47 protein-coding genes and 2 pseudogenes (1 of these 49 running past the window's edge) are annotated in these 57671 nt (G+C 66.1%); 26 read left to right on the top strand and 23 right to left on the bottom strand.

Going from position 1 to position 57671, the window contains the following annotated elements; genetic code table 11:
• Both ACFSM0_RS08965 and ACFSM0_RS08960 read left to right on the top strand, forming a co-directional pair.
• Nucleotides 1-99 carry the end of a Bax inhibitor-1/YccA family protein gene (locus ACFSM0_RS08965; protein ID WP_377389489.1) on the top strand. Its footprint begins 621 nt before the window's first position, so 99 of the gene's 720 nt are visible here — the last part of the coding sequence; the start codon falls outside the window, past its left edge; its stop codon occupies nt 97-99.
• Nucleotides 100-314: 215 nt separating this feature from the next.
• The gene (locus ACFSM0_RS08960) at nt 315-2399 is read left to right on the top strand and encodes a sensor histidine kinase (RefSeq protein ID WP_377389487.1); all 2085 of its coding nucleotides are present in this window, start codon (nt 315-317) and stop codon (nt 2397-2399) included.
• Nucleotides 2400-2405: 6 nt separating this feature from the next.
• On the opposite strand, the gene ACFSM0_RS08955 is transcribed toward ACFSM0_RS08960, so the two are convergent.
• The 10 genes from ACFSM0_RS08955 to torC all read right to left on the bottom strand — a co-directional run bounded on the left by ACFSM0_RS08955 (nt 2406) and on the right by torC (nt 12244).
• The gene (locus ACFSM0_RS08955) at nt 2406-3575 is read right to left on the bottom strand and encodes an amidohydrolase (protein ID WP_377389485.1); all 1170 of its coding nucleotides are present in this window, start codon (nt 3573-3575) and stop codon (nt 2406-2408) included.
• Nucleotides 3576-3635: 60 nt separating this feature from the next.
• Entirely contained in the window at nt 3636-4112 is a 477-nt protein-coding gene (moaC, locus tag ACFSM0_RS08950; protein WP_377389483.1) for a cyclic pyranopterin monophosphate synthase MoaC, read from the bottom strand.
• Nucleotides 4106-4882 carry a HesA/MoeB/ThiF family protein gene (locus ACFSM0_RS08945; RefSeq protein WP_377389481.1) on the bottom strand — a complete coding sequence of 259 codons (777 nt, stop codon included), beginning with the start codon at nt 4880-4882 and terminating at the stop codon, nt 4106-4108. The genes moaC and ACFSM0_RS08945 overlap by 7 nt, the downstream gene beginning before the upstream one ends.
• A gap of 1 nt (nt 4883) precedes the next feature.
• Nucleotides 4884-5129 carry a molybdopterin converting factor subunit 1 gene (moaD, locus tag ACFSM0_RS08940; RefSeq protein ID WP_377389479.1) on the bottom strand — a complete coding sequence of 82 codons (246 nt, stop codon included), beginning with the start codon at nt 5127-5129 and terminating at the stop codon, nt 4884-4886.
• 3 nt (nt 5130-5132) lie between these two features.
• Complete coding sequence (gene moaA / locus ACFSM0_RS08935; protein WP_377389477.1) at nt 5133-6149, bottom strand: GTP 3',8-cyclase MoaA; 1017 nt, start codon at nt 6147-6149, stop codon at nt 5133-5135.
• Nucleotides 6139-6663 (bottom strand): DUF2478 domain-containing protein, encoded by a 525-nt coding sequence (locus ACFSM0_RS08930; protein WP_377389475.1) that lies wholly within the window; start codon nt 6661-6663, stop codon nt 6139-6141. The genes moaA and ACFSM0_RS08930 overlap by 11 nt, the downstream gene beginning before the upstream one ends.
• Nucleotide 6664: 1 nt before the next feature.
• Nucleotides 6665-7891 (bottom strand): molybdopterin molybdotransferase MoeA, encoded by a 1227-nt coding sequence (locus tag ACFSM0_RS08925; protein WP_377389473.1) that lies wholly within the window; start codon nt 7889-7891, stop codon nt 6665-6667.
• Nucleotides 7892-7980: 89 nt separating this feature from the next.
• A complete protein-coding gene (gene torA / locus ACFSM0_RS08920; protein ID WP_377389471.1) occupies nt 7981-10449 on the bottom strand; it encodes a trimethylamine-N-oxide reductase TorA in 2469 nt (822 codons plus the stop codon).
• Entirely contained in the window at nt 10449-11072 is a 624-nt protein-coding gene (locus ACFSM0_RS08915; RefSeq protein ID WP_377389469.1) for a TorD/DmsD family molecular chaperone, read from the bottom strand. The genes torA and ACFSM0_RS08915 overlap by 1 nt, the downstream gene beginning before the upstream one ends.
• Nucleotides 11069-12244 (bottom strand): pentaheme c-type cytochrome TorC, encoded by a 1176-nt coding sequence (gene torC / locus ACFSM0_RS08910; RefSeq protein ID WP_377389467.1) that lies wholly within the window; start codon nt 12242-12244, stop codon nt 11069-11071. Before torC ends, ACFSM0_RS08915 begins: the two co-directional genes overlap by 4 nt.
• Before the next feature lie 262 nt (nt 12245-12506).
• On the opposite strand from torC, the gene dorR reads away from it, so the two are divergent.
• On the top strand, nt 12507-13205 hold the full coding sequence (gene dorR / locus ACFSM0_RS08905) for a two-component system response regulator DorR (protein WP_377389465.1): 699 nt from the start codon (nt 12507-12509) through the stop codon (nt 13203-13205).
• A gap of 1 nt (nt 13206) precedes the next feature.
• On the opposite strand, the gene ACFSM0_RS08900 is transcribed toward dorR, so the two are convergent.
• On the bottom strand, nt 13207-15648 hold the full coding sequence (locus tag ACFSM0_RS08900; protein ID WP_377389463.1) for a hybrid sensor histidine kinase/response regulator: 2442 nt from the start codon (nt 15646-15648) through the stop codon (nt 13207-13209).
• Between the two features lie 285 nt (nt 15649-15933).
• On the opposite strand from ACFSM0_RS08900, the gene ACFSM0_RS08895 reads away from it, so the two are divergent.
• Entirely contained in the window at nt 15934-17166 is a 1233-nt protein-coding gene (locus ACFSM0_RS08895) for a PAS domain-containing protein (RefSeq protein ID WP_377389461.1), read from the top strand.
• Here ACFSM0_RS08895 and ACFSM0_RS08890 read toward each other — a convergent pair whose 3' ends face one another.
• The 5 genes from ACFSM0_RS08890 to ACFSM0_RS08870 form a co-directional block, all read right to left on the bottom strand.
• Nucleotides 17167-17895, bottom strand: a complete 729-nt coding sequence (locus ACFSM0_RS08890; protein ID WP_377389459.1) for a type 1 glutamine amidotransferase — start codon at nt 17893-17895, stop codon at nt 17167-17169.
• A gap of 164 nt (nt 17896-18059) precedes the next feature.
• The gene (locus ACFSM0_RS08885; protein WP_377389457.1) at nt 18060-18614 is read right to left on the bottom strand and encodes a P-loop NTPase family protein; all 555 of its coding nucleotides are present in this window, start codon (nt 18612-18614) and stop codon (nt 18060-18062) included.
• A gap of 4 nt (nt 18615-18618) precedes the next feature.
• Complete coding sequence (gene prfB, locus ACFSM0_RS08880) at nt 18619-19746, bottom strand: peptide chain release factor 2 (RefSeq protein ID WP_377389455.1); 1128 nt, start codon at nt 19744-19746, stop codon at nt 18619-18621.
• A gap of 106 nt (nt 19747-19852) precedes the next feature.
• On the bottom strand, nt 19853-21241 hold the full coding sequence (locus tag ACFSM0_RS08875; RefSeq protein WP_377389453.1) for a hypothetical protein: 1389 nt from the start codon (nt 21239-21241) through the stop codon (nt 19853-19855).
• Nucleotides 21238-22104: a glycosyltransferase family 32 protein gene (locus ACFSM0_RS08870; RefSeq protein WP_377389451.1), complete on the bottom strand. Its 867-nt coding sequence runs from the start codon at nt 22102-22104 to the stop codon at nt 21238-21240. The genes ACFSM0_RS08875 and ACFSM0_RS08870 overlap by 4 nt, the downstream gene beginning before the upstream one ends.
• 147 nt (nt 22105-22251) lie before the next feature.
• Here ACFSM0_RS08870 and ACFSM0_RS08865 point away from each other — a divergent pair, with 147 nt between their 5' ends.
• The 3 genes from ACFSM0_RS08865 (at nt 22252) to ACFSM0_RS08855 (ending at nt 26822) form a co-directional block, all read left to right on the top strand.
• Nucleotides 22252-24600 (top strand): glycosyltransferase family 2 protein, encoded by a 2349-nt coding sequence (locus tag ACFSM0_RS08865; RefSeq protein ID WP_377389449.1) that lies wholly within the window; start codon nt 22252-22254, stop codon nt 24598-24600.
• A gap of 26 nt (nt 24601-24626) precedes the next feature.
• Nucleotides 24627-25679 (top strand): glycosyltransferase family 2 protein, encoded by a 1053-nt coding sequence (locus ACFSM0_RS08860; RefSeq protein ID WP_377389447.1) that lies wholly within the window; start codon nt 24627-24629, stop codon nt 25677-25679.
• Between the two features lie 198 nt (nt 25680-25877).
• A complete protein-coding gene (locus ACFSM0_RS08855) occupies nt 25878-26822 on the top strand; it encodes a phosphoadenosine phosphosulfate reductase (RefSeq protein WP_377389445.1) in 945 nt (314 codons plus the stop codon).
• Between the two features lie 24 nt (nt 26823-26846).
• Here ACFSM0_RS08855 and coaD read toward each other — a convergent pair whose 3' ends face one another.
• Both coaD and ACFSM0_RS08845 read right to left on the bottom strand, forming a co-directional pair.
• Nucleotides 26847-27341 carry a pantetheine-phosphate adenylyltransferase gene (coaD, locus tag ACFSM0_RS08850; RefSeq protein ID WP_377389443.1) on the bottom strand — a complete coding sequence of 165 codons (495 nt, stop codon included), beginning with the start codon at nt 27339-27341 and terminating at the stop codon, nt 26847-26849.
• A 95-nt stretch (nt 27342-27436) separates the two neighbouring features.
• Nucleotides 27437-28375 (bottom strand): LysR family transcriptional regulator, encoded by a 939-nt coding sequence (locus ACFSM0_RS08845; protein ID WP_377389441.1) that lies wholly within the window; start codon nt 28373-28375, stop codon nt 27437-27439.
• Between the two features lie 127 nt (nt 28376-28502).
• Between ACFSM0_RS08845 and ACFSM0_RS08840 the strand changes: the two genes are divergently transcribed.
• The 13 genes and pseudogenes from ACFSM0_RS08840 (at nt 28503) to ACFSM0_RS08780 (ending at nt 44159) form a co-directional block, all read left to right on the top strand.
• Nucleotides 28503-30002, top strand: a complete 1500-nt coding sequence (locus ACFSM0_RS08840) for a CoA-acylating methylmalonate-semialdehyde dehydrogenase (protein WP_377389439.1) — start codon at nt 28503-28505, stop codon at nt 30000-30002.
• A 193-nt stretch (nt 30003-30195) separates the two neighbouring features.
• Entirely contained in the window at nt 30196-31341 is a 1146-nt protein-coding gene (locus tag ACFSM0_RS08835) for an acyl-CoA dehydrogenase family protein (RefSeq protein ID WP_377389437.1), read from the top strand.
• A complete protein-coding gene (locus tag ACFSM0_RS08830) occupies nt 31341-32384 on the top strand; it encodes an enoyl-CoA hydratase/isomerase family protein (RefSeq protein WP_377389435.1) in 1044 nt (347 codons plus the stop codon). Before ACFSM0_RS08835 ends, ACFSM0_RS08830 begins: the two co-directional genes overlap by 1 nt.
• Nucleotides 32385-32414: 30 nt before the next feature.
• Complete coding sequence (mmsB, locus tag ACFSM0_RS08825) at nt 32415-33287, top strand: 3-hydroxyisobutyrate dehydrogenase (protein ID WP_377389433.1); 873 nt, start codon at nt 32415-32417, stop codon at nt 33285-33287.
• A gap of 97 nt (nt 33288-33384) precedes the next feature.
• Entirely contained in the window at nt 33385-34005 is a 621-nt protein-coding gene (locus ACFSM0_RS08820) for a hypothetical protein (RefSeq protein ID WP_377389430.1), read from the top strand.
• A 71-nt stretch (nt 34006-34076) separates the two neighbouring features.
• Entirely contained in the window at nt 34077-34739 is a 663-nt protein-coding gene (locus ACFSM0_RS08815; protein ID WP_377389427.1) for a Crp/Fnr family transcriptional regulator, read from the top strand.
• Nucleotides 34740-34872: 133 nt separating this feature from the next.
• A complete protein-coding gene (locus ACFSM0_RS08810) occupies nt 34873-35070 on the top strand; it encodes a YgaP family membrane protein (protein WP_377389424.1) in 198 nt (65 codons plus the stop codon).
• Between the two features lie 101 nt (nt 35071-35171).
• Complete coding sequence (locus tag ACFSM0_RS08805; RefSeq protein WP_377389421.1) at nt 35172-35564, top strand: hypothetical protein; 393 nt, start codon at nt 35172-35174, stop codon at nt 35562-35564.
• A gap of 711 nt (nt 35565-36275) precedes the next feature.
• Nucleotides 36276-37481, top strand: a complete 1206-nt coding sequence (locus ACFSM0_RS08800) for a polysaccharide pyruvyl transferase family protein (protein WP_377389419.1) — start codon at nt 36276-36278, stop codon at nt 37479-37481.
• 176 nt (nt 37482-37657) lie between these two features.
• Nucleotides 37658-39742: pseudogene (locus ACFSM0_RS08795) on the top strand (glycosyltransferase); the annotation flags it as partial.
• Nucleotides 39743-41242: 1500 nt separating this feature from the next.
• Nucleotides 41243-41491 (top strand): annotated as a pseudogene (locus ACFSM0_RS17740) (LbetaH domain-containing protein); the annotation flags it as partial.
• Complete coding sequence (locus ACFSM0_RS08785) at nt 41488-42456, top strand: NAD-dependent epimerase/dehydratase family protein (protein ID WP_377389416.1); 969 nt, start codon at nt 41488-41490, stop codon at nt 42454-42456. The pseudogene ACFSM0_RS17740 and the gene ACFSM0_RS08785, both read left to right, overlap by 4 nt.
• Nucleotides 42453-44159, top strand: coding sequence for a glycosyltransferase (locus ACFSM0_RS08780; protein WP_377389414.1), 1707 nt, complete (start codon nt 42453-42455; stop codon nt 44157-44159). The genes ACFSM0_RS08785 and ACFSM0_RS08780 overlap by 4 nt, the downstream gene beginning before the upstream one ends.
• Before the next feature lie 45 nt (nt 44160-44204).
• Here the strand turns inward: ACFSM0_RS08780 and uvrA are convergent, their stop codons facing one another.
• Nucleotides 44205-47078: an excinuclease ABC subunit UvrA gene (gene uvrA, locus ACFSM0_RS08775; protein ID WP_377389411.1), complete on the bottom strand. Its 2874-nt coding sequence runs from the start codon at nt 47076-47078 to the stop codon at nt 44205-44207.
• A 261-nt stretch (nt 47079-47339) separates the two neighbouring features.
• Between uvrA and ACFSM0_RS08770 the strand changes: the two genes are divergently transcribed.
• A complete protein-coding gene (locus ACFSM0_RS08770; RefSeq protein ID WP_377389408.1) occupies nt 47340-47714 on the top strand; it encodes a rhodanese-like domain-containing protein in 375 nt (124 codons plus the stop codon).
• Nucleotides 47715-47871: 157 nt separating this feature from the next.
• Here ACFSM0_RS08770 and purD read toward each other — a convergent pair whose 3' ends face one another.
• Nucleotides 47872-49134, bottom strand: a complete 1263-nt coding sequence (gene purD / locus ACFSM0_RS08765) for a phosphoribosylamine--glycine ligase (protein WP_377389405.1) — start codon at nt 49132-49134, stop codon at nt 47872-47874.
• Between the two features lie 74 nt (nt 49135-49208).
• Here purD and xseA point away from each other — a divergent pair, with 74 nt between their 5' ends.
• Nucleotides 49209-50666: an exodeoxyribonuclease VII large subunit gene (gene xseA, locus ACFSM0_RS08760; protein WP_377389403.1), complete on the top strand. Its 1458-nt coding sequence runs from the start codon at nt 49209-49211 to the stop codon at nt 50664-50666.
• Nucleotides 50667-50669: 3 nt separating this feature from the next.
• Here the strand turns inward: xseA and ACFSM0_RS08755 are convergent, their stop codons facing one another.
• Both ACFSM0_RS08755 and ACFSM0_RS08750 read right to left on the bottom strand, forming a co-directional pair.
• Entirely contained in the window at nt 50670-51086 is a 417-nt protein-coding gene (locus ACFSM0_RS08755; protein WP_377389400.1) for a hypothetical protein, read from the bottom strand.
• 63 nt (nt 51087-51149) lie between these two features.
• Nucleotides 51150-52349 (bottom strand): alkane 1-monooxygenase, encoded by a 1200-nt coding sequence (locus ACFSM0_RS08750; RefSeq protein WP_377389398.1) that lies wholly within the window; start codon nt 52347-52349, stop codon nt 51150-51152.
• A gap of 112 nt (nt 52350-52461) precedes the next feature.
• Here ACFSM0_RS08750 and ACFSM0_RS08745 point away from each other — a divergent pair, with 112 nt between their 5' ends.
• The 4 genes from ACFSM0_RS08745 (at nt 52462) to ACFSM0_RS08730 (ending at nt 56253) form a co-directional block, all read left to right on the top strand.
• Nucleotides 52462-53103 (top strand): lysoplasmalogenase family protein, encoded by a 642-nt coding sequence (locus ACFSM0_RS08745; protein WP_377389395.1) that lies wholly within the window; start codon nt 52462-52464, stop codon nt 53101-53103.
• A 63-nt stretch (nt 53104-53166) separates the two neighbouring features.
• Entirely contained in the window at nt 53167-54588 is a 1422-nt protein-coding gene (gene ftsY, locus ACFSM0_RS08740) for a signal recognition particle-docking protein FtsY (RefSeq protein WP_377389392.1), read from the top strand.
• 139 nt (nt 54589-54727) lie between these two features.
• A complete protein-coding gene (locus tag ACFSM0_RS08735) occupies nt 54728-55633 on the top strand; it encodes an EamA family transporter (protein WP_377389389.1) in 906 nt (301 codons plus the stop codon).
• A gap of 11 nt (nt 55634-55644) precedes the next feature.
• On the top strand, nt 55645-56253 hold the full coding sequence (locus ACFSM0_RS08730) for an inner membrane-spanning protein YciB (protein WP_377389386.1): 609 nt from the start codon (nt 55645-55647) through the stop codon (nt 56251-56253).
• Between the two features lie 288 nt (nt 56254-56541).
• Here the strand turns inward: ACFSM0_RS08730 and ACFSM0_RS08725 are convergent, their stop codons facing one another.
• A complete protein-coding gene (locus ACFSM0_RS08725) occupies nt 56542-57534 on the bottom strand; it encodes an SLAC1 anion channel family protein (protein ID WP_377389383.1) in 993 nt (330 codons plus the stop codon).
• Nucleotides 57535-57671 lie beyond the last annotated feature (137 nt).

The raw sequence follows: 57671 nt of genomic DNA, 5'->3' as shown, positions 1-57671 counted from the left end.
TTCCTCGGCAAGGCCGCGATCCTCGGCGCGCTGCAACTCTACATGGACTTCCTGAACCTGTTCATGTTCCTGCTCCAGTTCCTCGGCAATCGCGAATGATCGTGCGCAACGGGGTCTGACCTCTTAACACCCTCCGGAAAGCCCCGCGCCTCGGCGCGGGGCTTTTTTCTGCGCCGCGCCCCCTGTGACATTGTTACGCCTGCGTCATCCATACTTTGGCGACTCTTTTCTGCAATTGATCAGATGCATAAGAACGATGCAGATGAACAGGCGCACACGCTGGCAACTGGCCAGGGCGCCGCGGAAAGGCCCGGATGAGCGGCAAGCGAAACCCGATGGCGGCCCCCGTGCCGCTCAAAACCTGGCTGTGGCGTGCCTATTTGCGCGCCGCTTTGTTTCCGCTGCTGCTGATCGAACTCGGGTTTCTGGTGATCTATTGGGGGACCTGCCAACTCGTCTATGATCGCTCTGCCGGCGCGCTCTCCGAGCTTTCGACCCAGTCGCTGCACGACGCCGCGATCCGCGAGGCGAATGTGATCAGCCACCGGCTCGACAGCGTCACCGCGCTGACGCAGGTGCTGGCCGCCGAAACCGACCGCGCACTGGCCACGCCAGCCACGCCAACGGCGGCCGAGCGCGACCGTTACGTGACCACCCCCGAGGGGGCTCTCGTCACAAAACGCGCGGATGGCGGCGCCGCGGTCTTTTATTCCGCGGCAACCCGGATCGGCCCGGCGGAGCGCGAAAAGCTCTGGCGCACGGCCACGCTCGACCCGCTCCTGCGCGCGATCACCGAAGCCAATCCGCTGATCAGGCAAACTTATCTCAACACCGCCGACAGCCTGAACCGGATCTATCCCGGGTTGGACGTGCGCGCGCTCTACCCGCCGCGGATGGAGATTCCGAGCTACAACTTTTATTATGAGGCCGATGCGGCGCATAACCCGTCCCGTGGCCCGGTCTGGACCGACGCCTATGTTGACCCGGCGGGCGGCGGCTGGATGGTCTCCTCGATCGCACCGGTCTACAGCGCGCAGGACCGGCTTGAGGCGGTGGTCGGCGCCGATGTGACCGTGGCAACGATCGTTGCGCGGGTGCTCGACATCACCCTGCCCGGCGCGGGCTACGCGGTGCTTGTGGGCCGTGACGGAACCGTTCTGGCGCTCCCTCCCGCGGCCGAGGACGATCTGCAAATGACCGAACTCCTCGGGCATGATTACGAAAGCGCGATCCTCGCCGATACGTTCAAGCCCGAGGCTTTCAACATTTTCACCAAGCCGCATCTGGCCGATCTGGCGCAGCGCATGCATGGCGCCCCCGAAGGCGTGGGCAAAGTCTCGCTGGGCCAGCCGATGCTCGCGGCCTGGGCGACGGTGGCGGGGCCGAACTGGCAATTGCTCGTGCTGACGCGCGAGGCGGCGGTGCTGTCGGAAACCACGGCGTTGCGCCATCGGCTTGCCTTTGTCGGCAAGGGGATGCTGGCGATCCTTGTGCTGTTCTATGCCGGGTTCTTCGCGCTCCTGTGGCGGCGCTCAAACGAGATGAGCGCGCGCGTCGCTCTGCCGCTTGACAATCTCGAGGGGCGGATGGCGGTGATTGCCGAGGGCGGCACCGTCAGCGCCCCCGCACGTTCCGAGATCCTCGAGATCCAGCGCGTGAGCGAGCATCTTGTCACCATGGGCGACCGGCTCGATGCCGCGAACCGGGCCAAGGCGCATTTCCTTTCGGCAATGAGCCATGAGCTGCGCACGCCGCTGACGGCCATCATCGGCTATGCCGATCTGCTTGAGGGCTCGGCGGGCAAGGCGCTGGACGGGGCGCGCGTTGATCAGGTGCGGGCGATCTCGCGCGCGGGCTGGACGCTGGTGCGGCTCGTCGACATGGTGCTCGATCTGAGCCGCCTGGAGCGGCAAGACATGCGGATGGTGGAGGAACGCGTCGAGATCGTGCCGCTGGTCGAGGCCGCGTTCGAGATCCTGCGCCCGGAGGCGGAACGGCTGGACCTTGCACTGAGCATCGTCCCCCCGGAGGCACCGCTGCCCGAAGTGCTCTGCGATGGCGAGGTGTTGCGCCGGATCCTTGACCAGCTTCTCTCCAACGCCGTCAAATACAACGTCTTGGGCGGCAGCGTCCGGGTGAGCTTCGAGCAAGAGGAGCCCGGCACGCTCGCGGTTCGCGTCACCGACAGCGGCCCCGGCATCCCGCCCGAGCATCACACGACGATCTTTGAGACATTCCAGCGCCTTGGCCACGAGAACAGCACGATCGGCGGCGCCGGGATCGGGCTCTCGCTCGCCCGCCGCTTTGCCGAAATGGCGGGCTGCCGGCTGGATCTGGAAAGCACCGCGGGCGCGGGGGCAACTTTCGTGCTGCGGGTGCCGGTGCGGAGTGACGCCTGAGGCGGCTCAGTAAAGCAGATCGCGGGCGGCCTCGGCAAAGAGGCGCAGGCCGGGCGCGATCAGCGCGTCGGGAAAGTCGTAATCGGGGGCATGGAGGTTCGGGCAGGCCGGACCCGCGCCCAGCCGCAACAGCGCCGTGGGGCAAAGCGCAGAAAAGCGGCCAAAATCCTCCGAGGCCCTCATTGGCGCCTCAAAGTCCGCGCGCGGAATCCCCGCAGCGGCAATGGCACGATGGAAAAGCGCCACTGCTTCGGGCGCGTTTTCGCAATGCGCGAACACATCGTGATCGCTCAGCGCCACGGTGAGCCCCGCCGCCGCGGCCGCACGCCTCACCATCGCCTCCGTGGCCGCTACAAGCGCGGCCATCCCGGCATCGGTGCGGGTGCGCAGCGTCACCCAAAGCTCGGCCTGACCGGGCGCGATGCCAAAGGCCGCGGCGCCAAGCGCGGCATGGGTGACGGTGAGCAGCGCAAAATCCGCTTCGGCGGGCCCGTTCCCCTTGCTCAGGCCCGGCAGGTCCATGATCAACCGCGCCAGCACAGGCCCGGGCGAGAGGCCAAGCGCGGGCTCGGCGGCATGGGCGGTGCGGCCCTCGAGCACGATCTTGAGGCCGCGCGAGGCGCAATGGGCCACGCCCTCCTCGACCACCGCCGCGCCGAGCGGCAGGCCCGGAAAGTTATGAAGCGCAAGCGCAAGATCGGGGCGCAACGGCGCAAAGGCCGGGTCCGCAATCACCCGAAGCGCGCCCGCGCCATCCTCCTCGGCAGGCTGAAAAAGCACCACCGCCCTGCCCCGCCGTGGCCGGTCCCGGCCCAAAAGCCGCGCAAGGCCCAGCACGATCGCCATATGCCCGTCATGCCCGCACAGATGCCCCTGCCCCGAAATTTCCGAGCGGTAAGCGGGGGTTCCGGTCTCGGCAATCGGCAGCCCGTCGAGCTCGCAGCGGATCATCAGCGTGGGCCCCGGTTCGGTGCCCTGATAGACCGCCGCAACACCGGTGCCGCCCAGCCCGGTCACAAGGCGCTCCGGCGCGGTCGCGGCAAGATCTTGCGCGACCTGCCGCGCGGTCTCATGCTCGGCGCCAGACAGCTCGGGGCGGCGATGGCGCGCCTGCCGCCAGCGGGTCAGATCCGCGATCAGATCCGCATCCGGTTGCAACACATGATCCGCGCCCATCAGGCCCTCCGTCGCTTGGCTGCCCCCGCTCTAGCACCGCCAAAGGGCAACGGACAGCCCTCACGCCCCTTCGGCGCGGAACGCACCCGACTTGCCTCCGTCTTTTGCCAGAAGCCGGATCCCCTCGATCCGCATCGCCTTTTCGGCGGCTTTCAGCATGTCATAGACCGTCAGCGCGGCGACCGAGACAGCGGTGAGCGCCTCCATCTCCACCCCGGTCTGCCCGGTGGTGGCGACGGTGGCGCGGATCAGAACGGCGCTCGCCGCCGGGTCCGCCTCCAGCTCAAGCGCCACCCGGGTGAGCGCGAGCGGATGGCAAAGCGGAATGAGATCCGAGGTGCGTTTGGCCGCCATGATCCCGGCCACGCGGGCGATGCCGAGCACATCCCCCTTCCCCGCCGTGCCCGCCAGCACAAGCGCAAGGGTCTCGGGGCGCATCACCACGCGGCCCTCGGCCAGAGCGGTGCGCTTCGTGTCCTGTTTTTCCGACACATCAACCATATGCGCCTGACCGGCGGCGTCGAAATGGGTCAGCATGATCCCCCCTTGCCGCCGCAGACAGGGCAATTGGCGCGGGGGCGCGTGGCCATCACCCGCTCCGCGTTCCACAGCGTGTCGACCATCCAGAGCTTGCCCTTGAGGCGCGCCCCCGCCCCGGTGAGAAACTTGATCGCCTCCAGCGCCATGCGCGCGCCGACAACCCCCGGAAGCGCCCCCACCACCCCCTTGGATTGCACCGGCGGCGGCGCCTCGGGTTCGGGGAAGACGCAGGCGTAACAGGGCCCGCCGCTTGCCGGATGATAAAGGCCGATCTGGCCCTCCCATTGCGCGATCGCCCCGGAAAGCAGCGGCACGCCCGCCGCCACGCAGGCGCGGTTGATCAGGTGGCGCGCAGGCAACGTGTCGGTGCAGTCGATCACCAGATCATGCCCTTCGAGAAGTGCCCCGATGTTGTCAGCGCTCACCCGGAGCGCATGGGGTTCAAGCGTGATCTCGGGATTGAGGTCGGCGAGCCGGTCACGGGCGGAAAGGGTTTTGAGATCGCCCACGCGCGGGGTGGAATGCAGAACCTGCCGTTGCAGGTTCGAAAGCGAGACCACATCATCATCGGCAAAGCCGAGCCGCCCCACCCCGGCGGCGGCAAGGTACAGCAGCACCGGCGCGCCAAGCCCGCCGGTGCCGATCACCAGCACCGCGGCGCGCCCGAGCCGCGCCTGCCCCTCCGGCCCGATTTCGGGCAGGATCAGATGGCGGCCATAGCGGCCCTCGGGATCGAAAGCGGGACGGTCTTCCATCTCAGCCCCCATCTCAGCCTCCCGTCATCGGCGGAAAAAAGGCCACTTCGCGCACCCCCGCAAGCGGCGCGTCAAAGCCCGCCAACTCCTGATCAAGTGCGACGCGCAGCACGGATGGGTCGGAAAAGGCCGTGGCATAGCGCGGCTCCCGCGCGACGAGTTCCGCCACAAGTTCGGCCACTGTCGCGGCCTGCGTGTCCACGTGTTCGCGGGGCACGCCCACGCGCTCGCGCAACCAGGCAAAATAGAGAATTTCCATGGCTCAGCCTCCGGTATGGTTCATGCCGCGCGCCACCGCGCCCGAAACCGCGCAGGCGCCATAGTCAAACGCATGGCCTGCGGGTTTGAGCGCAATTGCATCGCGGATCGCGCGGTGCAGCGCCAGCCCCTCCACGCCTGCCCGCAAAACCGGGCGCAGGTCGGTTGCGCCCTCGCGACCAAGGCAGGTGAACAGCTCGCCCTTGCAGGTGATCCGCACGCGGTTGCAATTGGAGCAAAAGTTGTGGCTCAGGGGCGAGATGAAGCCGATCTTTTGCCCGGTTTCTGCCAGCGTCACATAGCGCGCCGGGCCGCCCGAGCTTTCTGCGGTGTCGATCAGCCGGTAGCGCGTTTCGAGCCGTTCGCGCAGCGCATCAAGCGGCCAGAACTGGCCGAGCCGCTCCGCCTCGGCAATATCGCCCATCGGCATCAACTCGATAAACGTCAGGTCACAATCGTTCCGCGCGGCAAAGCCGGTCAGATCAAAAAGCTCGTCATCATTGAGCCCGGCAAGGGCAATGGTGTTGAGCTTCACCCTGAGCCCCGCCGAGCGCGCCGCCGCAATGCCCGAAAGCACGTTTTCGATTTTGCCGCGCCGGGTGAGGCGCGCGTATTTGCCCGCATCGAGCGTGTCGAGCGACACATTCACCCGCTTCACACCGCAAGCCGCAAGCTCTTCGGCATGGCGGGCGAGCAGCGTGCCGTTTGTGGTGAGCGTCAGCTCTTTCAGCCGCCCGGCCTCCAGATGCCGCCCCATCGCGGCAAAAAAGGTCATGATGCCGCGCCGCACCAAGGGCTCGCCGCCGGTGACGCGCAGCTTGGTGACGCCCATCTCGACAAAGGCGCTCACCAGCCGGTCAAGCTCTTCGAGGCTCAGCACCTCGCGGCGCGGCAGGAACTGCATGTGTTCGTTCATGCAATAGGCGCAGCGCAGATCGCAGCGATCGGTGACGGAGACGCGCAGATAGCGCACGGCACGGTCGAACCCGTCGCAAAGGGGCGCGCGCGGATCAAGCGGCATGGGAAACCTCCGTCAGTTCAGAAAACCAGCGCGCAAGCGCGGCGGGGTCAGGGGCGAGGCAAAGGCCAAAGCCCTCGGTGTAGGTGGCCCAATCCGCCACATGGCGGCCGCGCACGGCGGTGAGCACCGGCACCTCGCGCGCCATCGCCTCGGCGATCACATCGCGAAAGCCGCGCCCCTCGCCCTCGGCCTTGCCGAAGCGGTTCAGGATCAGCAGGTCCGGCGCGCGGGCAAGCTCGGAAAGCAAAAACTGCGCGGCACCGGCAAGCGCGCCAAGATCGAGCCGGCAGCCATGCGCGCCGGGGCCAAGCGGTTGCGAGACCGGAAAGATCTCGGGCCCGGCGAGCGAGAGCAGGTCCATCTCGGCGCAGTGGCAGGGGCCGGTGCCCGCCTCGCGGCGCTGGATCAGGCCGCGCACCTGCCGCCCTTCGGCGGCAAGGCGGCGCGCAAAGGCGCTCAAAAGCGCATCGGGCGGGGTTTCGTCAAAAAGCACGGCGGCGAGCGGCAGGGTCATCTCAAAACACCCTCTGCCCAAGCGGCATGAAGCGCAGCGCTGCGCCAAAGCTCACTTTTGTCGTCTCGGCGGGGACGAAACCAAGCCCGTCGGCTTCTGCAAGCGGGAAGAGCGTGGCCGAGCTTCCCTCCCCCATGCGCTGCACGATCGGCACGCCGTCGATCTCGCCATGGCTGAGCCGGATCGGGAAGACTTCGGCGCGGCCCGGCTTGCGGGCCCAGTCGAAGCCCGCGCGCGCGGGATGCGCGAACAGCGGCGCGAGGGGCTGGTCCGTGAGTGTGGCAAGCTGGGCCGCGACGAAGAGGTGAAAGCCGGTGAAGGCGGAAAACGGATTGCCCGGCAGGCCGGTGACAACCGAGGCGCCGAGCGTGCCAAACATCACCGGTTTGCCGGGCTTGAGCGCAACGCGCCAGCCCGCGATCTGTCCGCCCGCCGCCTCAAGCGCGGGGCGCAGATGGTCGCGCCCGCCCATCGAGACGGCACCGGAGGTGAGGATGATATCGGCCCGGCCCGCAAGCGCCTTGAGCCGGGCGGTGATGGCGGGCAGGTCGTCGGGGAGAATGCCGAGGTCATCGACCTCGGCGCCTGCGGCCAGCGCCAGCGCCATCAGCATCGGGCGGTTGCTGTCCGGGATCGCCGCGGGGCCTTTGCCGCCGAGCTCGTCCCCGCTGGAAAAAAGCGCGATCCGCGGCATGCGCAGCACACGGACGCGGGCGATGCCATTGGCGGCCAGAAGGCCGATGTGCTGGGGCGCGATGCGCGTGCCTTGCCGCAAAAGCACGCCGCCAAGCGGCTGCTCGGAGCCCACCTTGCGGATGTGCTGGCCCGGTTTCGGGCGGGCAGAAAGGCGGATCGTCTCGCCCTCTTCGGTGCAGTCCTCGACCGGCACCACGCAATCGGCACCCGCAGGCACCAGCGCGCCGGTAAAGATGCGCAAGGCCGCGCCGGTGGGCAACGCGCCCGCAAGCGCGCCCGCGGCGATGGTCCCCGCAACGGGGAGCGACAGGGCGGGGGAAAGGTCGGCCAGACGCAGCGCAAAGCCGTCCATGGCGGAGCGTTCACGCATCGGCAGGGCCCGCCCGGAGGTCACGGTTTCGGCGGCGATCCGGCCAAGGCTGCGCGCAAGCGCGAGCGTCTCGGTGGCGGTAAGCGGTTTGATCAGGTCACAGGCCAGACGGCGGGCGGCGGGGATGTCGAGCATCGGGGCGGAACTGTCATGCACGGTCATCGCGCGAAATCCTCGGGTCTTGGAGAGCACCGCGCCCCGGAGGGCGCGGTGCGGTATTGCGGAGGGGCCAAGGCCCCTCCGGGGGAGGCTCATTCCGCCGCCGCAGGCGCCGTGAAGACGGTCACGGTCACCTCGGGGCCGGTGTATTTTTCCACTTCGGCAATCACGGTCTGGCCGCAGTTGCCCTGACCGAGTTTGGAGGTGGGAATGTCAGCGGTGAGCACGTTCACATCGCCGTATTTGTCGAGCGTGCCTTTTTCCGCCGGATCAAGCGGGTCATACCAGCCGCCCTCGTAGATCTGGATCACCCCTTTCATCGCCGCATCGGTGACCTTGACCCCGGTGAGGATCTGGCCGCGATCGTTGTAGACGCGCACCACATCGCCATCGGCAATGCCGCGTGCGGCGGCATCTTCGGGGTTCATCAGGCAGGGCTCGTGGCCTGCGATCGCATAGCCCTCGCGCAGCACCGTGCCGTTGAGCTGCGAGTGCAGCCGGTGGAACGGGTGCGAGGCGGCGACATGGAGCGGGAATTTCGCCCCCGGCCCGTCGAGCCGTTCGAGCGGTTCCATCCAGGTCGGATGCGCCGGGCAATCGTCATAGCCCATCTTCTCGATGTTTTTCGAGTAGATCTCGATCAGCCCGGTCGGCGTGCCGAGCGGATTGAGGAGCGGGTCTTCCCGGAACTCGGCATAGCGCACATATTGCGCCCCCGTGGTGATCGGAAACTCGACGATGCCATCGGCCCAGAAGGTCTCGAAATCGGGCATCTCGATGCCCTTCGCCTTGCCTTGTTTCGCCGCGGCCTCGTAGAGGGACTGGAGCCAGCCCATCTCGTCCTTGCCCTCGTTGAAGGCCGCCTTCTTGCCGAGCTTGTCGCTGATCGCCTCGAAGATATCGTAGTCGTTCTTCGCCTCGTAGAGCGGCGCGACCACCTGTTTCATCGCGAGGATGCCGAGGTTCGAATAATCCCCGATCGTTTCGATGTCGTTGCGTTCATAGCTCGTCGTCGCCGGCAAGATGATGTCGGCATGGCGCGCGGTGGCGGTCCACTGGAAGTCGTGCACGATGAAGGTGTCGAGTTTTTCCCAGGCCTTCAGCATCCGGTTGCGGTCTTGATGGTGGGTGAAGGGGTTGCCGCCCACCCAATAGGCCAGATGGATGTCTGGATAGCTCGCGCGGTTGCCGTTGAAGTCGAATTCCCCGCCGGGGTTTTCGAGCATCTCGACCACACGCGCCACCGGGATCGCCGAGACGCCGGCAGTGGCCAGCCATTCCGGCCCACCCGAGGCCGCGCCACCATCGGTGATGCCCGAAAGCGCCGGGCCGTCGGTCGCAGGCGCGCCACCGCTCGCATAGTGATAGGAAAGCCCGAAACCGCCGCCCGGAAGGCCGATCTGGCCAATCATCGAGGCCAGCGTGACGAGCATCCAGTGCGCCTGTTCGCCGTGATGCATGCGCTGCATCGACCAGCCCGCGGCCAGCATCGAACGCGATCCTTTCAGCCGCCGCGCCAGATCCTTGATCGTCTCGGCCGGAACACCGCAGATCTCCGCGGCCCATTCGGCGGTTTTGGCCACCCCGTCGGCGTCACCCGTCAGATAGGGCAGGAACTTGTCGAAGCCCGAAGTGTAATTCTCGATGAAGTCGCTGTCATAAAGGCCTTCGCTGTAAAGCGTATGCGCCATGCCCAGCATCATCGCCACATCGGTCTGCGGTTTCGGCCGAATATGCTCGGCATCGAAGAAATCGACAGTCGCCGAGCGCACCGGGTCGATCACGATCACCTTGGTCCCCTTGGCCTTGAGCGCATCAAGCCCGGCATAACCGCCGTGATCGGCAATCGAGTTGCTGATCTGCAGTGTCTTCACCGGGTCGGCGGCCCAGAACACCATGATCTCCGTATTCTCGGCCACCACAGGCCAGGCGGTCTGCTGCTCGTAGACTTCGAGCGTGCCCATCACATGGGGCATGATCACCTGCGCGGCGCCGGTCGAATAGTCCCCCGCCCCGTTCACGAAGCCGCCCGCAAGGTTGAGCATCCGGCGCAGCAGCGTGGTGCAATTGTGCAGCCGGCCCGAGCTTTTCCAGCCGTAAGAGCCGCCGAACACGGCCTGCGGCCCGTAGGTCGCCTCGACACGCTGGATTTCCTTGGCGATGAGGTCCAGCGCCTGATCCCAGCTCACGCGCACAAAATCGCCGTTGCCGCGGGTGGAGCGATCCGCCTCGATGCCTTTTTCAAGGTATTCGCGGCGCACCATCGGGTATTTGATCCGGCTCGGCGAATAGATTGAATCGAGCACCCCTTCGAGCGCCGCCGACGGATGGGGATCCTTTTCCCAAGGCACGAAAGCGGTGGCGCGACCATCCTCGACCTGCGCCGTGAACACGCCCCAGTGGGAGCCCGACATCACAGCGCCATTGGCCTCGGCCGCGCGCGCGCCCTTGGCAAGAAGCGAGGGGCCAAAGAGGCCCAGGGCCCCTGCGGCGACCGAGTAGCTCAGAAAGGCGCGGCGCGAGAGCTCTGCGCGCAGGTCGTTTCCGGAAATCTTCGTCATCAGACTGTCCTTTCTTCCGGTTTGCGGTTTAGGGAGCGGGCGAGTGCGGCAGAAAGCAGATCCGCCGCGCCAGCCCAGAAGCCGGTGGAATCGACCGCTTTGACGGCGGTCAGCAATTCGGGCGTCCAGCTTGCCAGCCGGGCGACCAGGTCTTCGGCGCGTGGATCGCCAGAGGCCTCAAGATGGGCGAGCAGCATCAGTTCCACGGCCAGGTGATCGGCGGGCTCGCTGCAGTCTTCGGCCAGCGTGAGATCACACACCCGCAACAGCGCCGCGATCTCGCTCACCGGCGCCTGATAGAGCCGCCGCGTGCCGACCCAGGCCGATTCACAGGGCGAGAGCGTGCGTTTGCCGCCAAGGCCAAGGAACATCCGGTTGAAGGCAATGGTGAGCGTTGAGCCCAGATCTGCCGCATCCCCCGCATCAAGAACGCAATCTATCTGTTTGATCGCATTCCTAAAATCAGGCTCCGCAGCAAGGGCGGCGCGCCATTCCACGCCGGCGCTGCCGCGCAGCGCCTGCAACTGTGCAGGGCCGGGCGGGGCAAGGAACAGATCCGCAAGCCAGTGCCAGAGAAGCGCGCGGTCGATCAGCGCCGCAGGGATGGGCGAGAGCGCGGTCATTCGTGTTCCTCCCCGCCCATGTCCTTGGCATGCATCTGCACGTATTTTTGCACCAGCCGGAATTGTTCCTCATCCAAGGGCGATTTCGGCTTCATCGCATTGAGCGTGCCAATCCATTGGTTGGCGAGGAAATGCCCGGTCTGCGGCAGCGCATGGCAGGTGCCGCAAGCGGCGTTGAACATCGAACCGGCGTAAGACCAGACCTTGTCCAGACTGTCGGTCAGATCGGCGTTCCTGACCCAGACGGAGATCGTCGCGTCAGTCCAGGTCTGTTCGGTGTCCGGGTCGACCATGCTCGTGCCCGGCACCACAGATGCGAGCGCCGCCGGCGTCAGCGCGAGGTTGAAGATACGCTGGCCCTGCGCGGCATAAAGCATGCGCTCGGCGCCTTCCTGCTGCCATCCCTCAACCGAGACCTGCAGCCAGTCGCCCTTCGCCGCCTCCACTTTCATCGGCGTGGCCGCAAGCACCTTGCCCGAGGATTTTCCGCCGTCGCCCGAGGGTTGCTCCAGATAAACCTCAAGCGTTTTCAACGGATAGACCGTATCGCCCGGTTTCGGGCGCAGCGCACCCGCCGCCGTCTCGAGTTCCTCGAACAGTTTTTTGTAGCCCGAGGACATGTCGGGCAGGTGGTGCGCAATGCCCTTGTGGCAGTCGATGCAGGTGCCGCCCTCGACCATCGCCTTTTGCATCTGGTTTGCGGCATCGGGTTTGGTTTGATGCGCAAAATCCATCGCCTCGAAGCTGTGGCACGAGCGGCAGCCGATCGAGTCACTCTCCTTCATGTCGGCCCAGACCCGTTCCGCCATTTCCAGCCGGTGCGCCTCGAATTTCTCGGGCGTGTCGATCGAGCCGGTGATCTCGCCCCAGAGATCGCGCGCGGCAAGAACCTTGGCGCGGTAGAGCCGCCAGCCCGATTGCGCAAAGTGGCAATCGCGGCACTCCGCGCGCACGCCCATCGTGTTTGAATAATGGACGGTGGTTTTGTATTCCTCAAAGTTCTGCTGCATCGTGTGGCACGAGAGGCAGAACCCGGTCGTGGTCGTTTGTTCCACCGCATAGTGAAAACCGTTCCAGCCGACCGCGCCCACAAGCGCTCCGGCCAGCACCAGCGTGCCCAGCCCCCAGCGCGAGCTGGGGCGGCGCATCACGGCCCATAATTTCCTGATCACGTGTCCCTCCGGTCATGCCGTTCGGGAGGTCTTTCGCCACAGCGCATCCGTGGCGATTCGCCTAGGGTCCGCGGGGGTGCGGTCCGACCTCGTTCACAAAGATGTTTAGGGCCGCGTTGTGAACCGCGTTGCAGTCGGTTGTTAATGCGAAGAAAAATTATGTGAACAGGATGTTAAACGCTGGAATAAATTCGCAAAAATAGCGCTTTTTCATTGCCAGAGGCGGCCTTGGGCGCGATGACAGCGCCAAAGGATCTGCGCCATGAAGACCGCCTATCACATTCTCATCGTCGAAGACGACCCGGTCGGACGGCAGACACTGGCGGCCTATCTGGCAAAAGAGAACCACCGTGTCAGCGAAGCCGAGGACGGCGAGGTAATGCGGCGGATCTTCGCGGCGGGCGATGTGGATGTGATCTTGCTCGACATCAACCTGCCCGGCGAAGACGGGCTTTCGCTCTTGCGCGAATTGCGTCGCCAGTCCGAGGTGGGGGTGATCATGGTCACCTCGCGGCGCGAGGAGGTGGACCGGATCGTGGCGCTGGAACTCGGCGCCGACGATTACGTCACCAAGCCTTACAACATGCGCGAGATCCTGCCCCGGACGAAAAACCTTGCGCGCCGGGTGACCGCGGCGCGCAGCGTCAAGGCCGACCAGGCGACAAAACAATTCGAGGGCTGGACGCTCGACATCGCGCATTGGACGCTCACCAACCCGCAAGGCGCCCCGGTCAAGATGACGCGTGCCGAGTTCGAACTGCTCGCAACCTTCGTCACCCATCCCGGCCAAGTGCTGACGCGCGATCTGTTGATGACCCATGTGAGCCGGCGCGGGCATGAAACCTTTGACCGCACCATCGACGTGCTGGTGCGCCGCGTGCGGCGCAAGATCGAGCCCGATCCGGCAAAGCCGCGGATGATCGTGACGGTGCACGGACTCGGCTACGTGTTCTCGGCCTGACTCAGGCCTCTGCCTCAAGCTGTGCCCAGAGCGCCTCGACAAGCCCCACCGCCGCACGGCACGACAGCGCCAGATCGGCGATCGGCGCATAGGCTTTCGCCCCCTGCCCGGCACGGCGCTCGACCCGCTCGGCCTCTTCGGCGAGCGCGTTCAACCCGACATGGCGCGCCGCCCCCTTGAGCCGGTGCGCGATCAGCCCCGCCGCGCGCCACTCACCGGTTTGCGCGGCCAGATCCAGCTCGTTTGCCGTGGTCTGCGCCGCCGTCACGAACGTGGTCACGATCTGCTCGGCCGGCCCCGCCCCCAACGCCGCGCGATGCTCGCGCAGCACCCCCAGATCGACGAGCCCGCCCGCATCGGCGCGGGGCGCAGGCCCGGGGCGTTGCCCGGAAAGCGGGCGCGGCGCGGCCACGCCGGTGACCCGTTGCACCACCGCCTCAAGCCGCGCGAACTGGAACGGTTTGGCGAGAAAGCCATTGATCCCGGCCGCTTCAAGCGCCGCCGGGTCAACCGCGGGGCCATGCGCCGACATCGCCACGATCGGCAGCGCCGCCACGGCAGGATCGACATGGGCCCGGATCGTCCGCGCCAGCTCAAACCCCGACAGATCAGGCAGATTGAGATCTGTCAGCACAAGGTCGAAGGCCTGCGTGGCCACCGCCTGCAACGCCGCCTCGCCGGAGGGCATGATCTGCACCCGGTGCCCGGCCTGCCGCAGCAACCCGCCCGCAACGAGCCGGTTGACCGCATCATCCTCGACGATGAGAAACTGCAAGGCGCGGCGCGGCAGCTCTGCCGCCGCGCTCGTGCCGCACCCGCTGCCCACCTCGACGGCCCGGCCCAGCGTGAGCTCCAGCGTGAAGCAGCTCCCCTCCCCCGGCGTGCTCTCGACGCCAAGCTCCGCCTCCATCAGCGCCGCAAGGCGGCGCGAGATCGCAAGGCCGAGCCCGGTGCCACCATGCTTGCGCTCGATCGAGCCATCCGATTGCGTAAAGGGCTTGAAGATCTCTTCCAGCCGTTCGGGGGCGATGCCCGGCCCGGTATCGCGCACCGAAAACCGCAGCCGCAGCCCGGCCTCGGTCTCCGCCAGCCGCTCGATCTGCACCATCACCACCCCGGCATCGGTAAACTTGACCGCATTGCCAACGAGGTTGATCAGGATCTGCCGCAGCTTGCCCGGATCGCCGACAAGACAGGGCAGCCGGTCATAAGGCGCCCGGATCAGCCGCACCGCAGGCTTGCGCGCAACGAGCGGTTCGATCACCTGCCGCACGTCGTCCAGAAGCTGCTCGAGCGGGAAGGGCACCGCCTCAAGCGCGAGCCCGCCCGCCTCGATGCGCGAATAATCAAGGATCTCGGAAACGATGGAACTCATCACCCGGGCCGAGCGCCCGATCGCCTCCAGATAATCGGCCTGCACCGGGTCAAGCGCGCCCTGCCGCATCAGCTCCACCACCCCGCCGATGGAATGGATCGGCGTGCGGATCTCATGGCTCATCGTGGCGAGAAAATCGGTCTTGGCCCGCGCCAGCGCTTCGGCCTCCTGCTGGGCGCGGTGCTGCTCGGTCACATCCGTCAGGCTCACCACCCTGCCGAGAAACTTGCGACTCACATCCAGCATTTCCTGCGTGGAAATGGCAAAGCGCCGCCGCCCGGCACAGGTGACAATCTCGCGCTCGGGCGCCTCTCCCGTCAGCTCTTCAAGCGCAAAACCGAACAGCGCCGCAAAGGGCCTCCGCGCGCCGCTGCCGTAATAGGTCGCCCCCGGCATCGCATCCTCGGAAAAGAGCCGCGCGGCGGCGAAATTCATGTTTTCGACCCGCCCCTCGGGATCAATCAGCACCACCGGATTGTGGATGCTCTCGAAAATCGTGAGATATTTGTTCTTCTCGTTCATCAGCCGCTGATTTTCGGCAAACAGCCGACCGCGGTCGATATTGACGACCTCCTTGCCCCAGCCGGTGCAGATCGCGATTTCGGCGCGGTCAAAAAAGCCGCGCAACACCTCGGCCCAGAGCGCACGCTGCTCCGCCCGCCCCGCCCGCGCCGCGGCCCATTTCAGATAGGTGTCGCGATAGATTTTGAAATTGCCCAAAAACATGCCGAGCGTGACGCCGCGCAGCCCATGCCGCCGCGTGACGGCAAGCCCGTAAATCGCCGCCGGGTCCGTGCCGATCTCATCTTCATGATCGAAGAGCTGTTCGCCCTGCGCCATCACCATGGCGCTGATCGCACCGTTGAGTTCCACAATCGAGGCGCGCCAGGCTTCGGGCAATGTCGAGACATGCGGGTTGAAGGGGCGCTCGCGCGCAGCATCGAGCCGCAGCGCCGTCAACCGGTTCACGTCCTGAGCGAGCGCCTCGCACAATGCCGCAAGCCCCGCCGCAGGGTCAGGCATCGCCGCGGCGCGACGGGTGAACTGGGTCTGATTTTCGGAGAGCATGCGGGGTATCCCAAGGCTGTGGCGAAACGCATGGCTCCGCCTGCGAGGCACCAGCGCCCGGCATCCGGGCCTCGCCGGTCTTTCTGCGGTCTTGCTGCGCCGGTGCGGAAGTGTCGCGCCGGACGGCCGGAACGTCCTTGATCGACATCAACCCCCGCGCCCGGTGCCGCGGGACAATCTTGCCTGCGGCAGCACGTCACAAGAATAATACTTCGTCTCGGCTTGTTAATCAATCTCTTGGTAACGGACGCCGCCTAGAGTTTGCAAAACACCTTTGAGGGCATCATGACGGGTTTGCAAGGATCGACGACCACCACCGAGCACGAGGCGGATTTCAACTTACAAGATCTGTTCTTCTCACGCACGGACGGCCGCGGCGTGATCCAGTCCGGCAACGATGTGTTCTGCCGGGTTTCTGGCTACGACTGGAATGAGCTTGTGGGCGCGCCGCATCGAATCGTGCGCCATGCCGATACACCGCGCGGTGTTTTCTGGCTTATGTGGCAAACCCTTGGCCGGGGAGAGCCGATTGGCGCCTATGTCAAGAATCGCACCCGTTCGGGCGCCTTCTACTGGGTGTTTGCCGTGATCCTGCCGGTCGAGGGGGGATTCCTGTCGATCCGGGTGAAACCGACCACGCCGCTCTTTGCGCAGGTGCGCGAGGTTTACAGCAAGGTTTGCGCGCGCGAAAAGGCCGGAGAACTGGATCCGAAGGGCGGCGCCGAGGCGCTGGAGGCGGCACTTGCGAACCTCGGCTTTGCAAATTACAGCCGGTTCATGGCCCATGCGCTCGGGCAGGAGCTTTCGTCCCGCGACACCCGGCTGGGCCGCCCTGCGGATGCCGATACGGGGCGGCTTCTGGAGATCTCGACCGCGCTCGACCGGGTCGCCGTGGAGCAACGCCGGCTTCTGGGCAGCTTCGAGGCGCTGCAATCAGTGCCCAACAACATGCGGCTCGTCGCCTCCCGGCTGGAGCCCTCGGGCGGGCCGGTCTCGGCGATCTCGGAGAACTACCGTGCCTCGGCCAACGGCATCTCGGACAAACTGCGTCGCTTCGTGACCGGACGCGACAATCTGTGTGATCTGGTCGCGCGCGAATCCTCGCGGGCGCTGTTCTTGATGGGCGCGAACCGGGCCGTGGCGGAGATGCGCGACCAGTTCGAGCATTCCGCGCCGGTGCCCGGGCTCGATTATGAAAGCGAGGGCATCCGGCTGCGCCAGCTTGCCGAGGCCGGAGAAGAGCATCTGCGCAGCGCGATGATGCGTGCGCTTGAGCATGCCACCGTGCTTGGCCGCTCAAGCAATGAGATTCGCCGCCAGATGCTCGGGCTTGAAACGATCCGCGTGCTCGGTCGGGTCGAGAGCGGGCGGCTGCGCGATGCGGGCGGGCTCGGCGCCACGATCGACCAGCTCGACATGTTCCATGGCGAGATCCGCGCCCGGCTTGAGGCGATCTTGAAGCTTTCCGATGAGATCGGCAGCGCGATGGCGGGCAATCTCGCCCGGCCCGCGGCCTGATCAGGGGGCAGACACCGGCGCGAGCGCCGCGCCGAGTGCGGCGTCGAGCCGGGCCACGCTGGCGCGAAACGCAGGCAGATGCGGCGCAACTTCCGCGGCGAGCGTGGCCGCGCGCTCAGACCCGAGCGCGGCGCGCAGGCTTGCCGCATAGGCCGGAATTGCCTGCCAGTCGGTCACTGTCGTCTCGGTGATCTCGACATGGAACTGGAAGCCCCAGGCGTGCCGCCCGCAGCGGATCGCCTGGGTGGCGCAGGCGTCATTTTCGGCCAGAACCACCGCGCCGGGCGGCAGATCCACGATCTCGGCCCCATGCCACTGGAAGGTTTGCGCCCGCTCCGACAGCGCCTTCATCAGCGGGTCATCCGCCCCCGCTGCGGTGCGCCGCACCGCGCACAGCCCGACCTCGGGCGCCGCCATCGGCGCGACCCGGCCGCCGAGCGCCTCTGCAAGCAATTGATGCCCGAGACAAATGCCAAGATAGGGCCGGTCCAGATCGCGCACCCAGCGCGTGATGGCCGCGAGTTCGGCCCGCATCCAGGGCAGCTCGTCCTTCAGCCACAGATCCTGCGGCCCGCCCATCGCCACCATCAGATCAAAGCCCTCAAGCGGCGGAATCTCCGCCCCTTCATCAAGTTCGACCGTGGTCAGCCGATGCCCCGCCGCGCGCCACAGATCCGCGAGGCTGCCGGGATGTTCAACCGCAAGATGCTGAAAGACAAGAATTTCCATGAAGCCTCCAAAGCGATGAACGCCGCCGCGCGCAAGGCGCTATTTGGGGAGACTACATAACGAAACACCCGCCCTGTCCAGCCTCTCGGCGCGGGGCTCGGGGGCAGGACGCAAAAAGCTTGCCAGCCCCCGCCGCCGTCCGGGCCGGACCGGTCGCAGCAGGCTCAGCGCCCGGGGCAGGCCGCGAGCACCTGAGAAACCAGCGCCTCAAGCGGCGCGGTGCCGTTGAGCGCAAGCACCGGCTCGGTGCGCCCCTCAAGCCAGGCGCGATGGCGCGCGAGCGAGCGGCCGGAGAAATAGGGGTCATCATAGCCCGCCGCCCATTTCAGAAACTGCGCATGGGAGACCGCCATATCGCCCCCGACCTTGATCCGCTCGCCCCAGCGTGCGGCCTCGCGGCGGCGGATCCGGGCCAGCCGCACCGGGGCGGGCGCGGTCAGAAACACGATCAGATCGGTGCCCTCAATCGCGGTATCGCCCCAGCCATCGGCGGAGCCCGCAAGCACCCAGCCGCCCGTTTCCCCCTGACCAAGCTGCGCCGCGGCAATCAGCGCGAGCCGCTCCTCAACCGGGCGCTTGGTGGTGAACGGCGGCTCGGTCGGCGCCCAGTAGAAATCGTCGGTGTCGAGATAGGGCACACACAGCGCCTCCGCCACCGCCCGCCCGACGGTGGAGGTTCCCGTTCCCGCGGCGCCGGTGATATAGACCCGCGCCGGCATTCCCTCAGTTGTCGCCCTGAGCATCCGCGCGCGATTTCCCCGCCACATCCATCGCCAGCGTCGCCGCCATGAAGGCGTCGATATCGCCATCGAGCACGCCCTGGGTATCCGATGTCTCGTAGCCTGTGCGCAGATCCTTCACCATCTGGTAGGGCTGCAGCACGTAGGAGCGGATCTGGTTGCCCCAGCCGGCATCGCCCTTCGCCTCGTGCTGGGCGTTGATCGCGGCATTGCGCTTGTCGAGTTCAAGCTGATAGAGCCGCGCGCGCAGCGCGATCATAGCCGCCTCGCGGTTCTGGTGCTGCGATTTCATCGAGCTCGTCACCACGATATTGGTCGGCAAGTGGGTGATCCGCACCGCCGAGTCGGTGGTGTTGACGTGCTGGCCGCCCGCGCCCGAGGAGCGGTAGGTGTCGATGCGGATGTCCGACGCCGGAATGTCGATCTCGATATTGTCGTCCACCACCGGATAGACCCAGACCGAGCTGAAGGAAGTATGCCGCCGCGCCGCCGAATCGTAGGGCGAGATCCGCACAAGCCGGTGCACGCCCGATTCCGATTTCAGCCAACCATAGGCATTCGGGCCGGAAATCTTGTAGGCCACGGAGCGTATGCCCGCCTCGTCGCCCGCCGTTTCCGATTGCAATTCAACGGTGTAGCCTTTCTTTTCGGCCCAGCGCGTATACATCCGCGCCAGCATCGAGGCCCAGTCGCAGCTTTCGGTGCCGCCCGCGCCCGCGTTGATCTCAAGGAAGGTGTCGTTGCCGTCCGCCTCGCCGTCAAGCAGGGCTTCCAGCTCTTTCGCGGCGGCCGTTTCCTTCAGCGCGCGCAGGCTCTTTTCCGCCTCGGCGATGATCTCGGGGTCTTCTTCCATCTCGCCGAGTTCGATCAGCTCGACATTGTCGGTCAAGTCCCGGTCGATCAACCGGTAGGTTTCGAGCTTGTCCATCAGCATCTGGCGCTCGCGCATCAGCTTTTGCGCCCGCGCCGGGTCGGACCACAGATCGCCATCCTCGATCAGCGCGTTGAATTCCTCAAGCCGGTGCGGCGCCGTCTCAAGATCCATCCGCTGAGCGAGCAGTTTCAGCGACTTGCTGATCGCGTCAACGATATTGATCATCTCGGCGCGCATGAAAGCTCCTCCTTGGGTTCGGGTTTCTCTACAGCCCGACGCCGGTTGGAGCAAGAGGGGCGCAGGCGCCAAAGCGCGCAGCCGGGCGCAAGCGTGCGGCCAGCGCCTAGAGCTTTTGCAATGCGAGCCGGATCGCGCGGTTGTCGCCGCGTTTGAGCACCCAGGCGCCGAATCGCCGGGCGAGTTTCAGATGCCCCTTCTTGAGAGCACGCTCGAAAAGCTCGCGCTGATAACGGGGAAAATCGCGCCGCGCCCGCAGGCGGCGGTAAAACTCCGCCTCGGTGAGCGTGCCCGCGAGGGCCGCAAGGATGATCGGGCTCAAAACCCCCATCTGGTTGAGCGAGGAGCCGAGCCGGTGGCCCAGAAGCGGCGCCCGCAGCTTCATCACATTGGGGGCGGTGAAGCGGTTGGCATGGCCCGCGTCGAGCGGCTCATAAGGGTCGTAAAGCAGCACGATCCGCCGCGCGGCCCCTGAAACCCTGGCCGCATCGCCGTATTTGCCCGAGAAATCGGCGTCCCACACCACCTTGTAGCGCGTTTCAAACGGGACGACGGCGCGATCCACCGTCGATTGCGGCGAGATCGCCACCACATCGGCCCCCGGGCAGGCCCCCGAGAAGGCGCAGGCGGCATAGCCCCCCATCGAGGCGCCGTAAAACACCACGCGTTCGAACTGCGCAAAAAAGCCTTGCGCGGCCAGCCGGTCAAATTCGTCGCTCACCCAGGGGTCGCGATACCATGTCCAGCCGCCCGCCATCACGCCCAGCATCGACCAGCCCTGCTTTTCGATGAAGTCAAAGCCCCAGGGGCGGCGGTCTTCGCGCTTGCCCATGGCAATGTCGAGGTTGTCAAAGGTGACGACGAGCGTTTTGCCGCGCGGAATATAGAGGAAGCTGTGCCGCGCATTGGCGGTGTAAAACCCCTCCGGGCCCGCCAGCGCGCGTGCGATCCCGGCCCAGTCGTCATTTGCCTCGGGCGCGGGCGGCGCGGGGGTAAAGCGCACCCGATGGCCCGGCTTGCCGTCCCGCGGCGGAAGTTCGGCAAGGATTTCCGTCTCGCCGCGCTCTTTGAGGAACGGAAAGCTCCCCGAGCCCTTGCGGATATCGACGATCATCCGGCTTTCGGCATGAAGCGCCTGCGCCAGCACCGGGGCAAGGTGCTTGACCTTGTGGCTGTCTCCCCAGCCCGCAAGGTTGAAGAGCAGATCGACCGGGCGCAGATCGCGCTCGGAGCGCAGCTCGCGCAGCCGCGACGGGTCCACCCCCGCCGCCTCAAGCGCGGCGCGGTAAGGCGCCACCCAGCCCGAGGGGGTCGCAGGCCAACTGCCGTTTGGCGCCATGTCGATCAGCGTGATATCACAATCCCACAGATCATGCGCGGCGAGCACCAGATCAAGCGCGCCGCCGCCCAGATCGGCCACCGAGCTTGCCCGCGCCTCCCCCGCCAATGCGGTGAGCGCTGCACTCTCTCCTGCCCGCTCCGGCGCCACCGTCATGCCTCCGCCGTATCTTCGGGATCGGGCGTGGCCCCGGCGGGCATTTTCAGCGGCGCAAGCGCGGGGTCGATGCCGTGCTTCTTGAGCAGTTGCCCCACCAGCGAGCGCGGCCGCGGCACGCCGTCAAACTTCTCGATCAGGCGGCCCCGCATCCGCCGCCCGTAGAAGTGGATCGAATAGGTATCCGGCTTGATGTGGCGTTTCCAATCATGACCGGGGCGCAGCATGAGCGCGCGATCCGCATATTCGAAGGGGTAAAGCGTCCAGATCGGCATTGCGTGGCGCACCTCTCCGGTGGTTTTGAGGAAATGCGTGATCGCATGCGGCCCCCAGACCCCCCAAGGCATCTCGCCGGCATGAACCGGCTCACCGGCGGCTTTCTTTTCCTCAAGCTCGCGCTGATACTCTTCGCCATACCAGCTCGGGATCGCATATTCGTCAGAGGTGAACGCGAGCAGCGCATGCAGGGTTTCGCTGTCTTGCGGCAGCCCCAGCACGCCGCCGTTGATCCCCTCGGCGCTCTCCCAGGCGTAAAAATGCCCGGTCGCGGTCTCGAAGGGTTTCACGCAATAGGCATCGGTATCCGCCCAGATCGTGCGGTCGTTCTTGGCGAGCAGATGATAGCGAAACAGATCCGAATGCAGCGCCGGGCTGTTGGTGCGGCCGTGACGCAGGAAATTGTCCTGCGAGAGCACCTCATTGGCATCGGCCATCTCGCAGCCTTCGGGGGCATTGTCGATCGGCTCATAGGAATAGAGCTTCACGTGATGCCCCGCATCAAGGAAGGATTTCAGGCAAAGCTGTTCGAGATAGCTCAGCGCGCCGCCGATCCAAAGCGCCGCGATCTGGTAATCATGCGCCATGGCGCGCCTCTCCTCAATGCTTCGCCAAATGCCTCGTTTTTCCCGCATCTATTCAGAAAGCTCGAGAGCTGCCAATGGCTTTTCGCAGCGCGCGCGCGTTTGCCTTGTGGCGGGGCTGTGCTAGGAAGACCGAAACGAGAGGACGGAATGGCACAGGCGAAAGGCGCGATCTTCGCACGCGAGATGGCCGGGTCGGCAGCGGGCGCGCCCGCGCAGCTTGATGCGCTGGTCTGGGAAGAGGCGGCGCAGGGCGTGGCCTGCCGCAAGCTGCGGCTCTTTCTCGCCAATCCCGCGCGCGCCGGTCAGGTGCCCGAGCAGCCCGCGGGCTGCGTTGAGGTGCTGGAACGCCGTGAGGTCTCGGGGGGCGTGATGGTGGTGGCGCGCGCCCCGCTTGCGGGCCCCTTGCAGATCGCGCTCACCCCGGTTGCCCCGGACCCGGGTGCCCCCGCAGCGGGGAGCGAGGCCCAGATCGTTGCGATCCGCGCCGCCGCGCCCGACCATGCCGTCTTTGCCGGGCAGAACTGCCTTTTTGGCCAGCGGCTTGAGGAAAGCGCCGAGACGGTGGTGGATTGGCTCTCGTGGCATCACGATTACCACGGCGCCACCGCGGCGGTGGTGCTGGACCGCGCCCCGCCCGAAAGCCCGGCGCTGCGCGGCGCGGATCTCGCACAGGCCATCGCCGCAGGGCTGGACGCACGCGAACTCTCCATGACTGTCGCCGTGCTGACCTCTCCCCTGCCGCTGGGCAAACCCGGCCTTGGCCCCGAGAGCCATCCGTTCCTCGCGCCCGATGCGCCGGGCAAGGACCGGATGGAAGTGCCCGCCCCCGACCCCTGGCGCGCGCCGCTCGGGCAAGGCCTCGTGTTCGAGGTGGTGAAATGGCGCTTTCTCGCGCAGGCGCGCGCCGTGCTCACCCTTGATGTGACAGACCTGCTCAGCCCCCGCCCGCATGGCGCCCCCTCGGCCTTTGACGCCTGCGTGGCGGCGCAATCGGGCGTGGTGCTGCTTGTGGGCCGCCGGATCTACCCCTGGCGGGTGCGCAATGGCCAGCCCGAGCGGTTTTCCGACCATATCTGCCGCCAGTTCGATGCCCGCCGCGGCATTGCGCGCTGGGGCGTTGCGCCCGCAAAAGCGGGGCTGGAGGCCACGTGGCGGGCGATCCGCGTGGCCTATGCCAAGCCCGACCCGCAGAGCATGTTTCCGTTCTGGCGCGCGATGGGGCTGCGGGTGCCGGGCCGGGCCGCCTCGGAGCTTGCTCCCAAGACCTCGCTGATCGAGGATGCGCAGCTTTTGGAGCTTGCCACGCAGGTCTGGGGCGCGAAGCCGATCCGCCCGCCCGTTTCGGCCCCCAAGCCCGCCCCCAAACGCGCGCTGGATGCCGGGCGCACCTGCATCGTCACCACGATGAAGAACGAAGGCCCCTTCATCATGGAATGGATCGCCTATCACCGCGCCATCGGCGTCGAGGATTTTCTGATCTATACCAACGATTGCAGCGATGGCACCGACGAGATGCTCGACCTGCTGGAGCGCAAGGGGATCTGCCAGCACCGCGAAAACCCGTTTCGCACCATGGATCTGCCGCCCCAGCATGCGGCACTCCAGGCCGCCGAAAGCGAGGCGCTGATCCAGCAGGCGGGCTGGGCGATCTGCATGGATGTTGACGAATTCATCGACATCAAGATCGGCGATGGCACGCTCAAGGCGCTTTACGCCGCGATGGGCGAGGCGAACATGATCTCGCTCACCTGGCGGCTCTTTGGCAATGCCGATGTGCATGAGTATGAAGACAAGTTCCTGATCGAGCAGTTCACCACCTGCGCGCCGGAAATCGTGCGCAAGCCGCATCAGGCCTGGGGCTTCAAGACCCTTTTCCGCACCATCGACATTTACAAAAAGATCGGCGTGCACCGCCCCAAGGGGCTGATCCCCGATCTCTGGGAGCAGGTGAAATGGCTCAACGGCTCGGGCCAGCCGATGCCGAAAGAGATGTTCCGCAACGGCTGGCGCTCGACGCTTGAGACCTATGGCTACGACTGGGTGCAGCTCAACCATTACGCCGTGCGCTCGGCGGAAAGCTTCCTTGTCAAGCGCGACCGGGGCCGGGTGAACCATGTCGACCGCGATCAGGGGCTGAACTACTGGTTCCGCATGAACCATAACGCGGTCGAGGAGCGCTCGATCCAGCGCATGCTGCCACGGCTCCGCGCCGAATGGGACCGGCTGATGGCCGACCCCGAGATCCGCGCCGCGCATGCCTTTTCGGTTGCCGCGCATCGGAGCAAGATTGCCGAGCTGCGCGCCACCGAGAATTACGAGAAATTCTACGGTGAGCTCTGCTCGGAGCGGTTCGAGACGCTCTCGCGGATGCTGCACCACTTTGGCTCGGCGGTGTTCAATGCCGGGCCCGGCGTGGTGCCCGAAGACCTGCACCTGCGCGATCTGCCGCCCGATTTCTTCTTCACCGTCACCCATGAAGGGGAGGCAGAGCATTGAGGCCGCTCCTGCGCGAGGCCTGAGCGATGCGGGCGCTCGCGGTTCTGACCGTCAAGAACGAGGCCGCCTTCCTGATCGAATGGCTGGCCCATCACCGCGCCGTGGGCTTCACGGATTTTCTGGTCTTTTCCAACGATTGCACCGATGGCACCGATGCGATGCTCGACCGGCTCGAACGCCTCGGGCACCTCACCCATCTGCGCAACCCCGGCCCCTGGCCCGAGGGGCCGCAATGGGCCGCGCTGAAAACCGCCGAGCGCCATCCACTCTTTGCCGCCGCCGATTGGGTGCTCGTGTGCGATATTGACGAATTCGTCAATATTCATGTGGGCGACGGCACGCTGGGCGCGCTGCTCGCCGCGCTCCCCGAGGCCGATGCGATTGCGCTGACGTGGCGGATGTTCGGCAATTGCGGCGTGGTCGATTACGTCGACCGCCCGGTGACGGAACAATTCCCCCGGGCCGCCCCGCCCGGCATGCTCTGGCCGTGGCGCGCGAGCCTGATCAAGACGCTCTTTCGCAACACCGGCGCCTATCGCAAGCTTGGCGTGCATCGCCCGCGCGCGCCGGTCGAGGCGCGGATGGCGGGCACGCGCTGGGTTGATGGCGCGGGGCGCGCGCTGCCCGAACGCTTCCGCAAACAGGGGCTTTTTACCCCCTTGGGCGAAAATCCGTGGCGCCTTGTGCAGCTCAACCATTACGCCTTGGGGGCGATGCAATCCTATGTGCTCAAATGCGACCGTGGCCGGGCCAACCGGGAGGCCTCGACCTTCGACATCAGCTATTGGGTCGAGCGCAATTTCTGCATCGAGGAAGATCGCACCATCACACGCTATGCCGCCCCGACCGCGGCGGGAATGGCTGAGCTGCGGGCCGACCCCGAGATTGACCGGCTGCACCGCGCCGCGGTGATCTGGCGCCAGACCCGGCTCTGCGAGCTTATGCTGGAAGAGCCCTTCCGCGCGCTTTTCGGCCGCTTGATGCTCACCCCCCCCTCGCGCCCGCTGCCGCCCCCGCTCGCCGCGCGGATGCGCGCGCTTGGTCTTGCCGCCGCCGGGCGCCGCGGCCCGCCCGACTGAGCCGATCGGCGCGGGCGCGGAAACAATTGGCGCCCGCGCCCCTGACCGAAGCCGAACTGCTTACAATCGCATGCATTTCTTTGCCTTTCGCGGATTTGCGTTGGCCGCCGTGAGTGCTACGTTAACTCTGTGGGGGCAGTCTGACGCGCGGCGATGAAGCCGCTCGCGGCGGCACGGTGAAGGACAAGGCAAACGGTGATGCATGATCTCGACGACAGCGCCTGGCGGGCGCGGCTCGAAGAACTCGGCGAGATGGAGGGCTATCATGAGCCGCTTGGCGCGCACCATGCCGCGCTCTTTGCCGACCGCGGCCCGGTGCTTCTGGTCACGTTCGAGACCCGGGCGAGCATCCGCGCGGGCTCGGACGAGCAACTCCCCTTTGGCTTCACCCTGACCGAGGCCGCCGAGCATTCCAGCCTGACGCTGATTGCCGATGACGAAAGCTGGTTCCGCGATCCGGCGGTTTATGCCTATTTCGACCGGCTCGTCGACGAGGCCTTCTTTGACGATTTCGACCGCGTGGTGTTTTACGGCGTGGGCTCTTGCGGCTATGCCGCCGCTGCCTTTTCTGTTGCGGCCCCCGGCGCGACGGTGGTGATGATCGCGCCGCAGGCCACATTGGAGGCGCGCCGCGCCGGCTGGGATGACCGCTTCCGCCACAAACGGCGGCTCGATTTCACCAGGCGCTACGGCTACGCCCCCGACATGCTCGACGCCTGCGCGCAGGGCTTTGTGATCTATGACCCGAACCAGAAGCTCGATGCGATGCATGCCGCGCTGATGGCGCGCCCGCAGGTGGCGCTGCTGCCCTGCCGCGGCCTTGGCGGCGCCGTCGCGGCGGTGCTTGCCGAGATGGATGTGCTCGAACCGATGCTCTCCCAAGCCTGTGCGGGGGCGCTCGATGTGGCGGAATTCTGGCGCCTTTACCGCGCCCGCCGCGCCACCGTGCGCTATCTGCGCAACCTCTCCAACAAGCTTGGCAGCGCCGGGCGGCCCTGGCTTGAGGCGATCTTGTGCCGCAACGTGGTGCGCCGGATCGGCGGGCCGCGGTTCCGCAACCGGCTCAATGTGCTGGAGGCGCAACTCGATGCCGAGGGGCTGAGCCTGCCCGAGCCGCTGCCGCGGCGGCGCGAGCGCGCCTGAGCCCGGCCCCGCGCACTCCGGGGCTCAGCCCCGGAACCGCGCCTTGAGCCGCGCCTCAACCGCGGGGGACACGAATTTGGAGACATCGCCGCCCAGTCGTGCGATCTCCTTGACGAGCTTCGAGGCAATAGCCTGACGCCGCGCATCGGCCATCATGAACACCGTCTCGACCCTGTCATCGAGCGCGCGGTTCATGCCAACCATCTGGAATTCGTATTCAAAATCTGCCACTGCGCGCAGGCCGCGAATGATCACGCTCGCCCCCACATCGCGCGCGCAATCAATCAGCAGGTTCTCGAACGGATGCACGACGATCTCGCCGCCGCATCTTGCGGTGATCTCTGCGCATTCCGCCTTGAGCATCTCGACCCGCTCCTCAAGCGAGAAAAGCGGCCCCTTGTCGCGGTTGATCGCCACGCCGATCACCAGCCGGTCGACAAGCGCCAAGGCGCGCTGAATAATATCGGTATGGCCGAGCGTTACCGGGTCAAAGGTTCCGGGGTAAAGGCCGATGCGCATGGTTGCCCTCCTCCTGCGCCGCGTTCACGAACGGGTGAGGGCACGCAACAGCATTCGCGCCCGATTTGCAAGCACTCTGCCGCCGCGCCGCAGCGTCATGCGGCCCCGGAGATCCGGGTCGGGCTCGCCGCCACGGCGCCGGTGGTGGCGAGGGCTTCGAGCCGGGCCACTTCGCGGCGCATGCCCCGCCCCAGCGCGGCGGCAAGCCGCTCAAGCCGGGCGGAGCGGCGGTCATCGGCATGGCGAATGAGCCAGAAAGTGCGGCTCAGGCAGATGTCCTGCGCCAGCACCCGCACCACGCCCGGCGTGAAGGGCAGCGCAAAATCATGCACGATGCCAAGCCCTGCCCCCGCGCGCAGCATCTGCATCTGCACCGAAACCGAGTTGGAGGCGAGCCGCACCAGCTCCGCCCGCGTCTCGGCAAGGTAATCGAGTTCCTTGTCAAAGATCATGTCGGGGATATAGCCAACGATGCGGTGGGCGGCGAGATCGGCACGGGAGCGGATCGGCGGATGGGCGCCAAGATAGGCCTCATGCCCGGCCAGATGCAGCTGATAATCGACAAGCTTCTGCACCGTGAGCCGCCCCGCCGAGGGCGGGGAGACGGCAATCGCCATATCCGCCTCGCGCTTGGAGAGGTTGAACACCCGCGGCAGCGCGACGATCTGGATTTCAAGCCCCGGATGCGCATCCGAGATCTCGGCACAAACCTGCGGCAGAAGGTAGTTGGCGCAGCCATCGGGCGCGCCAATGCGAAGCTGCCCGGTGAGCGAGCCATCCGGGCCGGCGAGCGCCTCGGCGGCCCCGGTCATCGCCACCTCCACCGCCTCGGCATGGGGCAAAAGCCGCCCGCCGGCTTCGGTGAGCGTGTAGCCTTGTGGCGACTTGGCAAAGAGCGCCGCGCCCATCGCCGCCTCCAGCCGGGCCACGCGGCGCCCCACCGTGGCCGCATCGCATTTGAGCACCCGCCCCGCGCCCGACAGGCTCTCGGCCCGCGCCACCGCCAGAAACACCCGCAGATCGTCCCAGTCCATCCGAAACCTTTGCAGATTTGCAAAACGCTTTTGCCAGACTTCCTGTTTATGGCGCATTTTCGCAAGGCTAAACTGCGCGCAACAGCTCAAATGCGCCCCGCGGGGCAGCTCACTCAGGGAGAGAACGATGAAAGAGATCGGCCACTGGATCGACGGCAAGATGGTCGCGGGCACCTCAGGGCGGTTTACCGAAGTGCTGAACCCGGCCACGGGTGAGGTGATCGCCAAGGTCGCGCTCGCCACCACCGCCGAGCTGGATGCCGCCGTGGCCGCGGCGGCAAAGGCGCAGCCCGGCTGGGCCGCCACGAACCCGCAGCGCCGCGCGCGGGTGATGATGAAATTCGGCGATCTGATCAATGCGCATATGGATGAGCTGGCCGAGCTCGTCTCGCGCGAGCATGGCAAGGTTCTCGCGGACGGGCGCGGCGACGTGCAGCGCGGCCTTGAGGTGATCGAGGTCTGCATGGGCGCGCCCGCGCTGATGAAGGGCGAATACACCGGCGACGCGGGCCCCGGCATCGACCTTTATTCGATGCGCCAGCCGCTCGGCGTTGTGGCCGGCATCACGCCCTTCAACTTCCCGGCGATGATCCCGCTGTGGAAGATGGGCCCGGCGCTTGTCGCGGGCAATGCGATGATCCTTAAACCCTCCGAGCGCTGCCCCTCGACTTCGCTGCGGCTTGCCGAACTCGCGCAGGAGGCGGGCCTGCCCGATGGCGTGCTGCAGGTGGTGAACGGCGACAAGGAAGCGGTTGACGCGATCCTCGACAACGAGACGATTCAGGCGGTGGGCTTTGTCGGCTCCACGCCGATCGCACAATATATCTATGGCCGGGCCTGTTCGAACGGCAAGCGCGCGCAATGCTTTGGCGGCGCGAAGAACCACATGATCATCATGCCCGATGCCGATATGGACAAGGCCGCCGACGCGCTCGTGGGCGCGGGCTTTGGCGCGGCGGGCGAGCGCTGCATGGCGATCTCGGTGGCCGTTCCGGTGGGCAAGGGCACGGCCGAGGCGTTGGTCGAACGGCTGATCCCGAAGATCGAAAAGCTGAAGGTCGGCCCCTATACGGGCGGCGCAGACATCGACTTTGGCCCGGTGATCACCGCACAGGCGAAGGCGCGGATCGAGGGGCTGATCGACTCGGGCGTCGCGGCGGGCGCGAAGCTCGTGGTCGACGGGCGCGGGCTCAAGATCCAGGGCTATGAAGGCGGCTTTTATGTTGGCCCGACGCTCTTTGACGAAGTGACCCCGGAGATGGAGATCTACAAACAGGAGATCTTCGGCCCGGTGCTGAGCGTGGTGCGGCAGGAGAGCTACGAAGACGCGCTGAACCTGATCATCGACAATGAATACGGCAACGGCACCGCGATCTTCACCGCCGACGGCGACACCGCGCGCGATTTTGCGGCGCGGGTGAATGTGGGCATGGTGGGGATCAACTTCCCGATCCCGGTGCCGCTGTCCTACTACACTTTCGGCGGCTGGAAAAAATCGGCCTTTGGCGATCTCAACCAATATGGCCCCGATGCGCTGCGCTTTTACACCAAGACCAAGACCGTCACCGCGCGCTGGTTCTCCGGCATCAAGGACGGTGTGGCGCTGAACTTCAAGGCGCTCGACTGAAGCGCCGCGCGCCTTTCGGCAAAAGTGTTTGCGGCAGGCTGAAAGAGCCGTCTTTCATCTTGCCGCAAATATCCCGGGGGTGAATTCGCGCTTGCGCGAAGAGGGGGCAGCGCCCCCTCCTCTCCCCTTGCAAAACTGCTGTAACGATTGGCAACTAAACAGACGTTCAATTCAGGCACTTTGGGAGGGGAGCATGGATTTCGCGCTGAGCGAGGAGAGCCGGGCCATTTTCGAGATGGCCCAAGCCTTCGGGCAGGAAGAGATCGCGCCCCACGCGCGCGCCTGGGAAGCGGCAGGAACGATCCCGCGTGCGCTGTGGGCCAAGGTCGCCGCGCTCGGGCTTGGCGGGCTTTATGTCTCGGAAGAGCATGGCGGATCGGCGCTGAGCCGGCTCGATGCCACGCTCGTCTTTGAAGCGCTCGCGATGGCCTGCCCCTCGGTGAGCGCCTTCCTCTCGATCCACAACATGTGCGGCGGCATGATCGAAAAATTCGGCACGCCCGACCTCAAGGACCGCTTCCTGCCGAAGCTCTGCACGATGGAGACGGTGTTCTCCTATTGCCTCACCGAACCGGGCTCGGGCTCGGATGCGGCGGCCCTGCGCACCCGTGCAGAGGCGGTGCCCGAGGGCTGGAAGCTCAACGGCACCAAGGCCTTCATCTCGGGGGGCGGCTATTCGGACGCCTATATCACCATGGTGCGCACTGGCGCGCCCGGGCCGAAGGGGATCTCGACGGTGATCGTGGAGGCGGGCACGCCCGGGCTCAGCTTTGGCGCCAAGGAAGACAAGATGGGCTGGCGCGCCCAGCCAACCGCGCAGGTGCAATTTGATGATTGCATCATTCCCGCAAAGAACCTTGTTGGCGCGCCGGGGCGCGGGTTCAGCTATGCGATGGCCGGGCTCGACGGCGGGCGGCTCAATATTGCCGCCTCGGCGCTTGGCGGGGCGCAGGCGGCGATGAATGCGACCCTCGCCTATATGGGCGAGCGCAAGGCCTTTGGCCAGCCGCTCGACCAGTTCCAAGCGCTGCAGTTCCGCCTTGCCGAGATGGAGGTGAAGCTGCAATCGGCCCGGATCTTTTTGCGCCAGGCCGCCTGGAAGCTCGACCAAGCCGCGCCGGACGCCACAAAATTCTGCGCCATGGCAAAGCTTTACGTGACCGATGCCGCTTTCGATGTGGCCAATCAATGCCTGCAACTGCATGGTGGTTACGGCTACCTTGCCGATTACGGCATCGAGAAGATCCTGCGCGATCTGCGCGTGCACCAAATTCTCGAAGGCACCAATGAAATCATGCGGCTGATCATTGGCCGCGCAGTTCTGGCGGAGCGGAATTGATGCAAGATGACTGGATGATCGCGCGCAAAGAGGGCCGCGCCGGGCGGCTCACCTTCAATCGGCCGCAAGCGCTCAATGCGCTCGACGAGAGCATGGCAGCGGTGATTGAAGCGGCGCTTGACGCCTGGCGCCATGACCCGGAGGTCGCGCTGGTGGTGATCGACGCGGCGGGCGAGCGCGCCTTTTGCGCGGGCGGCGACATTGCCGCCGTCTACCACGCCGGGCGCGCGGGAGATTATGAGCTGGGCCGCGCGTTCTGGCGCGCCGAATACCGGATGAACGCAAAGGTCGCCGAATATCCCAAGCCCATCGTCGCCTTCATGCAGGGCTTCGTGATGGGCGGTGGCGTTGGCGTGGGCGGCCATGCGAGCCACCGCGTGATTGGCGAGAGCACGCAGATCGCCATGCCCGAAACCGGGATCGGCCTCATCCCCGACGTGGGCGGCTCGCTCATTTTGGCGCGCGCTCCGGGGCGGGTGGGCGAATACCTTGGCACGACGGGCGGGCGGATCGGCGCCGCCGATGCGCTTTACGCGGGCTTTGCCGATATTTTCCTGCCCGAGCCGCGCTGGCCCGAAGTGATTGCCCAGCTCGTTGCAACCGGCGAGGCCTCGGTGATCCCGCGCGGCTTTCACCCCGAGGCCAAGGGGTTTCTGGCAGATCGCCGCCCCGAGATCGAGACGATCTTCGGCGGCAAGGACATTGCGGCCATCGTCACCAAACTCGCCGCGCTGCCAACGAAATTCGCCGCCGAAACGCTGGCCACGCTCAAGCGCAATTCCGCGCTGAGCGAGGAATGCACGCTGCGGCTGGTGCGGATGACGCGCGCCACGCCAAATATCCGCGAGGCGCTGAGCAATGAGTTCCGCTTCACCTATCGCGCGGTGGAACAGGCCGAATTTCTTGAGGGCGTGCGCGCGCAGATCATCGACAAGGACCGGATGCCGCGCTGGCGCCACAGCCTCGAAACCCTGCCCGAAGCCTTGGTAACGGCGCTGCTCGCGCCGCTGCCGCGCGGCACGGAGATTGCTTTCGACGCCTGAAAGACGCGTCACAACGTTCTGGGAGGACACATGAAAATCGGTTTTATCGGGCTTGGCAACATGGGCGCGCCGATGGCGGCCAATTTGGCAAAGGCGGGCCATGAGGTGGCGGGCTTCGATCTCGCCGCCCCCTGCCCCGAAGGCGTGCGCAAAGCCGCCTCCGCCCCCGAGGCCGCCGCGGGCGCCGCCGTGGTCATCACCATGCTGCCCAATGGCGCGATCCTGCGCGCGGTGGCGGGCGAGGTGATCCCGGCAATGGCTCCGGGCGCAGTGCTCTGCGACTGCTCCACGGTCGATGTGGAAAGCGCGCGCGCGGTGGCCGAGCACGCCGCCGCCGCCGGGCTTGCGGCACTCGATGCGCCGGTCTCGGGCGGCGTTGGCGGCGCCACGGCGGGCACGCTCACCTTCATGGTGGGCGGCCCCGAGACCGCCTTTGCCACGGTCGAGCCGCTCTTTGCGATCATGGGGCAAAAGGCCGTGCATTGCGGCGCCGCCGGGGCCGGTCAGGCCGCCAAGATCTGCAACAACATGATCCTTGGCGTCACCATGATCGCCACCTGCGAGGCCTTTGCGCTTGCCGACAAGCTCGGCCTCGACCGGGCGAAGATGTTCGATGTGGTCTCCACCTCCTCGGGTTATTCCTGGACCATGAACGCCTATTGCCCGGCGCCCGGGGTCGGGCCGAAGAGCCCCGCCGACAATGACTACAAGCCCGGCTTTGCCGCAGAGCTGATGCTCAAGGATCTGCGGCTGAGCCAGCAGGCGGCAGAAGCGGTTGATGCCGATACGCCCATGGGGGCCGCGGCGGCAGCGCTCTATGCGCAGTTCGTCGAACAGGAAAACGGGCGCGGCATGGATTTCTCGGCGATGCTGCCACGGTTTGAAAAGCGCTCCCGCGGCTAAGCTTTTGGCAAGGCGCCGCCCATGCCGTCACTTCACCGTGAAAGGGTGGCGCCTTTTGCCCGCTCGCGCGTTATGAAGGAAGCGAAGGAGACTCCCGATGAAACGCTTCCCTCTCATTTCTGTCTTCACGCGCCTGATGGCGAGCACAATGATCCTCGCCGTGGCGCTGACCGCCGCGGCGCCGGTGGCCCAGGCGCAGAACGGGCGCGACTGCCGTGGGGCCGATTGCCTGTTCCCGCGCGACCGTGACCGTAACCACCAGCGCACCGGGCCGATGCCGCAAGGCCGGGGGGAACGCCCGGCCATGCCCGACCAACGCAATGACCATCGTGACTGGCGCATTCCCGGCCCGATGCCGCAGGGCAAGGGCGAGCGCGCGCCGATGCCGCGCCCCGCGGAACGGGGCGATTATCGCCCGCATGTGCCTGTTGTGCCGCTTCCGCCGCGCGACCGCGGCTGGCAGCCCGAGCGGCGCGATCACCACGGCTGGGCGCCCTCCCATGACCGGGACCGCACCGATGTGCGCCGGCCGGTGCCGCGCGGCCATTCCTTCGGCCCGCCCGGCCGTCAACTCACCAATGCCGAACGCTGGAAGTTGCGCCCGCCGCCGCATGGCCGCGAATATCGCGTGGTCAATGACCGCGTCGTGCTGATCGACACCGAGACGCTGGCCACGGTCGGCGTGGTGGGGTTTTTGAGCTCTCTGATGGCACGCTAAAGCCCGTTCGGGCTGCGCCCTGCTGACACAGGCTCTTGTATTCGCCCCGCTTGCGTCCCTAAATCCGGCTCATGACCTCCTGGCTCGATACCTCCCCCGCGCTTGCCCGCCTCGGCCCTTCGGAGCGGGCGCTTTTGACCGATCTCACCCCGATGGAAATGCCGCGGGGCGCTGTGCTGTTTCGCCCGGGCGATGCGGTGCAGGGCTTTGTGCTCGTGCTTTCGGGCCGGGTTGAGGTGTTTCTGACCGGGGCGAACGGGCGTGAGCTGATGCTTTATGCGGTGGAGCCGGGGCAGACCTGCGTGCAAACGACGCTCGGGCTTCTGGGCGAGGCCACCTATACCGGCGAGGCGATTGCCTCTCAGTCCGCGCAGATCGTGCTGGTGCCGCGCGCCACTTTTTTGCGGCTGATGGACAGCAGCCCCGCTTTCCGCAGCCTTGTGTTCTCGGCGATGGCGGTGCGGATGGAGGAGGTGATCCGGCTGATGGAGCGGGTCTCGTTCCAATCGGTCGAAAGCCGCCTCGCGGGCTGGCTGCTTGCCCGTGCCGAGGCGGGCCGGGTGGCCGCCACCCATGCCGAGATCGCCGCCCAGATCGGTTCTGCGCGCGAGGTGATCTCGCGCCGGCTTGACGCCTTTGCCCGCCGCGGCTGGGTGCGCACCGAGCGCGGCCTTGTCGAGATCCGTGATGCGGCCGCGCTGCGGCGGCTCGATGCGGTGGCCGAGGCCGGGTGATCGCGCCCCCGTGATGCAGATCTGTGACGCAGATCTGTGACCACGTCACCGACCCTTGCCCGGCAAGGTGCTAGATACTCCTCAGCGCATTGAAAACGCACCCCGGGCAACCGGGCTGAAACGGGAGTTGCACATGTTCAAGAACAACGTCGGCGGGATCGACAAGATCGCTCGCATCGTGGTTGGCATCGCGCTGATCGCCGCCTTTTTCCTGACCTCCGGCGGGTCGATGCATTGGCTGCTGCTGATTGGCGTCGTGCCGCTGATCACCGGCCTCGCGGGCACCTGCCCGCTCTATTCGATCGTGGGTATCAATACCTGCAAAAAATAACCATCGGCGCGGCCCTTGCGTCCCGCGCCGCCTTCGGGAAACCCGCCGCCGCTCCGGCCCGGCGGGTTTTCATTTGCCCGTGCACCGCCTAGACTGCCGGGATGCTGCGCCTCTCGCCCCTTGCTCTCGCCTCTGTTCTGGCCGGTGTCGCGTTCGCCCTGCCGCAGGCGCTGCAGGCCGAGCCCCCCGCGCCCGGCCGCCTTGCCCCGCAGCCCGCCGAAGCGCCCTCCGAATGCAAGATCATGGCGGCGACCGGCGACCGGTTCTGTCGCTACGGCAACCGCTGGCGGCTCGAAAATGTCCGCGCGCCGGACTTTGCGCCGGGCGATCCCTTCCCGGTCTATGAGCACTCGATGCTGATGGAATTGCGCGCCTATGATCTGCCCGCCGTGGACGGGCCGTGGCGCTATTACTTGCGCGACGGCGTGATCTACCGCGTCTCGGCCGATACGCACCGGGTGCTGGAGGTGATCGGCCGCCGCACCCGGCGCTAAAGGCGCGCCCCCCCCCCCCCGCGTCTGTCGCCAAGGCCTGCAACGGCTTGGCACAGCCTGTCTCTCGCTCCGCGCGGTGGCGGGAAATGCCGCGCGACGGCTTGCATTAAACACGCGATACGCCTATAGGCCCCGGGGTGCGACGAGGGTTGCCGCAAGCGGAGCAGATGCGCTTTCGGGCGCACGACACAGCCCCATTGACCGGATGAAGCCGAGGTTGAAAACGTCGTGCACACGCGATGCCAGGATATGTGCGACAGAGGCTTTACGCTTGCACGGACGCGCACGGCCCCGTTAAAGTGCTGCATTGTATCGCTCCTGATACGCGATTTATTTGGCAGTGGTGAATTGGCGAAGCGCTCTGGAGACCGCACGCACAGCCCTCGATACCTGTCCGGCACAGGGTCATACCGCGGGTCGGGTTTGGGGCTGCACATTCCGCGGAGCAACACATCCGCGCAGAAGGAAAACGCACGAAATGCACCGGATTTCCGCAAAATCTCGCGGTCTGCGCTTGCCTGCCTTCGCCACTCGGCCAGCATGAGCCTGTTCTCCCGGATCCTGGTGCGGCGTTCGACGCTCTTCGCTTTTATGACCGCGGCGCCGGTCTTCGCCTTCGGTAAAGCTTCTGGTGCAGACCGAACCTAGAATTTGTTCCCGGGCCGGTCAGCCTATCGGTTCGGGCCCCCACTCAGCTAAAGCGAGACCCTGATGTCTAAACTGTATCTGGACATGCCGTATATCGGCCGCGTGACCGCGGCCTATCGCAAACCTGCGGCCGAACTTGCGGCAGTGTCGGGGATGAACCTCGGGAATTTCGTGTTCCGTCACGCGCTTTGGAACATTCTGGAGGACCTCGACACTTTCCGCCCGGTCACTGGCGGCGAATACCGCAAGATCATCGAGACGGACCCGGCCGAGCGGTTGATCATCTCTTGCGCGAACTGGCTCGGGCAGACCGCGCAGGACGAAGCGCATAACCGCGGCCGTGCCGATATCATCGAGAAATGCGAAGGTCCGGTCACGGCGTTCGGGCTTGGGACGCAGGCGCCTTTGGCCAAGGATGGCGAGCCCGTCAAGGTGCGGCTCGGGCCCGAAACCTCCCGGCTTGCAAAGATCATCTCCGAACGCAGCGCCAGCATCAGCGTGCGTGACCAGCTCACCGCAGAAACGCTTGAGGGGATCGGCGTCACGAACGTGACCGTGACCGGTTGCCCCTCCAACTTCCTCAACCCCGATCCCGATCTTGGCGCGCAACTGATCCGCAAGGCCAAACACGGCATCAGCACCCTCAACGGCTGGGAAGATGTGCGCCTTGCCATCTCCGAGGCGAATGGCGGCCATGGCGCGACCGGCGCAGTGCTCAAATACCAGTTGCGCATGCTGGCGGAGACCCCCGCCTTCTATGTGGTGCAAACCCCGCAACTTGTTGATTTTGCAACCGGGGCACGCACCAACATTTCGGACCTCTATCGCAGCCACAACCCGTTCGCCGCAATGCCCAACAAGTTGACGCGCACGATGAAGGCCAAGGTTATCTACTTTGCCGATGTCGAGGCGTGGATGGATTTTTCCCGCACCTGTGACATGTCGACCGGCATGCGCATTCACGGCACGATGGTGCCGCTGCAATCGGGCACGCCGTCGATTTTGCTTGGCCACGATTCCCGCACCTCGGGGCTTGCAGACACGATGGGCGTTCCGTGGATCACCCCGGAGACCTACCTCGACATCATGCCCAAAGGGCCGAAAGCGATGCTTTCGCTGTTTATCGAGCGCATCGCCGGTTTTGACCGCCGGCGCGGCGAACTGGCCGGCACCATGCTCGATTTCGTGCAGAAAAACGGCCTGAATCCGCATCCGGGACTTGTTGCTCTGGCAGAAAGCGGGCGCGCCGCGGCGCTTAGTGACGCGTGAGAAAACGGCGGGGCCGGATCGGTTACGGCCCCGCTCGGAGCGCCCGTTCGGCCGGGTCGCGTTGACTCGTTCCGGTCGATCCGTTAACAGGTCCGTGCACGCCTCTTCAGGTCGCGCCCTCCCCTCGGCGGCCATTGATCTCGCCCTTCGGGCCACCAAGTAGCCAGGCAAGAATTATGAAGACATTCTCTCTCGTCGTTCTCTCTGCCGGGAACGGCGATGCTGTTTGCCGGACAGTCCAGTCGCTGGGAAGCGCGCTTCTTGATGGCTCCCTTCATTGCACCGTTCTTGAGAGCGATGGCGCCTTTTCGGGGCCAGATCAGCCCGGCCTGTCGCACCGTCTTCGTGCGGGCGATCTTGCGTCGGATCTGCGCGCCTGCCTTGCCGAAGCGCCGGGGCACACTGTCGCCGTGCTGGCCGCGGGAACGCAGCTTGAGCCGGGGGCTCTGGCCGCTGTGGCGGCGCTGCGCAGCGGGGCGCATGCCCCGGCCGTCGTGACCTCGGACACGGTGCCCGATTTTGGCGCCCTGCTCGGCCCCCTGCCCTGTGCCACCGATGCGATTTTTGCGGATCTGGAGGTGTTTCTGAGCGCAGGCCCCTGGTGGCCCGACACCACCGGCGAAAGCTTCCGCCGCGCCGTGCCAAAGCTTCTGGATGCCAATGCCCGGATCGTTGCCTCGGTGTTGCCGCTCGTCACCGCGCAGCCCCCCTCCGCCCGCGCCGTCGACGATCTGGCGCTGCTGCGCGCGCTGTTCCCCGAGGTTGCGCTCACGGCCGCCGATGCAGAGCTGCTTGCGCAGATCCTGGACGGCACCGAGGCGCGCGAGGCCGCCGCCCTGACGGCGCGGCTGCGCTCTCCCCGGCTCAATATCGCGCTCGCGCAGGCGCTCGCAGCAACGGGCCGCGATGAAGAGAGCCGGGCCCTTTTTGCCGGTGTGAACTGGGCCCGCGGGCCGGTGCGCATTGTCCACACCGCCTCCGGGCGGATGCGCCCGCCACTTTTCACCATTCTCATCGCCACGTTCAACGCCGCCGAAGATCTGCCCGCCACCCTGCGCTCGATCGCGCTTCAGGCGCGCGAGGATGTCGAATGCATCGTCATCGACGGCGGCTCGCGCGATGACACGCTCGAGGTTGTCGCCGAATGGCCCCATGTCGTCAGCCAATGCTTCAGCCAGCCCGATGACGGGCTCTATGATGCGCTCAACAAGGGGATCATGCTGGCGCGCGGCACGCTGATCGGGATCGTCGGCGCGGGAGACTGCTTCCTGCCGGGCGGGCTTGATGCCGTTGCCAATGCGCATTTCCGCGACAACAGCGACGTTTACGGCGGCGGCACGCTGGAGCTGCGCGCCGATGGAACCTTGCACCAGCGCCGCGACGAGCCCTGGGGGCTCAATGCTTTCGTCAGCGGCGGCCCTGTCGGGCACAATGCCATGTTTGCCACCCGCGCCGCCTATGATGCCGTGGGCTTTTTTGGCCGCACCTACCCGATGGCCGAAGACACGCGCTGGATGCACCGCGCGATCCGGGCCGGGCGCAGCTTCACCTATGTGCCGCAGCCCGTGACCCTGTTCCCGCTCACCGGCATGTCGAACAGCAACCCCGAGGTGGTCTGGCAAGAAGCGCACGGGCTGATCAAACAGAACTTCCCGGCAATTGATCTGGAGCGCGAAGACGCGCTGGCGCTGCTCTTTGCGGCGCGGGCGTGGAAACCGGCAGAGGTCGTGGCTCCGGTGATCCGCAAATATGATCACCTGCCGCTCAACATTTCTGTCGGGGCCGCGCTGGCAGCGCAAAACGTGCCGCTGGAAACGATGCTGGAGATTTTCGACGGCATCAAATGGGACGAACTCGCCCCGCTTTATCGCCGCAACGGGCTGCGTTTCCTCGGCGCGACCCTGCCCGAGACCCCGCTGATCTCGATGGTGCTGCCGTCCTACAATGTCGGCAAGTATCTCGGCCACACGCTCTTCACGATCCTGAGCCAGGATTTCGAGAATTTCGAAGTTATCGTCGTTGACGATGGCGGGCCGGATCACACGCTGGCCGTTGCCCGGGCCTTTGCCGCGCTCGACGGCCGGGTGCGGATCTTGTCGCAAGACAATGCCGGGCTTGCGGGGGCACGGCTGGCCGGGCTTGGCCTTGCCCGCGGCAAATACGTCTGGTTCATCGATTCAGACGATCACCTGCGGGAAAACTGCCTTGGCCGGATCGCACGCGTGCTTGAGGAGGAGGTGCCCGATGCCTTCAAGGTCAATTACGCCTTCATCGACGAAAAAGGCACGATCCGCAACGAAAGCCTGACCGCGCCCGAAATTGCGGGGATGGTCTGGCGGCCGCGCCAATCCGAAGAGCTTTACGGGCGCATTGTCGGGGGCAGCGCCCAGACCTGGCGCTTCATCGTGCGCCGCGACCTGATCGCCGCGCATGGCCTGACCTTCCCGGTCGGCTATTATTACGAGGATCACCACTTCGCCCTGTCGCTGGTGCATGCGGTTGACACCATCTATCTCGACCCGGTCGTGAGCTACTATTACCTGCAGCGCTCGGACTCGATCATGGGGCAGCGTTCGCGCCGGGTGTTCGAGTTCCTGCACATCCGTCGGCTTTGCCTTGATTTTCTGGAGGAGCATGGGCTGCGGCACCAGATGCCGAGCATTGCGCTCACCTATATCGTGCCGGCGTTCTTCGTGAATGCGGTGCTCGATGACGAGATGAAGCCCGAGTTCCTCGCGGCGCTGCTCGACGACATGACCGATGCCGAAGCGCATCACCTGTGCCGCTTCGGCGGCGGGGCGCAGTTCGATCTTTTGAATGATCATGCGCCGGGCTGGGTCGAAAAGATCACCGCACGGGCGTCCTGTGCGAAATTCGCCCCGCTGCTGAGCCTGCAAAGCGACAATTGCATTCCCTCCACGCAGATCGGCGAAACCTTGCACCCGCTTTCGCAAACGCTGAAACAGCATCAGGTGATCGGCCTGTGGCAAAGCGAGGATGGCACCTGGCTCTCCGGTGCGCCCGCGGCCTTCGCCTGGAGCGATCAGCGGGACGTGATCGTTCGGGTCTGCCTGCGCGGCATGAAGCGCCCGGTGTTCCAGATCAATGTGCGCAACATCCTGCCCGGTCAGGTGCTGTTGTGCGAAACGAAACGCTACATGGCGAGCTTCCCCTGCATCGACACCGATATCTCGAAGCGGCGCACGATCGTCTTTCCGCTCGACACCTCCGAGCAGGACGCGATCATCCATATCCGCGCCATGCTGAGCTCGACCATGCAGGGGCGCGATCTTGGCTTTGTGGTCGAAACCATTGATGTCTTTGACGAAGATCTGGGCCGGTATCTGCCGCCGCCCACGCGCTACGCGCAAACCCCCGCCTTGCTGGCCGGCAAGGAGAGCAGCACCAGCGCGCTCAAGGTCGATGTTCGGGTCCGCCACGACAACCGGCCCTATGTCGTGGTCGGGGAGCGCTCCGATGTGGCAGGGTATTTCGTGTTCGAGCGCGGCACCGGGCAGATCCGGGTTGGCACCGGCAGCTCCATCGGCAGCAACTGCCTGCTGATCTGCACCCAGCCCGGCGGCATCACCATCGGCGACAACACGATGCTGTCGTGGGATGTGGTGGTGATGGACAGCAATGCCCATTCGCTGGACCGGATCATGCGCGAAAACGATGCCGATGACTGGCGCATCGGGGTGGTTCAGGGCCGCATGGGCGCCTATAAAACCTGGCATGACGTGACCTCCGCCCCGATCCGCATCGGCAACGGGGTCTGGGTCGGCTTTGGCGCCGTGATCATGAAGGGGGTGACCATCGGCGACGGGGCGGTGATCGCCTCGCATTCGGTGGTCACCAAGGATGTTCCGCCCTATGCGGTTGTCGGCGGCAACCCGGCAAAGATCCTGTCGCGCCGCGATGAGATCCTTGAGGCCGAGCAAGCCCGCGCCGCGGCCCGCTTTCCCGACCTGCCGATCCCCGAGGTGGTGATCGACCGGAGGCGCACATGAGCGCGCTCACGATCCCGCGCGCGGCGCTCATCACCGGGGCCGGCGGCTTCATCGGCGGGCATTTGTCGCGCTATCTCAGCGCGCGCGGCTGCGAGGTGCGCGGCATCGGTCACTCCGCGATGTCGCGCGAGGAATGCGCGGCGCTCGGCATCTCGAAATGGTATTCGGGCGGCATCGGACCGAGCGCGCTGAAAGAAACCTGTGCGGGCGCGGAGATCATCTACCATTGCGCCGGAAGCGGCTCGGTGCCGCTGTCACTGCAAGAACCGATGACGGATTTCCGCAGCAATGTGGTGGCCACCGCCGATGTGCTCGAGTTTTCCCGCGAGGCGGGGGGGATTCCGGTCGTCTATCTGTCCACCGCCGGGGTCTATGGCAAGGCCGATAAAATGCCGATCTGCATCGACGATCCGTTCCGCCCGGTGTCGCCCTATGGCATGAACAAGCTCACCGGCGAGGCGTTGATGCGGCAGTATGGCACCTTCTTCAACGTGCCCGGAACCATCTTGCGGCTGTTCTCGGTCTATGGCGAGGGGCTGCGCAAGCAACTGCTGTGGGATGCCAGCCAGAAGCTGCACCGCGGCGACCAGACCTTTTTTGGCACCGGCAACGAAACGCGCGACTGGATTCACGTCTCCGACGCGGTAACGCTGATCACGCGGATCGGTGCCTGTGCCAGCCCGCAGATGCCGGTCTTCCACGGCGCCAATGGCGAGGCGGTGCGCATCCGCACGGTGCTGGAGCGCCTTGCCGCCTGTTACGATGTGCCAACGCCAATCCAGTTCAACGGTCAGGGCCGCCCCGGCGACCCCTCCGATTACCACGCCGACGTAACCGCATCGCTGGCGCTCGGCTGGCAGCCGGAGGTTGCGCTGGACGATGGCATTGCCTGCTTTGCCGACTGGTTTCGTCGCGACATGGCCGCGACCTCCATGGCAGCTCCAATTCCGAGAGGCAGATTGTGAGAACTATCGCGATTCCCTTCGAACTCAGCGAATCCTGGATGGGCGGGGCCTATTACATCCGCAATCTGGCCTCGGCGATGCGGCTTCTGCCTGCGGAGGAACAACCCTATCTTGTGCCGATCAGTGAACGCGCTGACTCGGTGCAGTTCCTGCGCGAAAGCGGCTATCCGCATATCGGCTGGGTGAGCCCGACCGAATTCGAGGCGCTCGCCAAGGAAAAATGCGTCGATGCGGTTTTCCTGCATCCGATCGCGGGTCAGGCGGCCCGCACCATTTCGTGGATTCCCGATTTTCAGGAACTCCATCTGGGCTATTTTTTCGCCGATGACGAAATTGCGCGCCGCCGCGATCACCATCGTCGGCGCTTTGCCACGGCCGGGCTCGTGGTCAGCTCCGAAGACGTGCGCAAGGATGTCAACACGTTCTACCCCGGCGAATGCGCGAATGTCTCCGTGGTCCGCTTTGCCAGTTTTGACACCCCCGGCGCCGAGACGCTCGAGACCCTGCGCCAGCGCTATGATCTGCCCGAGCGTTATGTGTTCTGTGCCAATCAGGTCTGGGTGCACAAAAACCATATCGTGGTGATCCGCGCGGTGGCGTTGCTCAAGGCGATGGGCATCGATGTCACCGTGGTCTTCACCGGCAACGAAGACGATTACCGCGTGGCGGGTTATGCTGGCTTCCTGAAATCTCAGGCCGAGGAATGGGGCATCATGGATCGCGTGCGGTTCTTGGGCTTCATTCCCCGCAGCGATCAGCTCGGTCTGATGCAAGGCTCGCGCTACATCGTGCAGCCCTCGCTCTTCGAGGGCTGGTCGACGGTGATCGAGGATGCAAAATCTCTGGGCAAATTCATCGTGGCCTCCGATCTTGCGGTGCACAAGGAGCAGCTGACCGAGGCCTGTGCGTTCTTTTTCCGGCATGATCCTTTGGCGCTGGCCGAGGTGATGGCGCAGATCGAGCACCAGGACCGGGCGGGGGCCCTGCCGGCGCGGGCAAGCGATTATGATGAGGCCCGGCGCCGCTTCGCGCGCGATCTGATGCAGGCCGTGGAGCGGTTCCTTCCCGCAGGCGGCGAGGTCGATACCGCCGCGGTCCTGTCGCGGATGCGGGCGCTCTCGGAGGCGAACCTCGCGCGGCTTGCGCAGACACCGCAGACCCCTGCCCCTGCCTCCGCCCCCAAAAAATCGGTCGACCCCGCCGCGGCGAAAGCCGCCGCCGCCGCGACCACCGCGCAGGCAATGTCGAATTTCGCAACCATGCCGAAATCGGTGCCGAAGGGGCTCACGATCAGCCTCGACGACCGCGGCGAAGCGCTCAAGATCCTGATGATCTTCACAGAGCGCGCGCTGATGCTGAACCGGAAATACGACAAGTTCCTGCTCAAGTTCATTCTGAACGCCGGGCAGTATCAGGTCGAGCTGCGCGAAAGCAGCATCGTGCCGCCCATCGTCACCGACAAAACCAGTGACGGCAAGGACAGTTACGGGCATTTTCTGCGCATCCCGCTCAGCAGCACCAAAGCGGGCGCGCCGATGACGGGCACGGTCTCGAACCTGTCCGAAGCGGTGATCGCCGATATCAATGCGATGATCGAGGGCGGGCTTGTCACGCTGCGCGAGAACATCCGTGACAAAAAACTTCAGCCCTCGTCGTTTCTCACCACGATCGCGGCGGGCGCGCGGTTGTCGCGCGCCACCTGAGCCCAGCCCTTGGTCCCGCCGCCCCGGCACAGCCGGGGTGCCGGCTCATTCGGCGGCGATTTTGATCCCCAGCATCGGCGCGAGATAGCGCCCGGTGTGGCTCTCGGCCACACGCACCACCGCCTCGGGCGTGCCCTCGGCAACGATGCGCCCGCCCCCGTCGCCCCCCTCGGGGCCGATGTCGATGAGCCAGTCGGCCGTCTTGATCACATCAAGATTGTGCTCGATCACCACCACCGTGTTGCCCTGATCCACCAGCGAATGCAGCACTTCGAGAAGCTTGCGCACATCCTCGAAATGCAGCCCCGTGGTCGGCTCATCAAGAATGTAAAGCGTGCGCCCCGTGGCGCGGCGGGAAAGCTCCTTGGACAGCTTGACCCGCTGCGCCTCGCCGCCCGAGAGCGTCGTCGCCTGCTGGCCAACCTTGATATAGCCCAGCCCCACCTCGACCAGCGCATCCATCTTCTCGCGGATCGAGGGCACCGCCTTGAAGAACTCCTGCGCATCCTCGACCGTCATGTCGAGCACATCGGCAATCGACTTGCCCTTGAACTCCACCTCCAGCGTCTCGCGGTTGTAGCGCTTGCCCTTGCAGGTCTCGCATTCCACATAGACATCGGGCAGGAAGTGCATCTCGATCTTGATCACCCCGTCGCCCTGACAGGCCTCGCAGCGCCCGCCCTTGACGTTGAAGGAAAACCGGCCCGGCTTGTAGCCGCGCGCCTTGGCCTCGGGCAGGCCGGCAAACCAGTCGCGAATATGGGTGAAGGCACCGGTATAGGTGGCCGGGTTCGAGCGCGGGGTGCGCCCGATCGGGCGCTGGTCGATGTCGATCACCTTGTCGAGGTGCTCGAAGCCCTTGATGCTGTCGCAAGGCGCGGGCGTCTCGCGCGCGCCGTTCAAGCGCATCGCCGCGGTCTTGTAGAGCGTCTCGATCGTCAGGGTCGATTTGCCGCCGCCCGAAACCCCGGTCACGCAGACAAATTTGCCAAGCGGAAAATCGACCGTCACATCCTTGAGGTTGTTGCCGCAGGCTTTTGAAATGGTGAGCTTCTTGCCATTGCCCTCACGGCGGAGCGCCGGCACGTCGATGGCGCGGGTGCCGCTGAGATATTGCCCGGTGAGCGAGGCGGGATCGGCGGCGATCTCCTCGGGCGTGCCGCGCGCCACCACCTGCCCGCCATGCACCCCGGCGCCGGGGCCAATGTCGAACACGTAATCGGCATGGCGGATCGCATCCTCGTCATGCTCCACCACCAGCACCGTGTTGCCCTGATCACGCAGGTTCTTGAGCGTGCCAAGAAGCCGGTCATTGTCGCGCTGATGAAGGCCGATCGAGGGCTCGTCGAGCACGTAAAGCACGCCCGTCAGCCCGGAGCCGATCTGGCTCGCGAGCCGGATGCGCTGGCTCTCGCCCCCCGACAGCGTGCCCGCGGCGCGGCTCAGCGTCAGATAATCAAGCCCCACATTGACCAGAAAGCCGAGCCGCTCGCGGATCTCTTTCAAGATCGCGCGGCCGATCTCGTTTTTCTGCGCGCTCAGGCTCTCGGGCACGGAGCCGATCCAGCGATGCGCCTCGCGGATCGACATCTCGACCACCTGACCGATGTGCAAGCCGCCGATCTTCACCGCCAGCGCCTCGGGCTTCAGCCGGTAGCCGTTGCAGGCGCCGCAGGGCCGGTTGTTCTGGTAGCGCTCCATCTCCTCGCGCGACCAGGCAGAATCCGTCTCTCGGTAGCGGCGCTCCATGTTCGGGATGATGCCCTCAAAGCTGCGGCTGACCTCGTAGACCCGCCCGCCCTCATCGAAGCGAAACTTGATCTGATCCTCGCCCGACCCGTAAAGAAAGAGCCGCTGCACCTCCGGGGCGAGGTCTTTCCACGCCTTGCGCTTGTCAAAGCCGTAGTGCTTGGCCAGCGCGTCGATGGTCTGGGTGAAATAGGGGCTTTTCGACTTGGCCCAGGGCGCGAGCGCCCCCGCCATCAGGGTGAGCGACACATCGGGCACAACCAGCCGCTCATCGAAGAACAGCTCCACCCCAAGCCCGTCGCAGACCGGGCAGGCGCCGAACGGCGCGTTGAACGAAAACAGCCGCGGCTCGATCTCGGGAATGGTGAAGCCCGAGACCGGGCAGGCGAATTTTTCCGAGAATGTGATGCGCTCGGGCTCCTTGCCCGCCTCGGTCTCCGCGCCGGTCAGCGCCTCTTCCCAAAGCGCGATGCCGTCGGCAAGGTCGAGCGCGGTGCGCAAACTGTCGGCAAGCCGGGTCTCGAGCCCGGCGCGCACCACGATTCGGTCCACCACCACATCAATGTTGTGGCGGAATTTCTTGTCGAGCACGGGCGGCTCCTCAAGGTCATAAAAGACCCCGTTCACCTTCACGCGCTGGAACCCGGCCTTGCGCCACTCGGCAAATTCCTTGCGGTATTCGCCCTTGCGGTCGCGGATCACGGGGGCGAGCAGGTAGCCGCGCGCGCCCTCGTCCATCGCCATCACCCGGTCGACCATGTCCTGCACCTGCATCGCCTGAATCGGCAGGCCGGTGGCGGGGCTGTAGGGCGTGCCCGCGCGGGCAAAGAGCAGCCGCAAATAGTCGTAAATCTCCGTCACCGTGCCCACCGTCGAGCGCGGGTTCTTCGACGTGGTCTTCTGCTCGATCGAGATCGCGGGAGAAAGCCCCGAGATATGGTCGACATCGGGCTTGCCCATCATGTCGAGAAACTGCCGCGCATAGGCCGAAAGGCTCTCGACATAGCGGCGCTGCCCCTCGGCATAGATCGTGTCGAAGGCGAGCGAAGACTTGCCCGAGCCGGAAAGCCCGGTGATCACGGTCAGCGCATCGCGCGGGATGTCGAGATCGACCCCCTTGAGATTGTGCTCGCGCGCGCCCCGCACTTCGATGAATTTCTGCTCGGCCATATCTGCCCCCGTTCAAAGCCCCCCATAGATAGGGGGGCGGCGCTGAGTCTCCAACGGGAATTTGCGAACAGATCAGGAACTTTTCACCCCTGCCCGCGCTTTGCACCACCCCGCCCAAGGCGTTGCCCGGATCGGTGGCAGGGCGCTTCAGTTATTCACTTCTTCGCATATTTATAGCAAAAACGCTTGAACCTCGGGCCGGTTTGGCCCCATGAAACAGCGCGGTGCCCCTCCCCGGTGGCAACAGGAAAGGAAAGCCAGATGTTCAACTTTCTGCGCCCCTCGGGCGGTGGTGGTGGCGGTGTCGAGCGGATCGACCCGCGCGAGGCGGTGAGCAAGGTCGCCAAGGGCGAAATCGTGCTGATCGACGTGCGCGACGGGATGGAGCTGCGCGCCTCGGGCAAGGCCAAGGGCGCGCTGCATGTGCCGATGGCCGCGCTGAAGATGAAATGCGATCCTTCAAGCCCGGAATGCCTGAAAGAGCTCTCGCTCGACAAGCCGGTGGCGCTTTACTGCGCCTCGGGCGCGCGCAGCCAAGGCGCGGCGCAGATGCTCGCGGCAATGGGCTACAAACATGTCTACAATATTGGCGGGCTCTATGACTGGCACGCCGCGGGCGGCCCGGTGATCCGGTAAAAGAAGGGGGCGCTGCCCCCTCTTGGCCTGCGGCCAATTCACCCCCGGGATATTTGCGCAAAGTCGAAGGCAAGATCGGCTCTGCCTTCGACTTTGTAAAAATATCCCGGGGGGAGTCCGAAGGACCGGGGGCAGCGCCCCCCTTTGCCGTTCGCGATCAGAGCGCGCGCCAGCCGATGTCGCGGCGGCAAAACCCTTCCGGCCAGTCGATCGCATCGAGCATCTGATAGGCGCGCGCTTGCGCCTCTTGCAGGCTCGCGCCCCGCGCGGTGACATTGAGCACACGGCCCCCGGTGGCGATGAGCTTGCCCTCTTTCAGCGCCGTGCCAGCATGAAAGACCATCCGCGTCGAGCTTTCCGCAAGCGCATCCAGCCCTTTGATTTCGCTTCCCTTTTGATAGGCGCCCGGATAGCCCTTCGCCGCCATCACGACGGTGAGGGCGTGATCCTCTGCCCAGGTGGCCGAAAGCCCCGCAAGCCGCCCTTCGGCACAGGCCTGCAGCAGGTCGAGCGCCTGCGCACCGAGCCGCAGCATCAGCACCTGACATTCCGGGTCGCCAAAGCGGACGTTGTATTCCACGAGCCGCGCCCGGCCCTGATCAATCATCAGCCCGGCATAGAGCACACCTTGGAACGGCGTGCCGCGCGCGGCCATCTCGGCCACGGTCGGGCGAATGATCTGCGCGAGCACCTGCGCCTGCAGGGCCTCGCTCAGCACCGGCGCGGGCGAATAGGCGCCCATGCCGCCGGTGTTGGGGCCGGTATCGCCCTCGCCCACCCTTTTGTGGTCCTGCGCGGTGCCGAGGGGGAGCACATCCTTGCCATCGCAGAGCACGAAGAAGCTCGCCTCTTCCCCCGCCATGTATTCCTCGATCACCACCTCGGCGCCCGCCGCGCCAAAGGCGCCGCCAAAAATCTCGCGCAGCCCCGCCTCGGCCTCCGCAAGCGTCATCGCCACGATCACGCCCTTGCCCGCGGCAAGACCATCGGCCTTGACCACGATTGGCGCGCCACAGGCGCGCACATAGTCAAGCGCCGGATCAAGCGCCTCAAAGCGCGCCCAGGCCGCCGTGGGCGCGCCACAGGCATCACACACTTCCTTGGTGAAGGCTTTCGAAGCCTCCAGCTGCGCCGCCGCCGCCGAGGGGCCAAAGGTCAGCACGCCCGCAGCGCGCAGCGCATCGGCCACGCCCGCCGCGAGCGGCGCCTCGGGGCCGATGATCACAAAATCAATGGCGTTTTCCGCGACACAGGCCAGCACGGCGGCGGCATCGCAGGGGTCGATCTGCGCCAGATCGGCGATCTGGCCGATCCCGGCATTGCCCGGCGCGACAATCAGCCGGTCGCATTTCGGGTTTTGCTTCACCGCCCAGGCCAGCGCATGTTCGCGCCCGCCGCTGCCCAGAATGAGAATGTTCATCGCGCGCTCCCTCTTGGCCCTTGGCCTCGGCTTTCGGGCCTTCTAAGGTTTCGCAAACCCGCAGGCAAGGCGACATGGACATTCTCGAAGACGGACCGGGCCCGCATGGCCCCTCGAATGCGCATGATTACACCGTGTCGGAGATTTCCGGCGCGGTGAAGCGGATGATCGAGGGCGAGTTTGGCCGGGTGCGGGTGCGCGGCGAGGTGGGGCGCGTGAGCCGCCCCTCCTCCGGGCATCTGTATTTTGACCTCAAGGACGCGAATGCCGTGATGGCGGCGGTGAGCTGGAAGGGGCAGGTCGCAAAAATGCAGATCCGCCCCGAAGAGGGGATGGAGGTGATCGCCACCGGGCGGATGACGACCTTTCCGGGACAGTCGAAATACCAGCTCATCGTCGATGATGTGGAGCCTGCGGGCGCGGGCGCGTTGATGGCGATGCTGGAGGCGCGGCGCAAGGCGCTGGCGGCCGAGGGGCTTTTTGACGCCGCGCGCAAGCGGCCCCTGCCCTATCTGCCCGAGGTGATCGGCGTTGTCACCTCCCCCTCGGGGGCGGTGATCCGGGACATCCTGCACCGGCTGCGCGACCGGTTTCCGCGCCGTGTCCTCCTTTGGCCCGTCGCGGTGCAGGGGCAGGCCTGCGCGCCCGAGGTGAGTGCCGCGATCCGCGGCTTCAACGCGCTTGCGCCGGGCGGGCCGGTGCCGCGGCCCGATCTGATCATCGTCGCGCGCGGCGGGGGCTCGCTCGAAGATCTTTGGGGCTTCAACGAGGAAGCGGTCGTGCGGGCCGCCGCCGAGAGCCGGATTCCGCTGATTTCGGCGGTGGGCCATGAGACGGATACGACGCTGATCGACCATGCCGCGGACCGGCGCGCCCCCACCCCCACGGCGGCGGCCGAGATCGCGGTGCCGGTGCGGGCGGAGCTCGCCGCGCGGCTGAACGATCTGGAGGCGCGCAGCAAACGCGCGCTGCTCGCCCGCCTTGACACCCGCCGCCAGCGGCTTTCCGACCTTGCCCGCGCACTGGGCCGCCCCGATGCGGCGCTGCGCCCGAAGCGGCAACGCTTTGACCTCACCGCCGACCGGCTTCTGCCCGCGCTTGAGCGCGTGGTGGTGAAGAAACGCGCGGCCTTTGCGCCGCTTGCCGCGCGCGTGACGCCGCGGCTGTTGCAAAGCTACCTGCGCCATGAGCGCGAGCGGCTCGGCCAGCTGTCCGCGCGGCTCCTGCAAGCACCCGGCGCGCGCTTCGCCACGCTCCATGACCGGCTCGACCGGCTGGAGCGGCTGCGCCTCACGCTCGGCTATACCGAAACGCTGCGGCGCGGTTATGCGGTGGTGCGTGGCCCGGGCGAGACCGTGCTGACCACGGCCAAAGAAGCGGCCCGCGCAGGCGCGTTCGAGATCGAATTTGCCGATGCACGGCTGGCTGCCGCGACCGCAGAGGCGCCGCCCGCCGCCGCTGCGGTGCAAGAGCCCGCGCCAAAGCCGAAGGCCAAGAAAAAAGCCCCGCCGGAGCAGGGCTCGCTGTTCTGAGGCTCAGACCCCGATCTCGGGGCCGGGGCAATTGAGCGGCTCGGTGCTTTCGCGCAGGGACACCAGCGGCTCGCCGTCCTGCCGCCCCTCGAACCAGGCCACAAGCCCCTCAGGCCCTTGATGGAAGGTCCAGCACTGCAGCCCGACAGTGGGCTCATGATAGTCAAAGCAGATCTGATCGCCTTGTGCGAACCAGTCCCCCTCCTTGCACTCCCCCTCGGCAAAGGCCCAGACGACCTTGTGTCCGGGGCGGTATTCCTCGATCCCGTAGACCTCGCCCTCGGCGGAATAGGTGATGGTCTTGCCCAGCGTCAGCGCCCCGAACTGCTCTGCGGTGAGCGGGGGGCCGAGATCTTGCGCCCCGGCAAACGCCGGAGCCACTGCGAGGGCAAAAACGAGCACAAGGGATCTGGGGCGCATCGGGGTCTCCTTTCGCCCAGAATGCCGCAAAGCGGGCGCGGCGCAAAGCCACGGCTGCGTGAGTCACGCTTGCGGCGCGGGCGCCACTTGGGGCGCGGCCTCGGCCTTGCGCAGGCCCAGAACGCGCTCGTCCATCATCGCGCGCCACTTGCCCGGCACAAGCGCAAGCGTTGCCATCACCCGCAGGCTATGGGGCAGGATCGGGCGCCCGGGCGCCGCGATATCGCCCAGTTGCAGCGCCGGATAGGGGCGCATCGGATGGGCGTGATGGTCAGAATGGCGCGGCGCATTGAGCATGAAGAGCGAAGAGAGCGTCTCTGTCGCATCCCAGCTATGCGCCTCGCTCACCGGCTCATATTGGCCCGGTGCGATCTGGCGGCGCATCAGCCCGTAATGCTGCACGTAATCGCTGAGCAAAATCTGCATCTGCGCATAGCCGCACAGCGCCAGATAGGCGAAGAGCCCGCCCCAGCCGAAAAACAGCACCGCCCCGATCACGCACCAGGAGCCCCCCAGCAGGTAGAGCACATAGGGGTTGAGCGCGGCGATGCGCTTTTTCAGCCCCGGTTTCGGCCCGAGCGCCGCCTTGCGCTGCGCGGCGCGCGCCGTTTCGATCTCGAGCCCGGCCCTGAACCCGCCGATCCACGCGCGCGGCGCATAGGCCCAGAAGCTTTCGCCAAGCGTGGCGGTGGCGGGGTCTTGCGGGGTGGCCACAGCGGCGTGGTGCACCAACCGATGCGCCGAGACATGATGGCCGAAAAGGAGCGTGATATAGACCCATTTGCCAAGCGCAAAAAGGCTGCGCTCGGCGCGGTGGATCAGCTCATGCGCATTGGCATTCGAGACCTGACCAAACCAGATCCCGGCGGCAAGGAAGAGCGCGATGCGCGACAGCACCCCGGTGCCGGCAAAGCCCGCAAGCGCGCCCACAACAATCATCAAAAGCCCGAAATGGGCGATGGCGAGCGCCTTGGAGAGCGTGTCGGCGCTCGGGAATGCGGCGCCCTCGGGCGCATCGGGTGCGGGCTTGGGCAAGCGCCGGTCGACAAGGTCGATGCCAAGCAGCACCCACGCCAGCGCGAGCAGCGCCCAGACCCCGCCAAAAAGGGCCGAAAACAGGATCAACACCAGGGGCGCAAAGGTAACGAGCGCAAAGCGGTCCACCCCCGGCACGGTGCGGCCGAGGCCCTTGAGCCCCTTCAGCGCGGTGACAAAAGTGGCAAAGGGCAGTTCCTTGGGCGTGTCGGTGGGCTTTTCTGTCATGGGGAGATCTCCGGCAGCGATGGGTCCGACTTTGCCTTTCCTTAGCGGCAAATCGGCCCCGCGGGGGGGGTGACGACTTGCCGCGCCGGTGGTTTTGTGGCTCGATGGGCGGATGGATGCCCTTCCTTTCGCCGCCGTGCCTTTTTTCTGTGCTGCCCTTGCTCTCGCGCTCTGGCAAGGGCGCGCCTTTGTGCTGGCCGCGCCAAGCTGGCGCAAATCCGCGGTCAAGACCGGGGCGGTGGCCGCCCTCGCCGCCGGGCTCGCGGTCACGGCGCCCGAGGGCCCGGCGGCGCTGATCCTCTGGGGGCTCATCGCCGGGGCGGCGGGCGATCTGGCGCTCTCGCGCCCCGGAGCGGGGGCTTTCCTGATCGGCATGGCGGCCTTCGCGCTCGGCCATCTCGCCTATGGGGCAGCGTTTTTCGTGCTCGGCTCCGGCGCACCCCCGCTTTATCCAGCGCTCGCCGTCACGGGGCTCGCGGCTCTGGCGGCGGTCTTCATCGCGCCGCGGGCGGGGGCGCTTGTGCTCCCGGTGCGGCTCTATGTGGGCGTGATCTGGGCGATGGTGCTCGCCGCCCTCACCGTGGCCGACCCGCGCCTTGTGGCGGGCGCGCTCCTGTTCATGGCCTCGGATTTCCTTCTCGCGCTTGCACTCTTCGTGCTGCCCGAGGGGCGCTGGCAGCGGCGTGCGAGCGTGGCTGTCTGGGCGCTTTACTGGCCCGCGCAAGCGCTGATTGCAGGCAGCGCGCTCGGCTGAGCGGGCTTGACCCTTTCCAGCCGCGCCCCGATCCGTTAGGGATCACTGAAAATGGAGGCCCCGATGTCGTTCTTCAACAAGCTCAAATCGCGGCTCACCCGCTCCTCCTCCAAGCTTGAGGAGGGGCTTGACGCGCTCGTGGCCGAGGCTCCGGCCGCGCCGGATGATGCGATCACGCCCGAAGCGGAGGCCCCGGCCGCGCCCGCCCCGGCGCCGCAAGAGGCGCCCGCAGCGGAACCGGAGGCGGCCCTTTCCCCGGCACCTGAGCCCGAACCCGAACCCGAGAGCGCCTTTGCCCCCGCGCCGCAACCCGAGCGCGGACCCGAACCGGAACCGACGCCTGAACCAGAGCCGGAGCCGGTTCCCGAACCCGAACCGCTTCCCGAGCCGGAACCGGCGCCAGAGCCCGAAGCTGAGCCGGAGCCGGAGCCGGAGCCTGAAATTCCGCCCGCGCCGCAACCCGAGGCCGAAAAACGCGGCTTTTTTGGCCGTCTGATGGGGCGCGGTGGCGCCGAAGCGGAGCCGGAGCCCGAACCGGAGCCCGCTCCTGCCCCAGAGGCGCCTGCCGCCCCCGAGCCCCCCGTCGCCGCGCCCGAAGCCGCGCGGCCCGGCTTTTTTGGCCGTATCGCCGGGCGGGCGGATGTGCCGCGCCGGGTGCTTGATGACGAGATGCTCGAAAGCCTCGAGGAACTGCTCATCGCCGCCGACATGGGGGTGGAGACGGCGCTGCGCGTCTGCGCCAACCTCGCCGAGGGGCGGATGGGGCGCAAGCTCTCGGTGCCGGAATTGAAGGACCTTCTCGCCACCGAAATCGCCCGGATCATGGACCCGGTGGCCAAGCCGCTGCCGCTTTATGCGCGCAAGCCGCAGGTGGTGCTGGTCGTCGGCGTGAACGGCTCGGGCAAGACCACGACCATCGGCAAGCTCGCCTCGCAATTCCGCGCCGCCGGCAAGAAGGTGGTGATCGCCGCGGGCGACACGTTCCGCGCCGCCGCCGTCGAACAGCTCAAGGTCTGGGGCGATCGCGCGGGCGTGCCGGTGCTGACCGCGCCCGAGGGCTCGGACCCCGCCGCCCTCGCCTTCGACGCGCTCAAACGCGCAAGCGAGGATGGCGCAGATCTCTTGATGATCGACACCGCCGGGCGGCTGCAAAACCGCGCCGACCTGATGGAAGAGCTTGCCAAGATCGTGCGCGTGATCCGCAAGATCGACGACAGTGCGCCCCATAACACGCTTTTGGTTCTGGATGCGACGACCGGGCAAAACGCGCTCGCGCAGGTCGAGGTGTTCCGCAAGATCTCCGATGTCTCGGGGCTGGTGATGACAAAGCTCGACGGCACGGCAAAAGGCGGCGTGCTGGTGGCATTGGCCGACAAGTTCGGCCTGCCGATCCATGCGATCGGGCTTGGCGAGCAGATCGACGATCTCTCCCCCTTCGACCCCGAGGAATTTGCCGCCGCCCTGGTCGGCATCGAGACCGAATAGGAAGGGGGCACGGCGCCCAATTCGACACAAAGCCGAAGACCAGCCTCTGTGCGCTTCGACTTTGCTGAAATATCCCGGGGGGAGTCGCGGCACGCGACGGGGGGCAGCGCCCCCCTCCCCGTCAGATCAGAGAAAACCCTTGCTCGACACAATCAACGCCATTTCCGGCACGCCCACCGGGCATCACGTGGCGATCGGCCTCGCGCTGATGGCGGCTTTTCTGCATGCGCTTTTTGGGGCGTTGCAAAAGGGGCGCCATGATCCCTGGATCAGCCGCGGCGTGATCGACGCGTCCTACGGCATCATCGCCGCGCCGTTCGCGCTTTTCGTCGTGCCCTGGCCCGAGCCGCAGATGTGGCCGATCTTCGCCGTCGTCGTACTCGTCCATATCGGCTACAAGCTCGCACAGGCCGCAAGCTATACCCGCGGCGCCTATACGGTGGTCTATCCGGTCGTGCGCGGCACCGGGCCGCTTTTCACGGTGATCGGGGCGGGGCTTCTTTTCTCCGAGCATTTCACCCCCGGTCAATGGGGCGGTGTGGCGCTTCTTGTGGGCGGCATCTGGGGGCTCGCGCTTTACAACCTGCGCACCCTCACCGTGGGGCGCGAGACCATGGTTTCCGCGCTCGCTCTGGCGGTGCTGACCGGCGGCTTTGTCGCCGCCTATACCACAATCGACGCCTATGGCATCCGCGCCACGCCGAACCCTTTCACCTTTTTGGCGTGGTTCTTCTTTCTTGATGCCTGGTTCATGCCGCTGATCACGCTGCGGCGCTGGCGACACATTCCCGCCGCCGATTGGCCGGATCTGGTGAAAAAGGGTGTCATCGGCGCGATCGTTGCCTATTTCTCCTTCGGCGCGGTGATGATGGCAACGCGGCTGGACCGGGTTGGCGAGGCGGCGGTGCTGCGCGAAACCTCGACGGTCTTCGCCGCGCTGATCGGCTGGCTTGTGCTGGGCGAAAAGGTCGGGCCGCGGCGCACCGGGCTGATGGCGCTGATCGCGCTTGGTGCGGTGGTGGTGGAATTTGCGGGCGACCGCTGAGGGAGGACGATATGGGCGAGAAAAAACCCGTGGCACCCGCGCTGAAGACCGCGCTCGACTTTGGCCCCCTGCTCGTATTCTTTGCGGCCTTCTTCCTGCTGAAGGATCACCCGGTCACGCTCTGGGGGCAGAGTTACGGCGGTTTCGTGCTCGCCACGGCGATCTTCGTGCCGGTTCTGATCGCGGCGATGGTCGCGCTGCGGGTTCTGACCGGCCGCCTGGCTCCGATGCAGATCGCCACGCTCGTGCTTGTGGTCGTGTTCGGCGGGCTCTCGATCTGGTTCAATGACCCGCGCTTTTTCAAGATGAAGCCGACGCTGATCTATCTGTTGTTTGCCACCCTTCTGGGGTTTGGGCTGCTGCGCGGCAAACCCTGGCTGCAACTGGTGATGGACGGCGCGATCCCGATGCAGCCTGCCGGCTGGGCGATCCTGACAAAGCGGCTCGTGGCATTCTTCCTTTTTCTCGCCATCGCCAATGAAGTGATCTGGCGCAATTTTTCCGACACGGTCTGGGTGAATTTCAAAACCTTCGGGCTGCCGGTGCTGCTGATGGCATTCTTCGCGGCTCAGGCGCCGCTGTTTTCGCGCTACGCCCCCGAGGATGAAAAAGACAGCTGAGCCCCGCTCAGATGACCGGGCTTGCTGGGTATTTCGCTCCGCTGACGCGGAGCGACCCGCCGGGGGCTCCGCCCCCGGACCCCCGGGATATTTAGGCAAAGTCGAAGGTGGGGGCCTCATGGGAGCGGCGGGGCAAGCCCCGAGCAACATCGGTGGGGCCAGCCAACAAAGATCCTCCGCAGACCCGTTTGCCCAATTCCCCTTCGACTTTGTGAAAATATCCTGGGGGGTCCGGGGGGCGAAGCCCCCCGGCGGGTCGCCTCGGCCCTGCCGAGGCGAAAGCACGGTTCACTCAGGCTGGCAGATCTCGCAGCGCAAGATTGCCAGAAGCGTGCGCGCGACCAGACCCGCGATCACCGCAACGAGCACACCGAGCAACCCTTCCGCCATCCACAGATGCACCATCGAGCCGGTCAGCTCTGCATAAAGGAACGTGGCGATCGTCAGCGCGGCGACCGGGAAGCTCAGCGCCCAGAACGACATTGCGAAGGGCAGCCGCAGGATCCTTGGCACTTGCACCGCCACAAGCGCGGCGAAGACATAGGCGAGCGACAAAAGCACATGGCCCATCGCATCGACCTGAGCCCCCTCCCCCATCGTCAGCCGCACCCAGGCGATGAAAGCCACCGCAGGCGGCGCGATCATGATCACCAGCGTCGGCTGCAGCCGTCCGGGGAGCGGGTCGTGAAACACCAGACGGTTGAAAACGAGCGTGAGCAGGATCACCCAGAACATCATCCCCGCCGAAAAGAACAGCCACGAGATCTCCGTGAATCCAAGCCCCGCGCCCGCCACCGGCACGATCACATTGCCCACCGCCGGGATGAACCAGGCCGGGTTCAAATGGCCATGCAAAAAGCTGCGCGTGCCAATCCAGTTCGTCACCACGGCAAGCGTGAGCCCGCCCTGCAGCGCCGTTCCCAGCGACCAGAGCGCGAGCGCTGCGGGTCTGGAGACAGTCATCAGCCCGATCGACATCAAGAGCATCGAGACCGAGATCGTCGGGAAGAACGACAGCCGGACCGGATGGTGCCACTCGGCATGCACGGCGTGCCAATGTGCTGCCGCCTTGGCAAGATAGACCAGCGAGATCAGGACAAAGATCCCCGCCGTCAGCCCAAGCATCCCCTGATAGGGCAAAGGCCCGAGGCCGAGCGGGGCACAGGCGGCGCGCAGCGCCAGCGCCAGCCCGCCAAAGCCCATCGTGGTGGCGTAGAAGGTGATCGGAAAATGCGCCAGCCGGCTTTCGCGCTGCGGCGCCGCGGTGGGGGTCTCTATCATGAGGCGACCTCGATTCCGTAGGGGAGCGGGCCCGGGTTTGCACCGGGTCCGCCGTCTGATTGGTTCTGAAATCGGCCCGATTCTGCGCCCCGTGCACCGGAGGCGGCAGAACCGCCCCCCGCCGCAGCGGGGCAGAC

It is taken from the genome of Rhodobacter lacus (genome assembly GCF_042683065.1).
GTDB lineage: Bacteria > Pseudomonadota > Alphaproteobacteria > Rhodobacterales > Rhodobacteraceae > Rhodobacter > Rhodobacter lacus.
The sequence above is the reverse complement of the archived record's forward strand: the minus strand, read 5'-3'. Positions and strand labels throughout refer to the sequence as shown.

Coding starts and splice junctions, on each gene's coding strand:
- ACFSM0_RS08960 (WP_377389487.1), top strand. CDS start 315: ATGAGCGGCAAGCGAAACCCGATGGCGGCCCCCGTGCCGCTCAAAACC.
- ACFSM0_RS08955 (WP_377389485.1), bottom strand. CDS start 3,575: ATGGGCGCGGATCATGTGTTGCAACCGGATGCGGATCTGATCGCGGAT.
- moaC (WP_377389483.1), bottom strand. CDS start 4,112: ATGCTGACCCATTTCGACGCCGCCGGTCAGGCGCATATGGTTGATGTG.
- ACFSM0_RS08945 (WP_377389481.1), bottom strand. CDS start 4,882: ATGGGGGCTGAGATGGAAGACCGTCCCGCTTTCGATCCCGAGGGCCGC.
- moaD (WP_377389479.1), bottom strand. CDS start 5,129: ATGGAAATTCTCTATTTTGCCTGGTTGCGCGAGCGCGTGGGCGTGCCC.
- moaA (WP_377389477.1), bottom strand. CDS start 6,149: ATGCCGCTTGATCCGCGCGCGCCCCTTTGCGACGGGTTCGACCGTGCC.
- ACFSM0_RS08930 (WP_377389475.1), bottom strand. CDS start 6,663: ATGACCCTGCCGCTCGCCGCCGTGCTTTTTGACGAAACCCCGCCCGAT.
- ACFSM0_RS08925 (WP_377389473.1), bottom strand. CDS start 7,891: ATGACCGTGCATGACAGTTCCGCCCCGATGCTCGACATCCCCGCCGCC.
- torA (WP_377389471.1), bottom strand. CDS start 10,449: ATGACGAAGATTTCCGGAAACGACCTGCGCGCAGAGCTCTCGCGCCGC.
- ACFSM0_RS08915 (WP_377389469.1), bottom strand. CDS start 11,072: ATGACCGCGCTCTCGCCCATCCCTGCGGCGCTGATCGACCGCGCGCTT.
- dorR (WP_377389465.1), top strand. CDS start 12,507: ATGAAGACCGCCTATCACATTCTCATCGTCGAAGACGACCCGGTCGGA.
- ACFSM0_RS08900 (WP_377389463.1), bottom strand. CDS start 15,648: ATGCTCTCCGAAAATCAGACCCAGTTCACCCGTCGCGCCGCGGCGATG.
- ACFSM0_RS08895 (WP_377389461.1), top strand. CDS start 15,934: ATGACGGGTTTGCAAGGATCGACGACCACCACCGAGCACGAGGCGGAT.
- ACFSM0_RS08890 (WP_377389459.1), bottom strand. CDS start 17,895: ATGGAAATTCTTGTCTTTCAGCATCTTGCGGTTGAACATCCCGGCAGC.
- ACFSM0_RS08885 (WP_377389457.1), bottom strand. CDS start 18,614: ATGCCGGCGCGGGTCTATATCACCGGCGCCGCGGGAACGGGAACCTCC.
- prfB (WP_377389455.1), bottom strand. CDS start 19,746: ATGCGCGCCGAGATGATCAATATCGTTGACGCGATCAGCAAGTCGCTG.
- ACFSM0_RS08875 (WP_377389453.1), bottom strand. CDS start 21,241: ATGACGGTGGCGCCGGAGCGGGCAGGAGAGAGTGCAGCGCTCACCGCA.
- ACFSM0_RS08870 (WP_377389451.1), bottom strand. CDS start 22,104: ATGGCGCATGATTACCAGATCGCGGCGCTTTGGATCGGCGGCGCGCTG.
- ACFSM0_RS08865 (WP_377389449.1), top strand. CDS start 22,252: ATGGCACAGGCGAAAGGCGCGATCTTCGCACGCGAGATGGCCGGGTCG.
- ACFSM0_RS08860 (WP_377389447.1), top strand. CDS start 24,627: ATGCGGGCGCTCGCGGTTCTGACCGTCAAGAACGAGGCCGCCTTCCTG.
- ACFSM0_RS08855 (WP_377389445.1), top strand. CDS start 25,878: ATGCATGATCTCGACGACAGCGCCTGGCGGGCGCGGCTCGAAGAACTC.
- coaD (WP_377389443.1), bottom strand. CDS start 27,341: ATGCGCATCGGCCTTTACCCCGGAACCTTTGACCCGGTAACGCTCGGC.
- ACFSM0_RS08845 (WP_377389441.1), bottom strand. CDS start 28,375: ATGGACTGGGACGATCTGCGGGTGTTTCTGGCGGTGGCGCGGGCCGAG.
- ACFSM0_RS08840 (WP_377389439.1), top strand. CDS start 28,503: ATGAAAGAGATCGGCCACTGGATCGACGGCAAGATGGTCGCGGGCACC.
- ACFSM0_RS08835 (WP_377389437.1), top strand. CDS start 30,196: ATGGATTTCGCGCTGAGCGAGGAGAGCCGGGCCATTTTCGAGATGGCC.
- ACFSM0_RS08830 (WP_377389435.1), top strand. CDS start 31,341: ATGCAAGATGACTGGATGATCGCGCGCAAAGAGGGCCGCGCCGGGCGG.
- mmsB (WP_377389433.1), top strand. CDS start 32,415: ATGAAAATCGGTTTTATCGGGCTTGGCAACATGGGCGCGCCGATGGCG.
- ACFSM0_RS08820 (WP_377389430.1), top strand. CDS start 33,385: ATGAAACGCTTCCCTCTCATTTCTGTCTTCACGCGCCTGATGGCGAGC.
- ACFSM0_RS08815 (WP_377389427.1), top strand. CDS start 34,077: ATGACCTCCTGGCTCGATACCTCCCCCGCGCTTGCCCGCCTCGGCCCT.
- ACFSM0_RS08810 (WP_377389424.1), top strand. CDS start 34,873: ATGTTCAAGAACAACGTCGGCGGGATCGACAAGATCGCTCGCATCGTG.
- ACFSM0_RS08805 (WP_377389421.1), top strand. CDS start 35,172: ATGCTGCGCCTCTCGCCCCTTGCTCTCGCCTCTGTTCTGGCCGGTGTC.
- ACFSM0_RS08800 (WP_377389419.1), top strand. CDS start 36,276: ATGTCTAAACTGTATCTGGACATGCCGTATATCGGCCGCGTGACCGCG.
- ACFSM0_RS08785 (WP_377389416.1), top strand. CDS start 41,488: ATGAGCGCGCTCACGATCCCGCGCGCGGCGCTCATCACCGGGGCCGGC.
- uvrA (WP_377389411.1), bottom strand. CDS start 47,078: ATGGCCGAGCAGAAATTCATCGAAGTGCGGGGCGCGCGCGAGCACAAT.
- ACFSM0_RS08770 (WP_377389408.1), top strand. CDS start 47,340: ATGTTCAACTTTCTGCGCCCCTCGGGCGGTGGTGGTGGCGGTGTCGAG.
- purD (WP_377389405.1), bottom strand. CDS start 49,134: ATGAACATTCTCATTCTGGGCAGCGGCGGGCGCGAACATGCGCTGGCC.
- xseA (WP_377389403.1), top strand. CDS start 49,209: ATGGACATTCTCGAAGACGGACCGGGCCCGCATGGCCCCTCGAATGCG.
- ACFSM0_RS08755 (WP_377389400.1), bottom strand. CDS start 51,086: ATGCGCCCCAGATCCCTTGTGCTCGTTTTTGCCCTCGCAGTGGCTCCG.
- ACFSM0_RS08750 (WP_377389398.1), bottom strand. CDS start 52,349: ATGACAGAAAAGCCCACCGACACGCCCAAGGAACTGCCCTTTGCCACT.
- ACFSM0_RS08745 (WP_377389395.1), top strand. CDS start 52,462: ATGGATGCCCTTCCTTTCGCCGCCGTGCCTTTTTTCTGTGCTGCCCTT.
- ftsY (WP_377389392.1), top strand. CDS start 53,167: ATGTCGTTCTTCAACAAGCTCAAATCGCGGCTCACCCGCTCCTCCTCC.
- ACFSM0_RS08730 (WP_377389386.1), top strand. CDS start 55,645: ATGGGCGAGAAAAAACCCGTGGCACCCGCGCTGAAGACCGCGCTCGAC.
- ACFSM0_RS08725 (WP_377389383.1), bottom strand. CDS start 57,534: ATGATAGAGACCCCCACCGCGGCGCCGCAGCGCGAAAGCCGGCTGGCG.